This window comes from Colwellia sp. MB3u-41 (assembly GCF_014076845.1).
Classification (GTDB): domain Bacteria; phylum Pseudomonadota; class Gammaproteobacteria; order Enterobacterales; family Alteromonadaceae; genus Colwellia_A.
Genome location: NZ_JACGUT010000082.1, coordinates 346,030 through 403,700, shown reverse-complemented (window position 1 = coordinate 403,700; position 57,671 = coordinate 346,030). Strand labels below are relative to the sequence as shown.

The window sequence follows — 57,671 nt, the reverse complement described above, 5'->3', positions numbered from 1 at the left end:
AGATAAAAAGATTCGTGTAGACCCTTTTTCAACAAGCGGTGCTGATCACTGGTACAGCATAGAAAATAATCGTGTACGAGCGATTAATAATGATCTAGCACAGCAAACTATTTTACCTGGATTTTTAAGATCAGTGGGTCAAGGTTGGATTGTCTGGGGAGTGGAGTCGTTTATTGATGAAATTGCGCATCAAATGAAAGCTGATCCGATTGATTTTCGTTTATCAATGCTCGATGGTCTAGGTAAACAAGCAGGTAAAGCGCCTGAAAGTGTAGGTGGTGCCAAGCGATTAGCGAATGTGTTGAACATACTTAAGCAAAAAACAAAGAATGTTAAACTAGCAAAAAATGAAGGTGTTGGTATTGCAATCAGTGCAGGACAAGAAAGAACTATGCCAGCTTGGATGGCTTGTGCGGCACAGGTACATGTTGAACCAAGCTCAGGGAAAGTAACGGTTAAAAAACTCACTATGGTTGCTGATGCAGGTGTTATTGTTCATCCCGATGGCGCATTAGCGCAAGTACAAGGTTCTATGCTCTGGGGAACGAGCTTAGCATTACATGAGCAAAGCCCAATAGAAAATGGTCAGGTGAGTAATACTAATCTACATACTTACTCACCATTGCGTATGAATGATATGCCTGAGTTGGATATTGAATTTGTAGAAAGTGATGAGTTTCCTGTTGGTTTGGGTGAGCCTGGAGTGATAGCGATAGCGCCTGCCATCGGCAATGCTATTTTTCAAATAACAGGAGTTAGAGTGCGAGATCTTCCTATTAGCGCTGAAGCGTTAAAAGGTGCTTAAGCCATCGTTCATTATTACTTTACAGTAATGGCGATAAGTAAACTAACCTTTATTCGTTGATATATTAAAGCCCTTAGTGTCGCTAATACGCACTAAGGGCTTTTTTTATGAAAGGTCATAAAGGTTAAGCAAGTCACAGCAGACTATTGCACTATAAAGGGTTTATTTCTCAGCGAGATTACAGAGTAGCTACATGCATAATATTAAACTCTCGCGTTTTGATAAAAAGTAATCTATAACTAAAAATAAAATAAAATATTAAATCCTTATTATCATTATGTTATGGAATTTTTTGAGGTCGATTAAATGCAACGAATGGGTTCAATTACAAAGTATTTAGCATTTTTATTTGGTGTACTTATTAGTTTAATGATCATATTTTTCATATATTCCTACATCTTAAAAAGTCAGCTTTTTGAACAGGGAGAGAATATACTTGCCGATTTAGTTCATACCACAGAGCAAGGATATAGTGTTTTAGCGTCATTAAATAACAAAGGTTTTTCTAACTGCTCCACTGAAAACTTATTGGCGATGCGAAAATATCAATTTGAATCGAACGATATTAAAGATATTGGTTTCCTTAGCAATGATTTATTAACCTGTACAACGGGTATCGGCCTCTTAACGAAACCTATAAAAGAAACCTCACCTAATCTGATAATCGACGGCCATAAGTTTTGGTTTAATCATAAATTGATTACCTTTGATAGAACACTCCAAGGTATTGTTATACGTAAGGATAAGTACAATATAGTCGCGTCGTTCAAAGGGCTTTTATATGAACACAGAAAATTTAAAGAGTATGAGTTATTAGCTGTTAAGGGTAATGAAATAACACACCTTTTCGGAATACAGGGTCTTTATCAACAAAAAGCAAAAACGGGTAAGCCTCATTTCAGTACGGGACTGTTATTACACTCTTTAGAATTATGTGCCCCTAAAGGGATAATATGTGTGGTTATTCAGCAGAAAAACTTTTCAGAATTTCAAGTTGGTTCTGTTTTATTAATTTTAATGTTTATATCTTTAGTCTCAGGCGTTGCTACTTTGCATGCTTATCAATCGATTTACAGTTACATCTATAGTACGAAAAGAAGAATAAAATTAGGCTTATCTTTTAAAGGCATTAAACCTCATTATCAGCCTATAATTGAACTAAAAACAGGGAGAGTTATGGGGTGTGAGCTACTTGCGCGATTTGAAGATCATATTGGTCCCATTTACCCTGATCAATTTATTTCTGTCGTGAGTGAATTAGACATGTCTTGGCTTATGACGGAACATCTTATTTTACAAGCAATACATGATTTTAAAGAGATTAAAGTGATTGATAAACCATTTTACCTCTCAATTAATGTTTTTCCAAAAGATATTAATAATGGCAATATTCTTAAAGGTGTTGAGCTGTTAAAAAATATAACGCCTAACTTGCAAATTTGCTTTGAGGTAACAGAAGACGAAGAGTTACATTATAGTAAGGTAGGAGATACATTAGAAAAACTTTCAAAAAGCCATATAAAAATATCTATCGATGACTTTGGTACAGGTTACTCTAATTTGTCTCAGTTAAAGTTGTTAGATATTGATACATTAAAAGTAGATAAGTCATTTATTGATGAAGTGGAAACAGGTTCTATTCGGTCAACATTAATCCCTAATATTGTTTCGATAGCAGAAAAATTAGAAGCAACTATTATTGCTGAAGGCATTGAAAATAGGTTGCAAGTTGATGAGTTATTGAAAATGGATATTGAACTTGGACAAGGTTGGTATTACGCAAAAGCTTTACCCTTTAAAGAGTTTAAATATTATTTACTCAGTAATAGTGATTACAAGTTTACTGAATAGCATAGGAGCATGAGCTTAATTTGACACAAATAGTGAAATTTCACTGTGACCCATTTACCATTCATGTATAAAAGTTTGAAGAAAGACAATTTTTTCCAATGCTCATTGATAAAGCCTCAGTAAATACTGGGGTAATGAATTTCTATTTTTTAAAAGTAGAAACTTTTTTCATTGTTAGCTATTGTTATTTAATACTTTTATTTTCCCTGGTGATTTATTGTAATTTCATCTTCAATGCAAAGATAACAGATTAATAGCAAACTGATCGTGAGAGCAGGACGCAAAGCTAGCATTCTACTGCAGATTAGGTAGTGGGGCTACCAAGGTTATTACGTATATTTATTTTCTACTATACGTTTCCCAGAGGGACTTTCTCTCGCGTTCTAACTTTCTTTTATGCGCTTTTCTTGTTTATTCAAATTTACGTGTAAATCATAAATGGATTTCTATTTTTTTATACTAAAACACTTGGTTTATTTACTTCATTATCAGCGTTTTAACGAAAGCAAACTTATTTATAAATACGTTTGCTTTGGTTAAAAAAATATAAGTTTTGCTGATGTACAAGAAGAATTGGATCAGCTCGACATATTAACAACACGTTTAAAATCTTCGATTTTTTATACTCAAGCTATATCGAGGCGGACCTGAAAAGTCCTTTTCATCAATTAATCCCCATAAAGCAACGTCAACATTAATTATGAAAACTCATCTCAATCAAGTGTTAGGATTAATAACTGATAATAAACTCGCCTTAATTAACTTCCCTGAAGAGTCTATTTTAAAGGGGTTACCTTTAATTTTACCGCCAAAGGAGTCGTGATAGAAATACTTGAGACCGTTTTCCCCTTCTGATGACGTTTATCAAGTATGTAAAGATTTATATCACCAAGGTTACCATTTAGTCTGAGATGACTTTGTTTATAAGCCTGAATGGAATTGTTTTTTCAATTTAATGAAACTGATTAAGTTGATACTCAAGCTACGCTACTTGATAAAATATCTCCATTAATTAAGAAGCTAAAAGCGAGAAAAAATCTTAATATTCTGGCCAAAAAGTCGAGCCTAAAGAATAATTTTTACAAGAAAAAAATTAGGTTTTAATTTTATCAAGGGTATTACTTTTATCGACCTTAAATGTCAGAAAGTAATAAATAGATAGCCACCAACCCATTTTGTTAAGTTTGATTCAAGAATGCCTGAGAATAACATTGAATATTAAACGTATCACCAGTTATTTTGAGCGAGATGTAGGGCTTTCCTTTAAGTTATTTAAATTTATTAATTCTGGTATCTTACCGATAAGCCAAGAGATAAAAAGCGCATTAAGATATTTAGGCGAAGCCCAAACCAAGAAATTAATTCTACTTTTATTTGCTGGGTCGTTAGCTACAAAAGCCAAAATAATTAACTCGACTCGCTATTATTAGAGCAAGATTTTGTGAATTAATCGCAGAGAAAACGATACCTGAACATACAGAGGTGATTTTTCTGGTTGGGTTGTTTTCTTTGTTAGATGCAATGCTAGATGCACTACTTGATAAAATAGTGAATAGCTTATCGTTACCTGCTGAGGTAGTCTCAGCACTAACAAGCGAAAAATCCTCTACGTTAAAATATATTCTTAGCACGATTAGCTATTATGAAAAAGGCCGTTGGTATAACACTAAAAGAAATGCGGAAAGTATTAATGTTAATTATGAAGAATTAGCTGATTACTATCAAAATGGATTGGTGTTGGCATGTAAATATAATGACGAACCTGTGACAGATTTTGAGTAAACCGATTTGAATAAAGTCTATGATACTTTATGCCGCTTCTTAGATAGAAATAACCGTCACTATTGCCGTTAAACGGTTGGTTTTGGTCATCCATAATCCTTCCCTCCTAAGGCACCGCTTAGATACAATAATGGGCCTTAAATAATTATTTTTAATCATTAATTTATTTTATACACTGCTTCAACACCGCAATAAATGTCAGCGCCCGTTTTATCATACACAATACGTTGCTCTTGACAGGTGCTGGTAACATTATTTTTCCAAGTGATCACACCCAATAAAACACCGGCAGTAAACGGCTCTCCCTGAAATACATAATAATGGGCATCACTTGTTACGCCCTCTACTAAAATAGGCACCACCTGAGAGACTCTGTAGTGGTATTCACCAGCCATAAGCGCATCACCCTTGACGGTTGAAGGCCCGTCTCCCAAATCAATATATTTTAGTGCTGCGATCCAGTTGTTGGTAATGTTACCCCCCTAGACCAATAGACCGACTGGTATCACTATTTTTAATATTAGTCATAGCTCAAACCGCGCCCCGTGATTTGGTAAAAAATAACGGTAGACGAAGATGTACGAAGGACTATGCTATTTGAAAAGTTTAGTTTATTTATTATTATCTAAATCCCTTTACAACCTTACACTTTATTATCGTCAGCTCAAATATACATCTATAACGCCTGTAGTTTTGGCTCTTTACTCTGTTAGATATACATTATTTTGACACTTTTGTTAACCATAGATCAAGTTGTTATAATTTCTTCATTACTTCATTACTTCATTACTTCATTACTTCACTTGGTGCTAAGTGGTCAAGTAATACTCCCCCTCAGTTTTTTAGCTTAACTCAAACCTTCTTTCTAATTCATTTAGGCTTATCCCTTCGTTATATATGTAAAATTAGCACCTACATATGATGAGATTCGTAAATTAATATTTTAAGTAAAACTTGTCAAAATTGAGTGAGAGTGATTGTAATAAACGTTATAATTTTTTAACAAAATAAAGTTTAGTACTTACCTATATTTACCTATATTTACGTAAATTCGAGGGTTTGAGAATGAGTCCCAGAATAAAATTTCTTTGTAATTAAAAGCAACCTACTCCATGTGCTTAATTTTTAATGCGCCATAGTGTATTAATAGTAATGAAAGTTAAAATAACTCGTTATATAAACATCATGTTTTTATAAGTAAATATTAAGTTAGCACGGTGTACTCTATCAACATGCTCTTTAACACCTGTCATTTACTTATCTTATCTTGACGTTAATGTGTGTAACGCATTATTTCTTTAGGGATTAATTGTAACGGTATGACTTTATCTGCAGCGCCTAAAGCAATCGCCTCTTTAGGCATACCAAAGACCACACAAGATTGCTCATCTTGGGCAATAGTCACAGCACCCACCTCTTGCATTTCTTTTAATCCACGTGCGCCATCATCTCCCATGCCTGTCATGATAAAACCAACAGCATTTTTCCCTGCAAACTTAGCAACAGAACGAAATAACACATCAACCGATGGTTTATGACGATTAACCTGAGGCCCGTCAATAACTTGCACATGGTATTGTGAACCATTGCGTTTTAGTAACATATGTTTACCACCAGGTGCAATGAGGGCTAATCCAGGTAATACACGGTCATTGTTTTTTGCTTCTCTTACATTAATATCACACAATGAATCAAGCCTTTGTGCAAAGAGTGCCGTAAATTTTTCTGGCATATGTTGTACTATTACCATTCCTGGTGCTGTGCTAGGAAGTGCTGTCAGTACTAACTCTAATGCCTGTGTACCTCCTGTTGAGGTACCTATAGCAACAACATGTTCCGTTGTTTTACTCATGGCTTGGTCTGTTCGCTTCGATATTACATCGGCATTAAACTTTGGCTTTATGGCGGCTGTGCGTAAATTACTTACATTAGCATGTGCGGCCGATTTTACGGCTTGAATAATATTTTTTGCGGACTCTTCCAAAAAAGCTTTAACACCAGACTGGGGTTTAGTGACAACACACACGGCTCCAGCGTCCAGTGCCTGCATGGTGGTTTCAGCGCCTTGTTCAGTTAAAGAGGAGCAAATTACCACGGGCGTTGGATGTTCAGTCATTATTTTTCTCAAAAATGAAATACCATCCATACGTGGCATTTCAACGTCGAGCACAATTACGTCTGGCCACTGCTTTGCCATTCGATTCATCGCAAATAGTGGGTCCGAGGCCGCACCTATAACATTTATATTAGGATCACTTGACAAGACGACCTGTAAAACTTGACGTACGACTGCAGAATCATCGACCAATAATACGTTTATCTTAGACATCTTGCATCCCTCCTTTATCAAGCGATATTTGACCACGTTTGACCCATACGTCACCCGTATCAAGTTCTAGATGAATCTTTCGATAATTAGTGCCCCCAACATCGGTTGTTTTTATTTTAAATCCATGATTAGCGAGTAAGTCTATGCCAGCAGCGATGTTGTTTTGAGCAACATTTATGCCGACATTTGTGGGTTGTAAGCAGGCAAACATATTGCCACCACCAAATAATTTTACTTCATACTCATCAGGAGAGCTTTCAGTTGATTTTAGGTGTTCCATAAAAAGTGCCAAAGCATCATCTGCAAAATGTCCATAACTGAGCTGTTTGTTTTCACCACGAACGGGTAAAAGGTAGTGACACATTCCACCAATAAGCTTTAATGGATGCCACAACGTTATGGCGATACAAGAGCCTAATAACGTATAAATGGTAGTGTTGGCATCACCAAAATAAAATTCTCCCGGTGCTAGCGTGACCTCTACTGTGTTATCACCCGCATCAGGGCTTTCATCCCTTGTTGGGGAAATTAACGGTAATAAACTCGTGTGCTGCATTAAGTCCTTATTTAACATATTTTTTCATATACTGATGGCGCTACTACTCTTAAGTCGTTTGTTATGCCATTAAGGCTCTCTGAATGTCCAACAATTAAAAAACCGCCAGGTTTTAATTGTTTACATAAATTATCAACGACTTGCTTTTTAGTTGGTATGTCAAAATAGATCAAGACATTACGCAAAAATATTACGTCAAAACTGCCCAAACGTGTCAGGTCAGATTTTAGGTTAGCGTGCACAAACCCTACGCGTGAACGTAGTTCGTTGGCAATAATAAAAGTACCATCTTGGTTGCCAATACCCTTAAGGCAATATTTTTTTAAATAAGTACTTGGGATGTTGTCTATTCGCTCAATGGGATATTGTGCCAGTCGAGCCTTGTCAATCACTTCAGTACAAATATCTGTCCCCACTATTGCCCACTCATTGACTAAGCAGTGTGCAGACAGAACCATAGATAACGTATATGCTTCTTCTCCACTCGAACTTGCTGCGCTCCATATACGTCGTGCGCCTGTTTTCCATTTCGGGAGTATCACCTCACGCAAAAAATCAAAATGCTTCGACTCTCTGAAAAAGTAGGTTTCATTAGTGGTTAACAGATCAATCGCAATTTGCCGTTCACCATTATCCTCCTTTTTTAAGAGTTGAAAGTAATCTGCATAGCTTGCTAAGCCATAATGCCTTAGGCGCTTAGCAAGCCGTCCAGTGACGAGAGCTTTTTTTGCCCCCGTCATATTGATCCCTACTATGTCATAGAGCATTTTTTGAAACAGCGTAAATTCGCTATCATCCATGACAATATGATCAATACTTTGTTCAGTCATTATCTTTCCAAAGCCGGTGATTCGGTATTTTGATTTAGCATGCCTAATTCATCGACTGAGAGAACGTTATCTACATTTAATATAATCACAAAGTCACCGTCTACCTTACCCATACCATGGATAAAATCCGTGCGTATTTTAGCGCCCAATGCAGGAGGGGGTTCAATTTCATTAGCCGGAATTTCTAATACAGCTGAGACTGCATCTACCATTACCCCTATAACATGGCAGTCATCATCCGTAGTGACTTCGATGATCACGATACAAGTACGCTTTGTTACCTCGCTCCGATTACTGCTAAAGCGCGCAATTAAATCAATTACGGGTACTACGGCGCCGCGCAGGTTGATAACCCCGCGCACGAACGCTGGCATCATAGGCACGGTGGTCAAGTTGCCGTATTCTAATATCTCTTTGATATTAAGAATACCGATAGCAAACATTTCATTACTAAGTTTGAACGTTAGAAATTGATCATCATCTTCAGTTTTGTTGAGTGTTAACTCATTTTCTTTAAACGTTTCAATTTTTGATAAAGTCATAATGTCTCCTAGAATCGAACAAATTCTGAGTCGCCAACCGCTTTAGGTAAGTAATCATCATTGTCTTTAACCACCGTCATTTTTGGTGTGGTCTTTTTCATTGATGTGACTGATGAATTACCGGCACTAGGCAGTGAAAAGAAATTCATGGTTTCCTGTAACTGCTCAGCCTGACCACTCATTTCTTCAGCAGTAGCTGCAAGCTCTTCAGACGTTGAAGCGCTTTGCTGAGTTATTTTATTGAGTTGTTCCATGGCGTTGTTTATTTGTGAGGCTCCAGAAGATTGCTCTTCTGACGCCGCGCTAATTTCCTGAACCAAGTCAGATGTTTTTGAGATAGACGGTACTATATCATCCAATAATTTTCCTGCTTTTTCTGCAGTACCTACACTGTTTTGGGCTAACTCACCTATTTCTTGTGCGGCTATTTGACTGCGTTCTGCCAACTTACGTACTTCTGCTGCGACTACCGCAAATCCCTTGCCATGTTCGCCGGCTCGAGCTGCTTCAATTGCGGCATTAAGTGCCAATAGGTTAGTTTGATAGGCAATATCATCAATGATACTGATTTTCCCTGCAATACTATTCATAGCGACTACTGTGGCTTTAACCGAAGCGCCACCTTCACCAGCTTCTTTCGCTGCTTTTGTTGACATGGCATTCGTTACTTTAGCATTTTCAGTATTTTGATTAATAGACGCTGACATTTGCTCTACCGAAGCCGACGTTTCTTCAACACTGGCGGCTTGTTCGCTGGTGCTTTGGCTGATACTTTGTGCCGTTGCCGACACTTGCTCTGAAGCAGAGGTTAAATTTTCTGTGGCAGATCTGACATCAGTGATCGTTGTTGTTAGCCTGTTAGCCATAGATTTCATCGCGGACAAAAGTTGACCTGTTTCATCTTTACTATTAATTTCTATGTCGACGGTAAGATCTCCCTCAGCAAGAAGATTTGCAACGGCAACAGCTTGAACAAGTGGTGTGGTAATAGCGCGTGAAATAAAGAACCCTAAAATGATACCAATAATGACACCACCGACAGAAAAACTGATCATTAATACTCGACTATTGTCATACAGATTAGAGGTGAATTGTGAGGCATCTGCGGCATTGGTTTCTTTCACTTCTGACAGTTCAGTCAGTAAGTCGTCTACTGTGTTAGCGATAACGCGTAAATCTGTTTGAATAAAGATGATTGACTGCCTGTCATTATTCACGAGCGTTTCTGAATTAATGATTTTTTTTACCTTTATTAGGGCAACTTTATATTCCCCCCACTCTCGAGAGAAAGCGTTAAGTAATTGTTTACCTTCTTCGGTGGTAAATTGCGACCTAGCTTTATCAAAGCTCGCTTGAACGGCATCGGCATTAGTAGATGTTTGCGTGATATACCTTTGTCTTTCCTCTTCTGTGGTCGCTAACACTGAATTTCGAAGCGAACGTGCCACACCCATCAAGTTGACATTGGCCTCTTTAATACGAGACAAACCCAGTAATTCTTTTTGATACAAGTCGTCAGCAGCGTCATTGAGTTCAGACATGTTGGAGACCCCAATAAAGCCAACCAGTCCAGTAATCATTGAGACGAGCAGAAATGCTCCAATTAATTTTATGCCAATTTTTTGATCTTTAAACATGTTAATACTCCGTTATTTATAATTTAGTTATTGTTTATTGTTATTTAAGATTAAGCCGTTATAGGTAAAATGTGAGGTTGATTGCTTATGGCTCCTTGTATTAAACCAGGAATATCGAGGATCAATGAAACATCGCCATTGCCCAGTACCGTAAAACCGCTGACGGCTCTAACATTATGAAAAATATCTCCTAGTGGCTTGATGACGGTTTGAAATTCGCCCATGAGCTCATCAACAACAATGCCTGCTTTATTACTGCCATATTTCACAACAACTATGTTTTGTCGTTTTCCTAAGCCTCCTTCTATGGCTAACAATGTTCGTAGGTTGATGAGTGGTAATACTTCGCCTCGTAAATTAATATAATCTTTGCTCGTGTCTAGTGAGTTATTCATCTCCTTTAATTCAATACATTCAATGACTAAATCAAGTGGAATGACAAAGGTGTCTGCGCTAACACCAATAAGGAAACCATCAATAATCGCTAAAGTGAGCGGTAAGCGCACTCTAAAGTTAGTACCTAGTCCAGGTTTACTGTCCAGCTCTATAGCACCGCGTAGTTCAGTAATATTACGTTTAACGACATCCATACCCACGCCGCGCCCAGAGATGTTGGTTACTTCATTCGCGGTTGAAAAACCGGGTTCAAAGATTAAGTTATATATATCACTATCTTCTAGTTGTTGGCCTTCCTGCACTAAACCCTTATCTATCGCTTTAGTGAGTATTCGCTGCTTATCCAGCCCAGCTCCATCGTCGTTGACTTCAATAATGATGCAGCCAGAGTCATGGTATGCATTGAGTTTGATTAAGCCCGTCGCTGATTTCCCGTTTGCTTGTCGAGTATCAATATTTTCAATGCCATGATCTATGGAGTTGCGTACCAAATGCATTAATGGGTCACTAATTTTTTCGACCACCGTTTTATCAAGCTCAGTATCAGCGCCAGTAATTATCAGTTCAATATCTTTACCGAGTTCTTTTGACATATCATGTACCACTCGTTTAAAGCGAGTAAAAGTAGCACCAATGGGTATCATTCGCAGACACAAGGCACTGTCTCTTACTTCTTCAACTAGAGTGGTTAATGTCGATACAGACTCAATTAACATTGTGTTTTCAGTCGTTTGCGCATTAAGTGCGGTACCCGCACTGGCAATGACCAATTCTCCCACTAAGTTAATCAGTAGGTCGAGCTTAGCGGAGTCGACTCTTACCGAGGCAGCATCTCTAGATTTATCACTACGGATCTGTGTTTGTTTTACAATGGCAGCATCTATTACTGGTTGATAAGACATTCGTTGCTCAACAAGAATATCGCCCAGTGGTTTCTCTATCGAAGTCATATGTAAACTGTATTGTGTGCTGAGTGCATCGTTTAATTCAGTTTGTGTGATTGCTCCTGCATGCACTAATATTTCACCAATACGCTCATCATCATCACTCGAGTCAATAAGCGCGATATAATCTGACACTTTGCTGTTCGGTGGCAAAATCGCAATATGGCTACCCTCTTTAAAAAATTCAAAGGCATCATCAATTGTTTGTTTATCTGATGTTGTTTTAAAGATAATTTCAAAACGTAGATAAAAACTTTCTGGATCCATCTCGGCATTTTGTGGAATAGCATCACCAAGCGTAGTGATACTGATAACTTCACCAAGTGTTTCCAAATAATGCAACATTGACAGGGGTTCCATACCATTACGTAATGTGTCAATAGAAAGTTGTAACGAGATATGCCAATTGTCATTTTTAGCGTGTTCGCTATCAATGCGTTCAGTGTCAGTATCTGGCAATGGCACCATGTCTTTTTTTACATTGCTATCTTCATCTGGGCCATTCAATATTGATAATTTTGATATCAAAGCACTGCCATTCTTGACGAGTAAATCATCGAGTGGATCTTGTGTTTCGGCTATTTGTACTAATAGCCGAATATGATCGCCACAAGCTAGAAGTAGCTCAACAAGTTCAGCCGTAATATTTGTATTACCCTCACGTAATTTATCTAAGAAATTCTCTACAACATGGGTGAAATTTACGATCTCATCAAGCCCAAACATACCAGCAGAGCCTTTGATGGTATGGGCTATTCTAAAAATAGAATTTAGCTTATCATGGTCAACATTGTTGTGTTCAAGATGTAATAATATTGTTTCTAATTCATCGAGTCCCTCACGTGACTCATCTAAAAATGTTGGTAATACCACACTCAAATCAAGCTCCATGTAAATCTCCTTTTCTATTGGTCAGTAAAACTGGGTCGTTAAAATACGAAACCAAGCCAAGAAATTCGAAGGCGTCAAGCACGGCATTACTATGTTGTACTAATGATAAACGCAGATTATTATTGTTACGTTCTTGTTTAATCAACATTAATAACTGGATGCCTGCGCTATCAATTTCTGATACCCCATCAAGGTTAATTTCCATATCTCGCTTGTCGTCTATTAGCTTATCTAACAAAGTCTTAAGCTCGGCTGCACTGTAGATGTTCATCTCATTTATGATTGATATACTGATAAGATTTTTATTATCTTCATATTTCAACATGATCAGTCCTTTTTATTTTTATGGCAGTATAAGTTTGGCTACGGCCGACAACATCTGTTGGGGTTGAAACGGCTTAACTATCCAAGCTTTAGCACCAGCAGCTTGTGCCTCTCTTTTTTTCCCTTCTTGTGATTCAGTCGTCAACATTATTACGGGCGTAAATTTGTAAGATGGATTTTTCTTTAATTCTTTTACAAAGCTAATGCCATCCATGTTGGGCATATTTATATCACTGATAATAAGATGGATTTTTGACCCTGATAGTTTAGAAAGGGCGTCAATACCATCACAAGCTTCGATTACATCGTAATTTTGACTTTTTAGTGCCATGATGACCAACTGCCTTAAAGAGGTTGAGTCATCCACTATCATTATTTTTTTCGCCACGATCTACTCCTAATTAAAAAATATTGATTTACCCCCGTATTAATTTTTATTAATACGGGGATAAATCGTACTATTACTACGATGCTGTGGTTTGCTGTGGTTTGCTGTGATTTGCTGTGATTTGCTGTGATTTAATTCTGTTTGACTAAGCTTCGTAATGTAGAGAAAAATCGATGCTTATATTGAGCACTGTCGTTATTTGTATTGCCATTCGAGATGGCTATATAGTGAGTAAATCTTTTATCATCCATTTCCCATACTTCCTTTTACTATCAATTGTAAATATTAAGGTGATTTAACCCTTACACGCAAATGTTAGATCAAATAATTATAACTTATACGTATAACACATATTGACGGTTCACTTTTTTATAAAAATTTTGTAAGTAATTTAATATCAATATAAAAGATTACATTTTTGCCTTTATTTACTTAGAAAAATGTAATTTCTTCAGGTTCACTATTGCTTGTATCAACACCTAAATGGTTATCATATTGCTCAGGCATGGTATAACTTTTTTCCATTTTATGAAGCCAATCTTTGACATCAATAAAAGTATGCCACTGCTCTTCATTAAGTGAAGCCACTAAGCTTCCAACATCTTGTTCCACTTGGCTGAGTATTTGGCTAACCCTATCTTGGAATTGTAAGGAAACTAATACTCGACTGATTTCCTTATGCATGTTTTGCTGTTCTATGCTTAATTGAGTTGCTGTTAATTCAACCTGCTCTGCTGAATTAGCGATGTGATTCATACTTCCCTTAATTGCAATTTCTGTTTCTTGCATAGCAATATCGTCTTGCTTAGAGTAATCATCGGTAGCGTCTAACGTATGATTAATTGTCTCGTTAACGAGAGCAACGCGTCGTTGAATGTTATTACCTGCATCTCCGGATTTTTGTGCTAACTCGCGCACTGCTTCTGCAACTACGGCAAAACCTCTGCCGGCTTCACCAGCACGTGCGGCTTCTATAGAGGCATTAAGTGCTAACAAGTTCGTTTGATCTGCTAAACTGGAAACGATTGTTGCCATGCTGTTTAATTCTTTGGTAATGCCCTTTAGCTGAGACATGCCACTGAGCATAGTTTCTTTGCTCTCCATGGTTTTACGTTGTGACTCCAACACTTCTGCCAATTCCGTCTGACTATTTTGGATAACTTGCATCAGAGAAATTTTATTTTGGTTTGTTTCTGAACCAATAGTTTGCGTTGATACATGCATTGCGTTTTCCATTCCGCTAATCAGATTTGAAAACTGGTGACAAAGTTTTCCTATTTCTTGTTCTGAGTGTATTCTGGCTGTGTTGATATGCTTTTGCCAAAGCGGTAAAGCACTTTGACAAAGAGTGTGAATTGCGTTTTCCCTGTTGTTTGATTCTATTGTCTGCTGAACGGCATGCTGCTCGTTACATTCAATAATCGACAGACGAATAGCTTCTTTATGTTTGATTATTATTTGCTTGTCAATGTACCAAGCAAGTAATAATAACATTACACTCGCTATTACCTTGTATAAAATGGAACCATCACTAAATTGTAAAAGGACGATACAAGTGAGTGCTAAAAAAATACTACTGAAAATCCGTTTAATAATTTTTCCCCTATTATCTGTAAAATTTTAATGTTCTAAACATAAATAATCACGAAAGTATTCATTACTTATATCTAAAATAAAATAGCTTATGCAAACATAAGTGCGAACTATCAACACTGAGTATGTGAAAATATCATCGAAGATAACTACCGGGTGATAACGTTGATTGTATTAATTCTCAGCCAACACCTCTGTTATATTTCAACCTATCACTTGCACTATTCGTTTGTCAATGTCATAAAATATTAAATTAACGTTATGTAATATGTATGCTATTTGTTAATAATACGTCACATTTATTGTACATATGTTCTATTAATAGCAATTTTATGAGGTATACGTATCAAAAATAATAGCAGATCACTTTTTAAACACTTTATTTTGATTAATTTTATCAAGGTTTTATTACATCGTTATTACGCTATTAAACAAAGATAAAATAGCCTACAAGAGCTGATTATATTAATGAAAGAAAGGTTTATTAATAAGGTTTAAATATTACTTTAATAACGTAGTGAATTTTTACATTTAAGTGAATTTTACATTTAAGTGAATTTTTACACTTAAGTGAATTTCATGGATGTTAATTAAATAAAATTTATTATAGTGATTAGATGTTTATTTAATAAATAGGCTTATGGAGTTAATTTAGGACCATATGTAAAAACATACTTTTTTTGACGTGAGTAGTTTGGTCTCTTCAGCTCTTTAATTTTCGCTTAAGTAGTTGGGAAAACTATGGAAGTAGGCAAAATTTATCGCTTTGGTAGCTATTTTTTACGGTGTCTTTTTCTTGGGGAGTACTGATTGTTTTGTTTTCCCCAGCCATGGACCAGCGGAGGAGGGACTAAGTGTACTTTGAATTTTTAACTTGAAAGTCATTCGTTGAAAACAAAAAGTGGTGGCCCCTCCCTGAACTTAATTCGCAGTACAAGGTGTTGATTTAAAATGGTAATGTCAACTTTGTTTTTGTCTAGTACTACTTGTAGTACTACTAAATGATATATTCACTAATATTTTTAGTTTTTTTGTATTTATTTATAATAACACCGCTGAGTCGATTTATAACAAGTTAATTTTCTATCTAATAGTGACGTTGTAATATACCGAGCCGAAATGGTGTGACAGTCACGCTATAATTTTATAGCATCTTTATCGGCTTATTAAGTTAGAATTAACCAAATAAGCCACTTATTCCTAACCATAAAACATTCGGATGTTTATGTCCTTTTATTTACTTGTTAGTTTAAATCACTAACCTTGTCTCATTTTCTTTATTTTCCAAGAATGGTATACCAACCTCCATCGTGTAACTGAACTAGGATAGTCACCCTTTCTGTAACATTTGATTATTTCTTTATCAACAATCAATCTTATTTTATCTGCTTCTTTTAGCATCTTTCTAGCTAAAGGAATATCATCTTTAAGTCCTTGAATCCAATCGGTACAACGAGTAATTATAGATAAACCATCCTCTATACCATAAAGTTTATATCTATAGATTGTTTTTGCCTTCATTAAATGTTTTTTATGGTTACCAATAATTGTTTTGTATTTCTTGATTGATGAATTAAGCGAAGGATCATTTTGGTGAACCTCAATGCCATACTTCGTCAATAGAATATCAGCAGCAGAAAGTATACCTTGAATGCTTTCCCCCATTCCAATCATCCCATCTTCGATAAGAACTCTTATTGCTTCCTGACGTTTAATTTTTTCATCTATCTTTTTAGCTGTTATTGCACCAAATAGACTCATAACAGCAGTTAATGCTGTCATTACTAATGCTCCTATAGCTGCAATTGCTAAAATAGAGTCTTTATTTTCAGCTAAAAATTTCATTGTTTCTGCTTCAATCATTTTATACCTAATTAACCTAGCGAAATGTTAAGATATTAATATTTAGCTATAACCATAAGGCTATGGCCGACTGTTATTTTTAAACAGCTTGTTACGTTTTATTTAATTGGACACCAATACTATAAGTCATAATTGATACAAGACTATTTACTTTAGAAGCCTGAATCAAACTATCATCAATTTTACCAGCAATGATTACCCCAGTTACACCTCTTTTAGGAAATACTCTACGTATCAAACTGATGTACATATATATTTGATCAATAACTTTAATGCCAGCTCTCCCTGACTTTAATTCAACGACTAATAATGACCCATCATTAGTATTTTCAAGTAAGATATCTATCTTACGGGAACCAACTTCATATTCAACACCAACTGAAATCCCACCAAAAATAACATACTCTGGGAATAATTCAGGAATTTGTGAGCAAATTTGGGTCTGAAGGTCCACCTCATATTCAAAATTCATTGATGTTGCGCTTGTCTTAAGTGTTTCAGCTCTATTAGTGTCTGTTACTTGTAAATCTTGTAAATCTTGTAAATCATGTAAATCATGTAAATCAGAAATATGTTCGTCATCGTTATCTATATAGTTTTGAATGCTTCCCATCATGGATTTATAATGAGCAATTTCTTTTAAATGCTTGTGGAATTTACAATAAGAGGAAATAGCAGATCGAAATGCACCGGATTCCTGAGATCCAAAGTTTGTAAATTTTCCTTTTCTACCATACAAACTAGCTAACTTTTTTGTGCCTTCTACGTTATAGAGATCTACAGGATAACCAACTTGCTCAGAATAATGCTTAGATATAAGATGAAGAATACTTGGATATATCGAAACTTTATCTTCATTTCCTTTTTCAATTAACCACTGCTTAAATTTATTTTCCACTTAGTGTTTCCTATTGAGAACATAATGCCTCGTTAAGAGGCAAAAAATTATTAGCTAAAATTAGTAAAGAAGGAGTAAAAACCAATTGTTTGCCTGTTCATATTAATTCGTTTAAATGTTTACACTTAAATCGGCTAAGAATAAAACCTCTTTAAGGTTTAATTATTATGAAATGCTCACTATCTGGGATTTCTGTCAATGTGACTCCTGCTGCTTTTATGCATTTTATGCCTGGAGTGCAACACAAGCAGAAGTCGTTAGGAATGATATCCTCAGGCTTTACTTCAGCCTCTTCTGGAAGAATAACACTTTCCTTTTCATGAACAGCAAATAATATTTTTAATATTTTAAACATAGACAACCTTTTTAATCCGCCCGTTTGAAACGTCTTTTTCCTTCAGGCAATCCAAGTAACTTCCTGAGTCGATGAAATATTGCTGGTTTAAACATCATACTCTCTGGTAGAGGCTCACTCCAAAAATCTGCAGGTACTTCAGCATTATTAGGTGTGGTATCTTATTTTTAACTTTTTTCTTTATGCTCATTTTGAACGACAGATGATGCTCCATGTTCGAATCTTTAATCGAATCATTACTCATTACTCATTACTCATTACTCATTATTATCCCTTATAATTTTACTTGTTTGAGTTGCGAGTAACTTTAACCCTTTAAACAATAAGTACCTAGATTTAACTTTTACGCAATACAGCGCACTCAATAGCGCGCACTTTTTGAAATCCATATGGAATAGGTGTATCAAGCGGTTTTTATTTTTGAAAAGTAGCTGTGTGGTGCGCAAGACTCAAGCTTTCCATAATATAACTGTAAGTATGAGTCTAGCTAATGCTTGGCATAAAGGGCAGTACTACACTTAAATTTATACCTAAAATGATTAACTATTAGTTCAAGGATACTGAGAAAGGCTTTAATGCTTTGATTTTATTGATCCTTAAGATAGTTTCCATTTTTTTAAATCTTGCTTATAGCTAGGTGTTAACCCTTTATCTTCTAACCAATAGCTCCAATCATTCAAAGCAGCCCTACAATTAGGCATAGCAAGGGTTTGTATGTAGGCTTGATTTAGCTTATTTAGCGTATGGTTGAGTAAGAATTCGCCCACCATGTAATCAATACCTAATTCCATCCATAATGAACGAGCAAACTTTCTTAAATCATGTGCTGACCATTGCTTCTTCGCCATAGTAGAAATAATACAAGAGCCTTGATTGGGCGACATAGCTTTTCGTTTATTACTCTTTTGTGGAAAGAGATAGATTGACTTACCTACTGTCATTTGATGTTTTTTATAATATTTTAACCATGTAATAGCCAGCTCTGTTAATGGTAATAAATGAGATTTCTTAGTTTTTGTATCCTGTGCAGGAATACGCCATAACTTTTGTTCAAAGTCGAAAGCTTCCCACTTTGCATTTACTGTTTCACCTATGCGTGTGCCGTGTAGAACTAGCAAGACAAACAAAAGCTGATGTTCAATACTTTGCTTATTTAGGCTCTTAATAGCATTAAATAACGAACTTTGAGTTAGTCGTGTAGCTTTTACTTTGGGACGCTGGTTAGTGAACTCCGCTAAAGTACATTTAGGAAGTGGGTTGTATTGAATCAACTGAACCTGAATGGCTCTTTTAATGGCCGCGTTCAATACCGATAAAATATTATCGACGGTTGAAAGTGCTAGCTTGACCTGTAAAGGTTGAAATAGTACTTCATCAATTAACGGCAAGCTTATCGACGATATTTTAATATGCTCTAACAATGGTAATAAATGTTGTTTGATACATGCCTGTTGATTCTTCTTAGTGTGCTCCGCCAATGCTTTGTTATTGGCTAGCCGTTTGCTATACCATGTTAATAGCTCGCCTACTGTCTTAAATTCCACCTCATTAGGTATCGTACTTTTTAAAGCTGATTCTTTAGTTAATTGACTCATTTTTAATAACGAGTCTTTCGCTGATAACGCAGGATAACAGCCAAGTTTAATCCACTTAGTTTTACCTTGTTTGTGAAACACTCCGTAGAAAGTGCCTAGGTTTCTATCCTTTTGCATATATCGATAATAAACAGATTGGCGGTTATCTCTTAACTGCTGAACATCAGTATTACCTTGATGTATTTCAATAGCATTCTTTGAAAGATTTATTTTTAATGTTTTCATAATAAAAACTTTTGAATAACTAAATAAACAAACGGCATGACTAGTATTAGCCGTGTATTTAAACGTTATTCCTCCTGTTAGTGGTTATTCAAACATATAATTTTCTTTGTCTGCTTTTGAAATAAAAGAGGGATAACATAGGTTGTCTTTTTTTCCTGGTCTCATAATCGTTTGTACAATTACTTTATCCTCCATTCCCCTTTCAACTGCGCAATGTATCGTTTTTCCTACTTGATGCTTTGCATAAACCAAACCTTTTTTTAGTTCTTTATCGACGAATTGTATAACCTCCCTTCTTATTATCCGTGGTGTTGCACTTTTTAAAATCCTTTGATTAGCTTTGGGGTATGCACCAACAAAATAGCTGTCAGGATTAAACAAAGCATCTATAGGAATACAGTGACCTTTTCTTCCTTTTAATCTGACTTCATGCCTAAACCAGTTGGAGTATTCTTTCGAATCTTTAGGAAACTTTAACTGTTTACCTTTTTCATAGCCGATAATTTGCTTATAAGAATGGCGCGAACCAATATAAATGCTTTGCCCTGTAGGGCTAGAATGATTTTCTCGCAAAGGTGATGCCCCCGTTTTAGGAGCGTATAAGCCTTTACTAAAGCTTTGTTGAATGAAACGTAAACCATGCTTTTTTTCAAAAGTATCAACGGCAATATCAATTCGCTTAATAAAAGTTTCAGTTGTTTGCTCAAGTTCTTTCATTACAGAAAAATAAGTGTCATTTGTATTAATGTATGAACATCCTTTGCCAGACAATTCAACTCGAATAACATCATAGTCTTGGTTCCATTTAATTGCACCGCAAGCAGAATTGGTTTGGTCATTTGCTTTTAATAAACATCCATGATCAAAGTACTTTAAATTAGGCTCTGTATTAATAGACTTTATGCCTACTTCATTTAACCAATCTATGAGTACTTTACTGACATACTTAAATTCAATTTCATTTTTAGGTTTAAACTGTATATGTAAACAATCAATACGACTTTTCACTTCATTTATCATTAAAAAGGCACAATCTGTAACTGCTAATTGATCTGTGATGTTCGGTGCTGATCTACTGTTATTCATAGTGTTTTCGTTTAACCCTGTATTCTTGAATGGCTCTGTTATTATCTTATGAGTTAATAGATGAGGATTGATTGAAGTATTATTGTCCATTACATCGCTCCTCAATCCAGTTCATAAGATCAGACATTAGCCAGGCAACAGCACGTGCAGATAGTTTGATTCGCTTAGGGAATTTACCTTCTTTTTCTAGTTCCCAGCGACGGGTTCTGGAAAGTCCGGTAATTTGTTTACATTCAGCTTCGCGAACAAAGCGGTCTATTGGGTTAAAAACATTTAAGTTTGTAGTGTTCTGTAACATGTGAAGTATTCCTCAGTGGTTGGTTAGTTACTGAGGACGTACATTACTGATGGGACTTCGTGAAAAACTTCGTGTACGAAGTCTCACGAAGGTTTATTTAATTTTATTTTTAATATCTTTTTTTAATTCGGATATAGCTTTACCTACACTTTCTCTTGTTAGCGAATCGCCTACCGCGCCTGTTTCATCATCCAGCCATTTTACAACTGATGCTTTTGAATTGCCTGAAACAGATGTTATTTCAATTAGGTTATCAATTGTTTCACCTTCTGAAATACGAAGCTCATTCCAAATTATTGGTAATGTGACCTTTGATGGGCCAGTAAGCCTTTTTCTAAGATATTGACGAAATTTATTTTCTTGTTTTATTGATATAACCTGAGGAGAAATCTGTTCTTTACTTGGTTGTTTTGAATTTTTTTTTTCTAAGGACTTCAAATACCCAGAATTTTCAATCCCTTTATTTGTGGGCACAAAACCAATCACGTCAATAAAATCGCGAAGTCTATCAGTTAAAGATAAGATGTCATTTTTCTTCTCTGAAACGCTCATGTCAGGATGGTGTTCTACAAACTCAACCTGTTCTTCGATAGCCATAGCAGTATGGAGTAATCTTTCAAGCCACAAGTCTTCGCATTCATTTTCAAGCTGGCTTAATGGTTTCTCATATACCCAACTAAGCCATTGGGGATATCCTTCAACACCTTGAAGCATTTGAAGAGTGTTTCTATTAGCAAGTAAATTAGACATTTATTTATTCAATACAGCAAAAATGTGTGTATATGATATGGTCAATATTGCTTAAGGAACAGAGAAAAATAAAAATTCTGTAGATCGATACTGTTCACTATTACTCTTTGTAGAACTAAATTATCTATATAAAAGATAACTTTGTGGTAGATTATCTCTGCATAGATGAAGCCTATTATTAATAAGTTCCAGTCAGATAGCTTATAGTCGATTATTTGAACAAATGTAGGCTTTTCTTACTTTTTGAGTGTGTGTTTGAAAAGAAGTTAAAGATAAAAGCATCAAGGAAGATAATGATCCCAAATTACCAACAATTTATGCGTCCCTTTCTTGAGGTAGCTCAGGCCGCTAATGGCAATGAAGTTAAACTTCGTAATGTCATCAATGAACTTGCTGACAAATTTAACCTAACCGAAGTGGATAAAACTGAAACGCTACCTAGTGGTAAGCAAAGCATATTGGATAACCGTGTCGGTTGGGCACGCACCTATCTAACTAAAGCAGGTCTGCTAGAAGTGACTCGACGAGCACATTTTGTTATCACTGAACGTGGAACAAAAGCACTTCAAGATACCAATGCTGTTATAGATAATAAATATTTAAAGAAGTTTGATGAATTCATCGCATTTAAAGAACAGAAAAACGTAAGCAGCGAATCTACCGCCAGTGTAGACAAGGATAATGCTGATGATGTAGTCACGCCTGATGAAGCTCTTCGAGCTGCATATAAAGCAATCAATGATTCGTTAGCACAAGATATTCTAGAACGCACTCGCAAAGTCACACCAGCCTTTTTTGAAGACTTACTAATAGAGCTTCTTGTAGCCATGGGTTATGGAGGTACAGGTGAAGGTGCTGCTCACGCTTTAGGTAAATCAGGTGATAATGGTATTGATGGTGTTATAGATCAAGACCCGCTAGGTGTAGATCAGATATACATTCAAGCTAAACGTTATGCTCAGGGTAACAACATTGGTTCAGGTGATATCAGAGATTTTTTTGGCGCTTTAAATCTTAAAAAAGCACAGAAGGGGATATTTATTACTACGTCTGACTTCACCCCATCAGCAAACCAAACAGCTAAAGATTTAGGTATGCGTATAGTACTTATAAACGGAACTGAATTGGCCAAACTCATGTTGCGATATAACATTGGCAGCCGGGACGAACAGGTATTGCACCTGAAGAAAATCGATGAAGATTTTTTTGAAATATAAGTCGAAATATAAATTGAATAAAATAATCTAGAGAATTAAATAAACATGAACCAACAAGAAATCAAACAATTAGAAACCGAACTTTGGGATAGTGCTAATTCTCTTCGTGCAAACTCAAAACTTACTGCGGCTGAATATAAAGATCCTGTTCTTGGCCTAATTCTCCTACGTTATGCTCAAAACCGATACGACCAAGCAAAAGGCCAGATTGAAGCGAATATTCCTGACGGTCCTCGTGGCAAACGTGCGCCGACTAAGGAAGACTTTTTAGCTGCTGGTGCAATGATGCTGCCTGAGAAGTCACAGTTTGATTACTTAGCAGACCTGCCAGAGTCAGAATCATTAGATGAAGGCATTAACAATGCGATGAAGCTAATTGAAGAAGCTTACCCCGATTTATTGGGGGTATTACCAAAGAACTATCAAGAATTCGATGAAGACCTATTACGCGAACTCATTCGTGTATTTAATAAAGATTCCGTAAAGAAAATTAAAGGGGATGTTTTCGGTCGAATTTATGAGTTCTTCTTAATGAAGTTCTCAATGGATGGTGCCGGTGCGCAAGAAGGTGGAGAGTTTTTCACACCACCTTCACTGGTACAACTTATCGTAAATATGATAAAACCCGATCACGGTATTATTTATGATCCAGCCTGTGGTTCTGGCGGTATGTTTGTACAAACCAGTCATTTTATTGAAGAACAAGAGTTAGACAAAGGGCAAGGCGCATCGGTTAATTCAAAAATTACTTGTTATGGCTCAGAGCTAAAATCGAACAACCACCGCCTAGCAAAAATGAACTTAGCTATTCATGGTATTGAAGGTAAAATTATTGAAAGCAACAGCTTTTATTCTGACCCTCACGCACTTGTGGGCAAGTGTGACTTTGTTATGGCAAACCCGCCATTTAACGTCAAGAAAGTAGATAAGAATAAAGACTACGTGAAGACGGATGTACGTTTATTTAAAGATATTGGCATTCCTAAAGCCGATAATGGAAATTACTTATGGGTTCAATACTTCTATCACTATTTAAATGATCAAGGTCGTGCCGGTTTTGTTATGCCTAGCTCTGCTACTGATGCAGGCAATACTGAAAAAAACATACGTCAAAAACTGGTTGAAACAGGTGCTGTTGATTGTATAGTTTCGGTAGGCAACAATTTTTTTTATACCCGTTCGCTACCGTGCCACGTTTGGCTTTTAGACAAAGGTAAGCGAAAAGAGAACAAAGGCAAAATTTTAATGATCGATGCTCGTAATACCTTCCGAGTTGTCACCAACACCATTAACGATTATTCACCAGGGCAGTTAACTAACTTTAACGCCATTATGGAATCGTACCGTAATGATGAAACAGCTATTGCCTCAGCGCAAACCATCCATAATCAAGAAGCCATTTCACTCGCTAAAGATATAGCAAATGAAATCAACGGATTGCGCAAAGAGTGTAAAACTATTTTAGCAGCACCCAATGCCGATGACTTTAAAGGCGACAAACCAAACCTAAATTTCAGTTCCATTTCAGGTGAGCTAGATGAGCGACTTAGCGTTGCTGATGACAGTGATTTTGATACCTGCCAAACATGGAGTGAACGCTTTAACCAGCCCATAGAAACGTTATTTACACTAATCGAGCAATACCAATCAGAGTCTGACAAAGCCTTGGCTGACTGTAAATTGCAAGCGAAAGTGATAAAAGAAAGTCCCTCCATTACAGCCGAAGATAAAGCGGCTAAAGCTCAATCAAGTAAAAAAAATGCGCAGCTTAAAAAACAATTCGATGCTAATAGCCGTTTACTTAAATCACTGAACGCGGCATTAAACGTTCATAAAGCATTGCTTAAACAAGAGTTTGCCGATTACAAGCAACGCATCAAAGACTGGGAATCACTAAGAGAAAATTTCCCGAATGACCAATACCAAGATATCGAAGGCCTATGCAAAATAGTTAGCCGTGAAGAGGTTGAAGAAAACGATTACAGCTTAACGCCAGGAAGATACGTTGGTTATAGTGTTCAGGTAGATGACGACTTTGATTACGAGAAACGCATGAAATCTATTAAGTCAGAGCTACTTAACTTACAACAATCTTCAAATGAACTAATGAATCTAATTCAAGGTACACAATTATGACTCAGTTAGTTCCAATAGAATTAGGTGATTTTTGCATTGTAGACTCTGGGTTTGCTTTCAAGAGTGAACAATTCTCTGATGATAGTACGGATGTTTTTTTGGTTAAAGGAAGTAACTTAGGTCACAGAGAAATAAAATGGGATGATGGCCCATGGTGGAATGCAGATGATTTTGAAAAGTTTTCAAGATACCAGCTAGGAACTGACGATGTGTTACTAGCCATGGATCGTCCAATAGTGGGCGGTCAATTAAAGTACTTTTGGATAAACAAAAATGACCCTAAATCTCTATTGGTACAGCGAGTTGCTAGATTAAGAGCAAAAGATCCTGACGACCAAATATTTCTAAGGTATGTAATTGCAAGCCCTGCTTTCCTGCAGTACATAGATACCATTACAACAGGCGTTAACGTTCCGCATATCAGCGGACCGGATATTAGAAAATATAAGTTCCACCGGCCCAATAAAAAGAGCAGACTGAAAATAGCGGCTGTTCTGGAGACTTACGACGACCTCATTGAAAACAACCTGAAACGCATTAAATTTTTAGAAGAAATGGCGCAAATTACTTACGACGAATGGTTTGTTCGCATGAAATTCCCCGGCCATGAAGGTGCTGTTTTTGATGAAGTAACAGGACTACCAGAAGGTTGGCTTACAAACAATCTTGGCCACTACATAGATCATGAAATTGGAGGCGGATGGGGTGATGAAGAAATTTCAAAGGAATTTTCTGAGTCTGCATACGTAATTAGAGGTACTGACTTTAACGGATTACCGACAGGAGATACCAAAAATGTCCCTTTGAGGTGGCACAAAAAATCAAACTTAGCATCAAGGAAGCTAATAGCTGGAGATATTATCTTTGAAGTTTCAGGCGGAAGCCATCACGAAGGAGTTGCTAAAACATCTTTAATGACTGAAGAGCTCCTGTCTTTATTTGATGAAGATGTAATGTGTGCCAGTTTTTGTAAATTAGCCCGACCAACATCAATTAAAGTTAGTCACTTTTTATTCTATTTCTTGAGGTTTCTCAGAAAAAGTAAGGCATCTGAAGTTTTTGAGATTAGAAGTGCAAGCAATATAGTAAATTATAATTGGACAGCGTTCTTGAAATTTCAAAATGTAAATATCCCTAACGAACAGCTCTTAGAAGAATTTTACATACTCAGTAACAATACAACTCAGCAAATATCGGTTTTAGCGAAGCAAGTTAAGTTATCGAAAGAAGCTAGAGATATCCTTCTTCCAAGATTAATGACGGGCATGATTGATATCGAACAAGCTGAGCTACCAGAGGCTATGTTACAACGAGTCGAACAGCAAGAAGATGCCTAATAAATAAAAACTAAAGAATAAAAAGCACTAAAACAATAGAAAAGCATATTGAATGGAGTATCAATAAATGAGCTATGAGTATTCTGAAGATGGTTTAGTAGAAGCAGCCAGTGAAGAGGTATTGCTCGACTTGCAATGGCAAGTTGAAACCGCTTGGCATAAAGAAATATTATCGGAACAGGCTGACCGCAGCGACGGTTTGCTTGGCCGTGCCAATAAATCAGAAGTAATACTCGTTCGTTACCTCAAAAAAGCGCTTGTTAAGTTAAACCCCGAACTACCTGATATGGCTTATCAAAACGCCATTGACCAAATAACCCAAGTTGAAGCAGATAAAAGCTTAGGCGCAATTAATAAAGCCAAGCACGAGCTATTAACTAAGGGTGTGCAAGTTAGCTATCAGGACGATAAAGGCAAACTGCAAAAGAAACGCCTTAAAGTATTCAACTTTAATAAACCAACAGAAAACCATTTTCTCGCGGTTAGGCAATTTGAAGTAGTCGGTAAGCTTTATAACCGCCGCCCAGATATTGTTGGATTTGTTAATGGTATTCCGCTGGTGTTTTTTGAGCTTAAAGGCCACCACACCGACTTGCGAAATGCATATGAAGATAACCTTACCGATTATAAAGATACCATTCCTGAAGTGCTACATAGCAATGCCTTTATCATTTTAAGTAATGGTACAGCTTCTAGCGTAGGAACAATAACCAGCCCTTATAAGTTCTTTATTGAATGGAAGCGTATTGAAGAAGATGACAAAGGTGAAGTAAGCCTAGACACCATTTTGCGTGGCACATGTGAAAAACATCGATTACTCGATTTATTTGAAAACTTTTTACTGTTCGATGGTGAAGGCGATGATGTTGTTAAAATCATGGCGAAAAACCACCAATTTATTGGTGTAAATAAAGTGGTAGAGCAAGCTAAAAACATCAATGACCTAAAAGGTAAATTGGGCGTTTTTTGGCACACTCAAGGCTCCGGTAAATCTTACTCTATGGTATTCATTTGCCAAAAAATATTACGTAAGTTTGGCAAAAGCTACACCTTCTTAATTGTGGTTGACCGTACCGAGTTAGAAAATCAGCTTTATGATACCTTTACTGGCTGTGGCGCATTGACCGAAGAAAATATGCGAGCTAAGAGCCGGACTCATTTACGTGAATTACTCAGTGAAAATCATCGGTATGTGTTTACGCTGATCCATAAGTTCGCTATTGATAAGAAAAAAGAAACCGAATATCCGCTGATCACTGAAAGAGACAATATTATTGTTATTTCAGACGAGGCTCATAGGACTCAAGGCGGTACATACGCTCAAAATATGCGTTTTAAAGCCATTCCTAATGCGTCTTTCCTTGGCTGTACCGGCACACCACTTATTGATGATGAAGTAGAGCTTACTAAAAAGATTTTCGGTGGTTATGTATCTGTCTATGACTTTAAAAAAGCGATGGATGATGGTGCAACACTACCATTACGCTATTTAAATCGTGGTGAAAAACTGGATATTAAAAACCCAGATTTAGACGCACGCATGGCAGAAATCATCAATGATGAAGATTTAGATACCGACCAAATAGCTAAGCTTAGACGGGAATTTGCTAGAGATTACCCTATTCTTACCTCAGATGATCGCCTTGATAAAATAGCCAAAGACTTAGTTTGGCACTTTAACGAACGAGGTTATCAAGGTAAAGCTATGTTTGTGGCACTTGATAAGCCTACTGCGGTTCGCATGTATGAGTTAGTGATGGGTTATTGGCCCGAATACATTAAAGAGTTAAAGCAACGTATTGAAGATGCTAGCGATCAACAAGAAGAGCTTACTATTAAAAAACACTTAGCTCGTGTTGAAGAAACCGAAGTTTGTGTTGTGGTAAGTAGCGAGCAAAATGAAGTTAAAAAGTTTAAAGGGCTAGATTTAGATATACAAATACACCGTAAAAAAATGGTTGAACGAGATCTTGAAACTGAATTTAAAGACGAAGATAACCCATTCCGTTTAGCCATAGTTTGCGCCATGTGGATCACCGGCTTTGATGCGCCTTGTGTGTCTACAGTTTACTTAGATAAGCCTATTCAGGGGCATACTTTGATGCAAACTATTGCTCGTGCCAACCGAGTATATGACGATGAAAAAGAAAACGGTTTAATTGTTGATTACGGCAATGTGTATACCCAATTAGAAAAAGCCTATTCTGTATATGGTGAAGGAGATAAACCGACTTCACCAGGTGGTAAAGGTAATGGTGGCGAAGAAAAACCAACTAACCCTATTGAAAAGTTAGAAGGAATGGCCGATGAACTAGACGCTGCAATTCTCGCTGTTACTAATTTTTTATCTGAAGTTGACTTTAACCTTGATGATCTTGTTAACGCCAAAACAGCTATGGAGCGTTTAACTTCATTAGGCAAAGCGGCAAATGCAGTGAGTTTAAATGAAACAACACGAACTCAATTTGAAGTGGCCGCTCGTGAAGTCATGCGCAAATACAAAGCGCTTTATCCAGAGGAAATTGTTAAGCAATTTATTCCTCGCTATAACGCTATAGAAGCTATTTATACTCAGCTTAATCAAAAAACTAAATCTGCGGATATATCATCAGTAATGCGTAAACTTCAGCAAGAAGTAAGCATGAGCGTTAGCACACTAAAAAATGAAGTTAGAGAAGATGATTATGTTGATTTAGGTAATTTAGACTTTGACCGCCTTAGAAAAGCCTTCGCTAAATCTGAACAGAAAAATGCCGTTGTTTTTGATCTTCAAGAAGCGATAGAAAAGCAGCTTGAAAGAATGGTTCGTGAAAACCCTATTCGCCTTGAGTTTTACGAGAAATACAAAAATATTATTGCCGAATATAACGCAGGCAAAGACATTCAAGCAGTTCAAAAGGCATTTGATGACTTGAGTGACTTTATGAAAAACGATTTGAGCCCTGAGCAAGAAAGGGCAATGCGTGAAGGTTTAGATGAAGAGACTTTGGCCATTTACGACCTCCTTAAAAAGCCAACGTTAGAATCGGCTGACGAAAAAATAGTAAAAAAAGTAGCAAAAGAAACGTTAGAAAAACTTAAAGCTGAAAAACTGAAAGTAGACCGATGGCGTGAAAGCACACAGGTTAGTTCACAAGTTAAAACCATGATTAAAGATAGTCTAGAGTGGTTACCACAAGCACCTTACCCTGACGAAGAGTTAGCTGATTTAAACCTTGTTATTTATCAACATGTTTATGCAAACTATCAAGGTGCTGGTAATAGTACATACGGAGCATTCTAGGTACAAAAAATGGAATTAACTTTTAAAATAATAAAGCACAAAGCTTACCCGCCGCAAACTGGAAATCTGATAGCCTACTTGTGTGAAGATAACTGGGATGACTACTATTTCAAAACAGCATTTTCACTTATTGTTTTTGATGAACATGGCAATAAACATAATTTTGGGAATGTAAAAGTCGGTATCGTCGGCTTTGAAAGCGGCTGGATTTCGGAGAAGCTAGGTGATAACACTTTTTCTTACTTTAATGAAAGTGCATTTAGTTTAGGCCAAGACGAAGAGTACTATAAAAATATTAGAAGCCTACTTAGTGAAGAACTTGGTAATCAAATATTCGAAAAACTCAATGATATAGCATATTCAAGTAAAAGTTTTGATATAGCATTTGATGAGCCTGTTTTTAAAACATCGCTATTACGCTCAGTAAGCACTTCAGTTATTCACGGACAGTTCTCTAGAATAATTAAAGGTGAAGCGCCGTTATCTGAATTCGATTTTTCATATAAAAAAGCTCAAACTGAGAAAAACGCTCAAATAGATATAAGTTTCAAAGTAACCCCTGGCTCCTTACCTTCTAGCAATATACATGTTCTGATTGGTCGGAACGGCGTTGGCAAAACAACTTTACTAAACAACATAGTGAAAACAGTTATTGATGATTCAGCCGCTAAAGAAGAAGTTGGCGTGATGATCAGCAAACAAAATAACTGGGAAGAAATAAGGCTTCCTAAAGATTATTTCAGTAGTATATCTTCTGTTTCTTTCAGCGCATTTGACCCATTTATTCCACCTAAAAACAGAGCAGATAGGTCATTGGGTACTTGCTACTTTTATATTGGGTTAAAGAAAAATAGTGATCCCAACTCAAATGAGCTGAAAGGTGATGAAGCTATAAGAGCTGACTTTGTTAACAGCTTAGCTGTTTGTTTTGCTTTAAATGCTAAGAAAAAACGATGGCTACGAGCCATTAAAACTCTAGAATCTGATATTAACTTTGCAGAAATGGATCTCACCCGTTTAGGTGGTTTGGAAAAAATCAGTGAAGTTAAGAAATCAGCGTTAAATTTAGTAAGCCGAATGAGTTCAGGGCATACTATCATTTTGCTTACATTAACAAAACTTATTGAAACAATTGAAGAAAAAACTCTGGTATTGATTGATGAACCCGAGAGCCATCTGCATCCTCCATTACTTTCAGCATTTACAAGAGCTCTATCTGACTTACTGGTAGACAGAAATGCTGTTGCAATTATTGCTACTCACTCTCCTGTAATATTACAAGAAGTACCTAAAAGCTGTGTCTGGAAGTTAGAAAGAACGCGAAATGAAGGTGTTTCTTTTCGACCTGAAAATGAAACTTTTGGAGAAAATGTCGGTGTTTTAACTCGTGAAGTATTCGGTTTAGAAGTAACCAAATCGGGCTTTCATGCGTTGTTAATGGAGTCAGTTGAAACAGCCAAAAGTTTTGACGAAATCGTAGACCTATACAAAGGACAAATAGGGTTTGAAGGTCAGGCAATTCTCAGAGCGTTAATTGCCAATAGAGAGACCGATTAATATGCGAGCTATTCCGCCTCCTCTACTTACTTTTACTGATGTATTAAATACCTGTGTTGGTAGTATTAGCTGTCAAACGCTAACGCAGAATATAAATGCTATCAACCCCCAACTAAATAATGCAGTTCAAGACTTTGCTACAAAAGCAGCGACTGCTGACTTATTCAAAATACAGCCTTTTACTGGAGGGGATGATGACATTGTTGCAGGCCATGTGCCTAAAAAGCAATTAAAAGGGTTATATACATATCATATGGTCCCAGCTAGAAAGCCTGCGAGGCAGTATTATGATCAAATAATGATGCAAGCACCATTACTAATCTGCCCATTTTGCGGTTTTGGGCAAGTTACAACTCTGGATCATTATTTGCCTAAAGCTAAGTTCCCATTGTTATCAATCTTTCCGAAAAATTTAGTTCCAAGTTGTGCCGATTGTAATAAAGGTAAAAGTGCAGGAATCGCAGCGTCAAAGAATGAACAATGCTTACATCCTTATTTTGATCAAGGGCACTTTGTAAATGAGCAATGGATATTTGCTCAAGTCATTCAAACGACTCCTGCGACAATCAGGTATTTCGTACAAGCACCAAGCCATTGGTCGGCTTCTGATCAAGCTAGAGTAAATAGTCATTTTGATGACTTTAAACTAGCTAAACGCTTCAGTATTCAAGCGGGAGATGAAATATCTAACTTAAGAGGTGAGTTAGATATAGATTTTCAAATAAATCAACAAACAGGTGTAGAACAAGCTCTATTGAAAAAATGTGCAGGAGCATCACTACAGCATAAAAACAGCTGGAAAACAGCAATGTATCAAGCACTAGCAAGTAGTAACTGGTATTGTTCTGGCGGTTTTAAATAACACATACTTAATCAGGGAACAAAAAGAGACAAACTTAGCTTTGTCTCTTTTTTAAATGTGTATCTACAATTGAAAGTTATACTAACCTAATCAAAAGTACTCTATCTGTGGTGAAAGTACTTGAGCGGCGCCATAAATCAATAATCTGGTAGTGGGGGTGCTTAAGTCTTTGATAAGTTGTTGTTTATATGTTGGTGTCTGCATTCAGAACCAGAACATTGAGCAGTTAAAATTAGTTTTACATTTTAACTGCTCTATTTATCAAGAAAATTATTCATTAACTAGCTTCAATCCTTGAATCGAAACATTGGATGCAATGCTCATATCGCCTTTAGAACTCTGTTCAATATGGCTTGACCACCAGCACATTAAAACTCTTCTACGTTCAAGGTATTCAGCACGATTATACGCGCGTCGTACTTCATTTTTATCAACATGAGCAAGGGCTGATTCAATAACATCAGGATCAAAGCTTTGTTCGTTTAATGTAGTGCTGGCTAAAGCTCTTAAACCATGAGAAACCAGCTGACCATTAAACCCCATACGTTTCAGTGCCATGTTGGCAGTTTGGCTATTAGCATGGCTTTTAGGATCTCTATGGCTTGGAAATAGGTACTCTCTGTGGCCACTATTAGATTTAATAAACTCTAATAGTGATAATGTTTGTGGGGTGAGCGGTATGGTGTGAGGTTTGTTCATTTTCATGCGCTCAGCAGGTATGACCCAAATCTTCTCTTCAAAGTTAATATCTTTCCATCTTGCTGTTACCGCTTCAATGGGACGGGTCATGGTATGTAATTGCCACTCAACTAAACTCCGGGTAGTACGCATAATGCTAGCAACCGAGAGAGCCTTCATTAATTCAGGGAGGCGTTCAGGCTTAATCGTTGGCATATTGGTCTTTTTCGGGGCTGCAAACATTTTGGTAATTTCAGCAAGGTAATTAACTTCAATTAAGCCTGAAGCGACAGCAAGCCGCATGACTTCATTGATATTGCGACATAGGCGCTTTACTGTTTCTAAGCTTCCTTTATGGGCGATAGGATTCAATATATCAATTACCATCTTAGGTTTAACTAAGTGGATAGGTACATTCTCTAATTCAGGAAGAACGTGTCTTTCTAAATTACGCCATGCATGAGAGGCCGTTTCTGCTTTTACTTGCTGTTTTTTTAGTACTAACCATTTTACAGCAATAGTACCAAAGGTATTTTGTAGTTCTTCTTTGGCTAATTCAGTCGCCTCATCTCTATGAGTTTTAGGATCGATCTCTTTAGCAAGTAATTCTCTTGCTTCGCGTTTCTTTTGGCGAGCTTCTGCGAGGGTAACACTAGGATATGAACCTAGGCTTATGCTGGTACGTTTTTTTGTATATGGCTTAAAGTAATCGAGCAACCAAGTTTTTGTGCCATTAGGCTTTATTCTGAGTTGTAAGCCTTCACCGTCAGACAATTTATAGACTTTATCTTTGAGCTTAGCTTGTTTTACTTCTGTATTCGTTAGCGGAGTGACTATTTTTGCCATTTTAGTAGTACCAGAAATCGACGTTTAGTGTAGTACTACTAACTGTACTACTAAAAAATGCGAATGTCACCGTATGACAAAGTACAAAGGAGTACACTAAGTATTGATGTTTTAACGTTTCTATTGGGCTGCAGGATGATATGGAACGAGGTGGAACAAGAAAATGGTGGCCCCTCCCTGACTTGAACAGGGGACCTGTCGATTATGAGTCGAATGCTCTAACCAACTGAGCTAAGGGGCCATCTTTTTATCCGCTTTAAATTGAGACTTCAACTTAAAGCGGCGTGAAGTATAAGCATTTTTTATTTTGTTGTCACTAGCGTATTTTTAAAAAATGCTAAATTTTACATCGTTCGCTTAATTGTTAGGCGATATGGGTGATTTTATATCACCATTGCCTAGCTACTATTTATTGATAATGACTTTTCTCTTGGTTAATAAAGATAATGAAAGGATTGTTAACCATAATATTGTGCCGCCACTACTTTTTGTATTGGGGGTTGGTGTTATTACAACGGGGGCGACTACTGAAACAATAACACTTCCTGTACTTGATGCACCTCTGAAATCAGTGGCGGTGAGTTTAAATGTTAACGCAGTAGAAGTATTTGGGGCCGTAAAGCTTGCTGATAACATATCAGCGTTAGTTATCGATACGGCTGAGCCTGCTGTTTGCTCCCATAAGTAGGTCATACTGTCGCTTTCTGCATCTACGGCTTGAGCCGTTAACGTTACACCTTGATTAGTATTTACTTCAAAATTTTCTCTTAGAGTAACTACAGGTGCTGTATTTTTATCATCATCAGCAATCGTGAATATGATTTCTGCATTGCCACCTAATCGACTATTATCTATGCTTGATAAGGTTAAGGTGAACGTTTCATCATCTTCTTCTTCCATATCATCAATAATGGTTAATATAATTTTTTTAGTATCACTTTCACCTTCGCCCCAAGATACTTGCCCCGATACATCAATGATATCGCTACCAATAATCGCTTGTCCTGAAGTCAGTTGATATTGGAATGAGATACTGCCCGATGTGCTACCCATTCGGTTAATGTTTACGGCGTATTCACCAACATTCTCTGCGATTGTTTGTTCGTCGAATTCAAAGCTTCCCGTTCCTTTATCTATTAACCCATTAATATTGATGGTGTTGTAACTGTTTGAGCCAAGTGTTGCACCATTAGTTGGATTATATAAACGTATAAAGAAAGACTCTGACAATTCGGTATTTGTTAGGTCATCTGCAATATCAATACTTATTGTCTTATTCGCATTGTCGTTTGCAGCCCAAGTGAGTGTGTTGTTTTCTACATCAAAGTCGGTACCTTTTTTAGCGCTACCTTGAATAACTTGGTAACTTACCGCAGTACTTTCTGTAATGTTTGAACCATTACGTTGCACAATGAGGTTCAGTGTTGTTCCTTGAGCAATTTTCGTGCTTTTACTGGTAAAGCTGAACATTCCTTTCGTTGAAGCTTTAGCGTTATCTTTTAGTACATACAGACCACTGTTAATATCGCTAACAAGAATATTTCCTGACGGTAAAAATGGATACACGCCCCATGCACCATTAAAGCTCGCTGAGTTACTCGGTGTGAAAGTATCAAAGAACCCAACTTCAGTAGGCGTTGTTGGATCTGTAATGTCTAAAATGGTTAAGCCACGTTCGTAGTTAGACATATAGTATCTATTACCTCGAACAAAACCATTGTGATCAATCGCTTGTGTGGGGCCGGTCCATTGGCCAACCTGTGTTGGGTTCGTTAGATCCCCAATTGAAAATATTCTAACGGTGGTGTTTAATCCACCACGAAATTCATCAAACTCGTCATGTAATAAAATGAACTGCTTATCTTCAGTGCCCCAGCCAGAATGTACATATTTATTGTTCAAAGCTACATCGTTATATTCAGCTGTACCTAACTGGGCTGAGTTGTTTGGATCGGTTATATTCCATAACTTCATAACATCTTCATTAAAATCAATGAAAATAGTACAACTACCAGATGTTAAACCACAATCATTAAGTGCACGTTGGTCATCTATAACGAGAGAGGCCCCATCATGGGTGTAGCCAATACCAAAATTGTTAGCAGCAACGTTGACTAATGTTTTTGGGTTTTCTAATGAATAGCTTTGGAAAGCCCCACCTCTACTGTTTGTGCCAATAAGCTGTAGTGAAGCGGTTTGATCTGGAAGCGTTATATTAAGGGTATGATCAACATTAGTGATATAAACATTATGGGCTCTACTGACCACTTTATTCTTTTCAACTAAGGTTATTGAATGAGGAAGAGTGTTAAGGTCAATAATAGTCACATAGTCTGTTGGACCATTACGAACACCTTCGGTTGTAACATAAGCATAGGCTTGCCATAAATTGATAGTTTCATCAAAGTATTGGTAAACTTTTACATCTCTCCATTGAGATGTTACACCTGCAATAGTTCCTACTTCTACAGGAGTCATGGGGGCGGTTACATCAACTACAACGACACCATTGGTTACGCCCATAATAGCAAATTCATTACCCGTATTTAAATCGACATGTCCCCAAATGTCGTTGCCTTCAACAGGATCACTCGACATTGCAGTTAATGGGAGATGAGCGAGCAAATCAATGTTATTACAGTCAAAAATATCAGCTTTGCCATTAACACAAGGTTCATTTGCTTGGCTTTCACTGAGTTGATAATAACTTGCAAGTTTTTGTTTTAAATCTTTATCATTAGCAAAGGCTTTACCATCAGCAATAACGCGAAAACCGTTACTACGAAGCTCATCAACCATTTCAATTGGAATATTATGTAAAGTGGTCACATTTGACTGAGGGCTTTGTGATTGGTAATGATCAAATTGATTATAGCCTCCAACGACTGACACAAGAGCACTTTTTAAATAAAATAGTTCTTCGCTTGAAGTGATTGTAAAGTCGCCTGAAGCAACAAGTACGTTGTCACCCTTGTTTGCCTGGCTAACAGCATAAGCAATTGTTTTGCAGGGTCTAAGAACATTATCACAGCGGTCTTTATCTACGCCATTAATAGCAACAAATCTCGACTTATCATGCTCTGAATGAGCTAATGTATTTGAAGAGAGTAAAAAATAGGATATTGAAATAATTGCAATGCTAAGAGGTAATGATATTTTAGCCATAATGTGCTCGTTTTTTATTTAGCTGTTCAATATTTGATGGCTTTACCATAGCAAGTTAACGTACAATTTAAAACTGACTCGTTAACATTACCTTAACTTCATGTAAATATTACTTTGCATTCAACGATTAAGCCTTATTCAAATGAACCGTTATATATTAAAATTTTTTTTATCTATCACACCTATTTTTGGGTTAAGTATAACCTTACTTTCAGGATGTTTTCAAAAGGCGAACCCCACAAAAATTACCTTTCAAGCTTTTTATAAAAATACTGCCATCAACTGTGCGAGTAGTTTTTCTGATGTTCATGAATTAAAAAGTAGCGAACCACAACAGTGGCAATATCAGCAGTTACAGTTTTTTATCCATGGCGTTGAGGTGAATACCAGCAGTAATGGTTGGCAGCCTTGGCTGATGACAACAAATGCAAATCAAGCAGACAATGTCGCTTTATTGGGAGAGGTATGTGATAGAAAAAATAGCAAAGGTTATTGGCAACTCGAATTAATACCCTTAAATGAATCGGTTGTTGTTACTGATATTCGTTTTACTTTAGGTGTACCATTTACACTTAATCACCTGAATCCATTAACCCAACCTAGTCCATTAAATGAGGCTTCAATGTTTTGGGGATGGCAAGGGGGGCATAAATTTATGCGGGCCGAGTTAGTCTCTCAAAACGATGACTGGCTATTTCACCTAGGCTCTACCGGTTGTAAAGCATTAAGCCCAGTACGTGCACCAAAAAATGAATGTTTGTATCCTAATCGCGTGTCTGTTTCTTTACCTTTTACCTTGGAAAATTCTACCATTGAATTTGATTTAGCGTTGTTAGTGCGAGATGTTGGATTAGCACGCAAAAATAGTTGTCAATCGGCAGCCGACGAAGAAAGCTGTAAAATGTTATTTAAAAATTTAGGTTTGGGAGCGAATAGTAGTAATGAATCGTTGTTATTTAAGACAAAAAATAATGAGTAATGGGCTTCTACATCGGGTTAAATTAACACTTCAGTGCTTATTCACTTTTGGCATTTTTTTGGTTTTGCAATCATGTAGTGAGAATAAGAAGCTAGAAAGTGATTATCAGTGGCCAATTATCGCGGGATTCCCTAAACCACAAGTGCCGCAAGATAACCCGATGACCCAAGCAAAAGTTAATTTAGGTAAACAACTCTTTTTTGATAAAAGTTTATCTGCCAATCAACAACAAGCTTGCGCCAGTTGTCATCATCAAGAATTTTCTTTTGGTGAAAATATCCCACACTCATTTGGTAGCACCGCACAACCACATCGACGTAATGCCTCTGCTTTAGTTAACATAGCGTACAACAAAACATTAACGTGGGCCCATGACGGTTTAACCTCTATTGAACAGCAAATACTATTACCTATGTTTGGTGAATCACCGGTTGAATTAGGTATAACTGGCCATGAAGATCAGGTTTTAGCGCGATTTAATACCAAGAGTTATCAGCGTTTATTCACTGAAGCCTTCCCAGAAAAAACCATAAGTTTCGATTTAATTGTTAAAGCATTAGCGAGTTACGTACGCAGTTTAATTTCTTTAGATTCGCCTTTTGATAGCTACGCATATTTGGCTAACGACAATGCTATATCCGCAGAAGCTTTACGAGGGATGAATCTGTTTTTCTCAGAAAGGCTCGAGTGTCATCATTGTCATGGTGGATTTAATTTTACGCAGTCTACCAGCCATGAAAAACAGCTAATTGATCGCAGACCTTTTCATAATACGGGTTTGTATAATGTAAGTAATAGTCACAAATCAGGTTACCCAAAAAATGATACAGGTTTAGCAGAAATTTCAACCTTAGCAAGGGACGATGGTCGGTTTAGAGCGCCCACTTTACGTAATATTGAAGTCAGTGCTCCCTATATGCATGATGGCAGTATGGCGAATTTATCCGACGTTATTGATTTTTATGCGGCAGGTGGAAGAAATATTACAACAGGAAAACATCAAGGAGATGGTCGAAAAAATCCATTAAAAAGTCAGTTTATCAAAGGATTTACTTTGACCACCGCAGAAAAAAACGATTTGCTGGCTTTCTTGAAAACACTCACGGACCAAACATTTTTATCTGATCCCAAGCATATTATTGTTGAGAAGTAAGTCTTAAAACGTGAAGGTTAAACCTGCTGATAATTCACTTTGCACCCACATGTCGCTTGATATTGCGACTTCACAGGTATTGTTATCACAGAATATTGCATCTTTAGCGTCAATAAGTGTTGCATAGACTCTTGCACCTAAGCGAATAGCTACCTGTTCACTTAATTGTAATTTGCTATGAAACCCTAAATTAACCGACAGTTTGGTTTCATCATCAAGTTCTTTTGCATCAGGTGAAAAATGCGTAATACCAAAGCCACCAGAAAACCAGAAGGGTATTAAGGTGTTTGAAATGGGCACATTACCGCCGATGTGTAGGTAGCTTACTGACAGATCACTCGTATATGGTGTTAATAAACTTGCAGGTATTAGTTCACTCTCATAGTGGCTGAACAGTAATTCTCCTTGGCGTTTATCATCATAAGGCCAAGCGACAATTACGCCAAAACTTGAACTTTCATCTATCTCAACTTCTAACGATTGGGGTTCACTCATATCATAAAAGTCACCTGCAACAGTAAAGTCCCCCCCTAAACGGTAACCTGCAAAGGGAGTTACTTCGATAGGCTCAGATTTAGACGCTAACGTCGGTAGTGTTAAAAATAAAGAAAGTAATAGAATGATAAAGCGCATTGAAAGTCCTTTTATAGAATATGGGTTAAGTCGAGTTAATTTTAGGTAAAAAAAATCCAGTAAGTCATTACTGGATTTTAAGTCATCTATTTAAAAATGAAAGGTTTATTCGCCGTCTAAGAAACTTTTCAGTTGTTCAGAGCGAGAAGGGTGACGTAGTTTACGTAACGCTTTTGCTTCAATTTGACGAATACGTTCACGCGTAACATCAAATTGTTTACCTACTTCTTCTAAAGTATGGTCGGTATTCATATCGATACCAAAACGCATTCTTAGCACTTTAGCTTCACGAGCGGTTAAGCCAGCTAATACTTCGTGTGTAGCAAATTTCAAGTTTTCTGCAGTAGCAGAATCAACAGGTAGCTCACCGTTACCATCTTCAATGAAATCGCCTAAGTGTGAATCTTCGTCATCACCAATAGGGGTTTCCATTGAAATAGGCTCTTTAGCAATTTTTAATACCTTACGGATTTTATCTTCAGGCATTATCATACGTTCTGCTAATTCTTCAGGTGTTGGCTCGCGTCCCATTTCTTGTAACATTTGACGTGAAATACGATTCAATTTATTGATCGTTTCAATCATATGTACTGGGATACGAATCGTTCTGGCTTGGTCAGCAATTGAACGAGTGATCGCTTGACGGATCCACCACGTTGCATACGTTGAAAATTTGTAACCACGACGGTATTCAAATTTATCAACCGCTTTCATCAAACCAATGTTACCTTCTTGAATTAAATCTAAGAATTGTAAACCACGGTTGGTGTATTTTTTCGCAATTGAAATAACAAGACGTAAGTTAGCTTCAACCATTTCTTTTTTCGCACGACGAGCCTTAGCTTCACCGATAGACATACGACGATTAATATCTTTAATACCGTGTACATTTAAGAACGTTTCTTTTTCTAATTGGTTTAATTTATAAATACAGCGTTCAACGTCTAGTTCAATATCAGACATTTTTGCTGAGTAAGCATGACCTGCAGCTTTATGTTCGTTAAACCAATCTTTAGAGGTTTCATTACCAGGGAATATCTTAATAAACGTTGTTTTAGGCATGCCCGCACCAACAACACAGTGCTTCATGATTAAACGTTCTTGAATACGTAATCTATCCATTACGCTACGCATGTTTTTAACAAGCTTATCAAAGAGTTTAGGTATTAAACGGAATTCTTTAAATACTTCAGCTAGATCATCAATTGCTGATTGTGCGTCTTTATGACCACGACCTTTAGCATCAATAACTTTATTTGCTTTCTCATAGGCATTGCGAAGCAATGTGAACTTTTCTTTAGCAAGCTCAGGACAAGGACCTGTATCTTCTTCTTCCTCGTCTTCATCATCAGCTTTGTCTTCATCACTTAGATCTTCTTTCGAAAGTTCTGAGCCAATATGAGTCGCTGCCGCTGGAATTTCTTCTTCTTCGGCATCAGGGTCTAAAAAGCCAACAATAATGTCAGTTAAACGTACTTCTTCAGCTTCAAAGTTGTCCCACATATCGAGTAAAAAATTGATTGCCGGCGGATATTCAGCAACACTACGCTGAACTTCCTTAATGCCTTCTTCAATACGCTTGGCGATTACAATTTCGCCTTTACGTGTTAATAGTTCAACCGTACCCATTTCACGCATGTACATGCGGACAGGATCTGTTGTTCTACCAATTTCGCTTTCAACCGTAGCAAGTGCCTGGGCTGCTGCCTCAGCAGCATCTTCATCAGTATTACCTTCTGTCATCATCAAAGTATCTTGATCTGGAGCAGTTTCGAATACTTGAATACCCATGTCGTTGATCATTCTAACGATGTCTTCAACTTGGTCTGAATCGATTATGTCTTGTGGAAGGTGATCGTTAACTTGTGCAAAAGTTAAGTAACCTTGCTCTTTACCTTTGGTAATGAGCTCTTTAAGTCTAGATTGTGGGGCTTGATTCATTGACGAGTGTCCACCTAAATTATGGCTATCAAAATGAAAACAGTAAGCCGGAAATTATAGCTAATTGCTTAGTATATTGCCAGCGTTAAACTAAGTTCAACTTATTTTTACTTGCTACGCACTTAACAAACTGTGCAATTCTTGTTTCTCACTTTTGCTTAAACCACTTTCATATTCTTTAGCAAGCAATTGCTCTGTGCGTTGTTCAATAAATTTGTTTAAAAAACTTTCTATTACATCAATAAACATTGATTCAGCATTTTCAGGTTCGACATAGTGCTGTAAGCACATCAACTTTGTTAATTGACTACCTTCAGTCGTCCCTCGAAAATGTTCAATCAATTGACCACTGTTAATATCTGAATTTTGTTTACATAGTACTAACAGACTATTTAGCAAGGGGATACCTGGCATATCGAGCTGTTGTAAAATGGTAATATCGGGTAACGCTCTAATGATATGGGGGTGCTCAAGTAATAATGCAATAGCAAGACGCAATGGTGTGATCTTACTTTGTTTTTTTACTGCACTCGCCTTATTTTTTTGGACATTTTTTTTACGTAATTCTTCTAAACGTTTTTCGTTACCACGTGCAAATTTATTGGCTAATTCAGTTAAAATTGAATCTTTCAACGTGCTGTCAGGAAGTTTATTTAAATAAGGCTGAAATAATTCAATCATTTTTGATTTACCTTCCAGCGTATTCATATTCACTTGCAAAGAAAGGTGATCAAATAGAAATACTGATAAAGGCGTGGCGTTATCTAAAATTTCTTCGAAAGCCTGTTGACCTTTTTCTCTAATTAATGAATCTGGGTCTTCGCCATCCGGTAAAAATACAAATTTTAAGCTAGTGCCGTCGTTAATTAAAGGAAGAGCATTTTCCATGGCTCGCCAAGCAGCATCTCGTCCTGCGCGGTCGCCATCATAACAACAAATAACCTCTTTAACGGTTCTAAATAATGTTTGGCATTGTTCTGGCGTTGTTGATGTACCAAGCGATGCAACAGCATAGTCAACCCCATGTTGTGCAAGGGCGACAACGTCCATATAGCCTTCAACAACGACTAAACGTGTTAATTGCTTATTGGCTTGTTTCGCTTCATATAAACCATATAATTCTTGGCCTTTATGATAAATACGTGTTTCTGGAGAGTTTAAATATTTTGGCGTACCATCACCCAAAACCCGTCCGCCGAAACCGATAATCCGTCCACGCTTGTCTCGAATAGGAAATTGAATTCGGCCTCTAAATCGATCATATGGACGGTTTTTATCTCCTTTAATCGCCATGCCTAAATCAACAAGCTGTTGCGTTGCTGAAGGATTTGTAGCAAAAATGTTCATCATGCCATCCCAAGCATCGCTGATATAACCAATACCAAAGCGCTTAACGACTTCACCGCTTAGTCCACGACCTTTTAGGTACTCGATGGCGGTATCTTTGTCTTGGGCAACTTTTAATTGTTGTTGATAAAAACGACTGATTTTTTCCATTAGCTCATAATCGTCTTGTTTTTGTTGATGTGCTTGTTGCTGTTGTTTAAGTTGTGCAGGACTATGGTTGTTTTTTTCGCGAGGCACTTCCATATTATAATGAGAAGCAAGTTCTTCAATCGCGTCAGGAAACTCTAAACGATCAAATTCCATTAAAAAAGAAATGGCATTGCCATGTTCGCCACAACCAAAGCAATGATAAAACTGTTTATCTTGGCTAACGCTAAATGAAGGAGACTTTTCAGTATGAAAGGGGCAGCAAGCTTGATAATTTTTACCTGCTTTTTTTAAGGGAACCCGAGAATCGATCAATTCGACAATATCAGCGCGAGCCAATAAGTCATCTATAAATTGTCGAGGGATCATACCAGTCATTACTACTTTATCTTTGGTTGTTTGTGCGATGTTTATTTTAAACTGAATTTACCTGATGGGGTAGGTGTTTTTTAGTTTCTCGTTAAGATGAAACGTTAAGTGAGCTTTATATAAACAAAAAAGCCGTGAAATAAATTCACGGCTTTAAAATATTTTTCTATAAGATTAAGTGAGTAAGCTTTTGTTACAACCCTTTATGCGTTTAATGTATTGCGAACTTGGCCACTTACGGCCCCTAAGTCTGCTTTACCTTGCATTAAAGGTTTTAATACCGCCATTACTTTACCCATGTCAGCCATTGACGCTGCACCGGTATCGGCAATAGTTTTCGTAATTAACTGACTAACTTCTTCGCTTGAAAGAGGTTGCGGAAGAAAAAATCCTAACGCGGTTACTTCTTCAGCTTCTTTAGCCGCTAATTCATCTCGACCACCCTCAGTAAACATCTTGATTGACTCTTTACGCTGTTTAACCATTTTGGTTAAAAGCGCAATGACGTTCTCATCAGTTGCTTCGAGGTTATGATCGATTTCGGCTTGTTTGACAGCTGATATAGCCATGCGAATAACACCAAGACGACATTTGTCTTTAGCACGCATAGCAACTTTCATTTCATCTCTGAGTTGATTTATTAAACTCATATTTTACTCGATAGTCTTAAATACTACTAAGGTATCTTAGTACATGCGAACGCGGCGAGCGTTTTCACGAGAAACTTTTTTAGCGGCACGTTTAACTGCAGCAGCTTTCTTACGTTTACGTTCCCAAGTAGGCTTTTCGTAAGATTCGCGACGGCGAACTTCTGAAAGGATCCCTGCTTTTTCACATGAACGTTTAAAACGACGTAATGCAACGTCAAATGGTTCGTTTTCTCTAACTTTAATTACTGGCATGTATAACCTTAGTATGTATCTATATGATTGGTGTATTGCTTAAACATTATTGCTTCGCAAACACCCACTCTATCAAAATTGGGTGACGTATTTTAAAGCTAACCACTAGTTAAAGTAAAGTGTAATATTTTCTAAAACTAAAATTAGTTAATTTAATACTGGTTTTATTATATATCTGCTCATTTTAAATAGCTAAAATGAATAAAAACTTCGTTTACCTTTATCTGTTTTTTCATAAAAAAGTAGATCAAAACCTTAATCAAATGGGTATAATACTTACATAGGGGGCGTTAAAATCGCTCGATAAAATGAAAGTAAACGTTATTTAGATTTTTAGGTTAAGGGTATTATGCGAATTTTAGGTATAGAAACATCTTGCGATGAAACAGGCATTGCTATTTATGACGACGGCGAAGGTGATTTACCCGAAGGTATCGTTGCGCATCGTTTATATAGCCAAATTGCTGTTCATGCTGACTATGGCGGCGTCGTTCCTGAATTAGCGTCACGAGATCATGTCCGTAAAACTATCCCACTAATTAAAGAAGTCTTAAAAGAGGCAAATTTAACTCCTGCTGATTTAGACGGTGTTGCTTATACTGCAGGGCCTGGGTTAGTTGGGGCTTTATTAGTTGGCTGTTCAATTGGCAGAAGTTTAGCCTATGGTTGGGGTCTACCTGCCGTGCCTGTTCATCATATGGAAGGGCATTTATTGGCACCCATGTTAGAAGAAAATGTACCCGAATTTCCTTTTGTTGCTTTGCTCGTTTCTGGTGGACATACCATGCTCGTGCGTGTTGACGGTATTGGTCAATATGAAATGTTAGGTGAATCGGTTGATGATGCCGCCGGTGAAGCATTCGATAAAACCGCAAAACTACTCGGGCTTGACTACCCAGGTGGACCAGCGTTGTCTAAAATGGCTGAAAAAGGCACCCAAGGACGTTTCAAGTTACCACGCCCTATGACCGACCGTCCTGGTTTAGATTTTAGTTTTAGTGGTTTAAAAACAGCTGCCGGTACGGTTATTCGCAAAGAAATAGCGTTACAAAAAGCACAAGGCAATGATGGTATGGATGAGCAAACCCATGCTGATGTTGCTTATGCATTCCAAGAAGCGGTTGTTGATACGTTAGTAATAAAATGTCGCCGAGCTTTGCAGCAATGTGAGTTAAAGCGCTTAGTGATTGCTGGTGGCGTTAGTGCCAACACGTCTCTTCGAGAAAAATTAGGGCAAATCACTAAGCAGCTTGGCGGCGAAGTTTTTTATCCACGTCCTGAGTTTTGTACAGATAACGGTGCGATGATCGCTTATGCAGGTTTACAACGTTTAAAAGCCGGAACTGACGCAGATTTATCGTTTAAAGCCACGCCTCGTTGGCCATTAGATACTTTACCTGCTGTTTAAGTAACATTAACTAAATATAGTCACTCTTGGTTTTGTTGCCTGAGTGACCCTGCCTTTTGCATTCAGTAGTTGTACACGCCACTAATTTTGATTTTACAAGGTGTCTAAGCCGCGGTAGGACATTAGGGGAATGTAGGAGCAGTTACCGAAAGTAACCATGCGGTTCAACGAATGATTTACTGGGTTTTAGTAAAAGAAACCTTACTTTCATGTCCTTTAATTAAACGCCAAATATTATCTTTGTGGCGAAATATAATTAACACCGATAACATCATGACCGGATACATATATAAAGGTTTTAGTAGCCAAATATAAAAAGGAGCCAGAGATACCGTAACAATCGCGGCTAAACTTGAATACCGCGTAAAATATATCACACTTACCCAAGTCAAAATTAGCAGGCCGCCTAAATCTAAACCAATAGGGAGTAAAACGCCAAGTGCCGTTGCAACCGCTTTCCCGCCTTTAAAGTTAAAAAATATCGGGTACATATGCCCCAAACAAGCAGCAAGTGCGATAAGTCCTAAATTAAGGGGGGCTAAGCCAAGGAAATATGCGCTCCACACCGGAATAGTCCCTTTGAGAACATCAAAGGTAAGTACCAATGCAGCGATATATTTATTACTTATGCGCAAAACATTGGTTGCGCCGGGGTTGTTTGAGCCTGCAGTTCGAGGGTCTGGTAGATTAAATAATTTACACAATAAAATAGCACTAGAAATCGAGCCGACTAAATAGGCAGCAATCATAATCATCAGTGTTATTAATAAAGCGCTAATAAAAAACCTCCTAGTACATTATTAAAATATATACGGTTTATCACAAATATTTTAATAACTTTTGATATTCTAGCGTGTCGTAATCGCAATGCAAATAAGTTTTTTTACATGTATAGCAATAAAAAATATTAATTGATCAGTGAACCCTAGTTTTTATAGTTTTGCACAGGTAAAATCGGCCTCTATTTTTAGTTGTTTCATTAAAGAATGAGTATACGTCAATGGATAAAGTTTATATTGAAGGCTTGAGCATTCAAACCACCATAGGTTTTTTCGAATGGGAAAAAGGGATCAAACAAACTTTAGTGATTGATCTAGTGATGGGCTGGGATACCGCTAGAGCCGCTGAAAATGATGAGTTAGCTAAAACACTCGACTACGCTGAAATATCAATAAAAATTGCTGATTTTGCTAATAAAAACCCTGTAGATTTGCTTGAAACATTAGCCGAGCGTTTAGCTAAGTTTCTAATGGAAACTTATCATATCCCTTGGCTTAAGTTGAAAGTTGGAAAGCCTAATGCTGTGCATAATGCCATCACAGTTGGTGTTGAAATTGAACGTGGTAGCCAATCAAATAACAGTAATCATGGGTAATGGCGCGTTTATATATTTCGCTTGGCAGTAATGTCGACCGTCAGCACTATTTACAGAGAGGATTGACTGCCCTTGAAGCGCTACTGGGTGAGTTAACGCTATCATCTTTATTTGCTAGTCAAGCCGTAGGATTCGACGGTGCGGAATTTTATAATATGGTGATCGGTGCGACGACCAAACTTAATATAGTACAAGTTGCTAAAGCACTCCGCGAAATTGAGCTTAACAACGGTCGAGAAATTGATGCTAAAAAATATAGCCCACGCACCTTAGATTTAGATTTATTACTGTTTGACGATTTAGTGTTAAACACTCCAGCACAAATTCCACGTGCCGAAATCACCGAGAATGCCTTTGTTTTATGGCCATTGGCTGAAGTAGCCCCAGATCTTAAACACCCCATTTTAAAAAAATCGTACCAACAACTTTGGCAAGCTTACGATAAAACACAACAACAAATAACCACAGTAGACTTTTCGTGGTCAAGCCAATTATAAAAGTTAAATATTAAAAAATTGAATTATACATAAGGAATATAATAAGCAATGACCATTACAGAAATATTTATTTTAGCTATTTTACAAGGATTAACGGAGTTTTTACCCGTATCAAGTTCAGCACATTTAATCTTGCCATCAGCTGTTTTAGGCTGGAAAGACCAAGGTTTAGCTCTCGATGTTGCTTTACATGTGGGGACGTTACTTGCTGTTGTTTTATATTTTCGTAAAGACGTTGCCAATATGGCGGTTGCTTGGGTTGGCAGTATTAAGGGAGATAATACCCGCTTTGATGGCAAGCTTGCTTGGTGGATATTATTTGCCACTATCCCATTAGGTATCTTTGGTTTACTTGGCAAAGACTTTATTGAAGCGCATTTGCGAACTGCCGCGGTGATTGCTGCTACCACCTTGATTTTTGGCTTTTTACTTGGCTATGCTGATATTAGAGCGGGTAAAAGAAAAACGACTGAGCATATTGATTTTGAAAAGTTAGGGTTTAAAGGTGCCATGCTCATTGGTTTGGCACAAGCTGTCGCATTAATTCCTGGTACATCGCGTTCAGGTATCACGATGACCATTGGTTTGATGTTAGGTTTAAGCCGAGAAAATGCCGCACGATTTTCTTTTTTACTCTCCATTCCTGCTATTGCTATGGCGGGGAGTTATTTAACGCTAAAATTAATTACTGAAACGGGTCCTGTTGACTGGAACGCTATCGGGTTAGGCAGTGTGTTAGCTTTTTTTAGTGCTTATGCCTGTATTCATTACTTTCTCATATTACTTGAAAAAGTAGGTATGATGCCATTTGTCATCTACCGGTTAGTACTTGGCGTCGCATTACTGTGGTTTATAATGGTTAATTGATCTAAATCGATTTTGATATCGTTTAGTTAAGACACAAAAGAAATAATAATAAAGATATTACATGAGAAATAATTTTCAAATGTTCATCCTATACAAATACAAAAGTGAGTAAGTAATGAATTTATCATTAACCGAAGAACAGATGATGATTCAAGATATGGCAAAAAAATTCGCTGAAAGTGAATTAGCTCCTGTAGCGGCCGAACTTGATGAAACCCAAGATCAAACACTTTTTCTCAATAAGCTTGCGCAACTAACTGAACTGGGCTTTATGGGGTTAAATATTAAAGCAGAATATGGCGGCGTAGAAGCCGGTACGGTTGCTTTTAGTTTAGCAATAACCGAAATAGCAAGAGCCTGTGCCTCAACTGCGGTTACTACTTCAGTAACCAATATGGTTGCCGAGGTTATTCAAGCGGTGGGTAATGAGGATCAAAAGCAAAATTATTTACCTAAAATTTGTAGTGGTGAATATAAAGCAGGTGCTTTTTGTTTAACCGAAAATAGTGCAGGCTCTGATCCAGCAGGTATGAAAACCTCAGCGGTACTTGATGGTAACGAATACGTGTTAAATGGCAGTAAACTTTATATTACCAGTGCTAGCTTTGCCGATATCTTTGTCGTTTGGGCGGTAACTGACCCTACAGCGCGAAAAGGGAAGGGCATTTCATGTTTCTTAGTGGAAGCAAACACGCCAGGTATCACAGTAAGCAAACCTGAAGACAAAATGGGACAAAAAGCATCACCGACCAATGAAGTGAATTTTAACGATTGTCGTATACCTGCATCAGCTATGATGGGGAAAGAAAATAAAGGCTTTGGCGTTGCTGTTGGCGAACTTGCTGGTGGTCGTATTGGTATTGGCTCATTAGCGTTAGGTATAGGTTTAGCCGCTATGGATTACGCCCGTGCATTTATTACTGAACGTCAGCAATTTGGCCAAGCATTATCAAATTTCCAAGGTTTACAATGGAAGCTCGCTGAGCGTTACACTGATTTAGAAGCTGCCCGCCTGTTACTTATGCAAGCGGCTTACACAAAAGAACAAGGCTTACCGTTTGGTAAGTCAGCTTCTATGGCGAAGTTATTTGCTGCTGAAAAAGCCAATATTGCTTGTTACGACGCATTACAATTGATGGGTGGCGCAGGGTACATTAAAGAATATCCATTAGAGCGTATGGCACGAGATGTCCGCATTACCACTATTTATGAAGGTACGAGCGAAATTCAAAAAATAATTATTGCTCGTGAGTTATTGAGCGAAGTCTAATTATTATCACGCTTAACGCAAAAAGCTGAATTCCTGCTGGAATTCAGCTTTTTGCGTTAAGGCACTTGAGCTTTCTATAATCGCCCCAAAATATAGATTATAGACGCTCATCAATAAACTAAACGGAACTGAATGTGACTACAAATGCCATTGAAATTACCCTAGAAAATTTTCAACAAGTTATTTTAGACGAATCAAAAACGAAGTTAGTCTTAGTCGACTTTTGGGCGGCGCAGGTACCGGAAAGTTTAGAGCTAAAAGATAAGTTAGCCCATGGCTTACAAGGTTTTGAAGAGTATATATTATATGCCACAGTTGACTGTCAAACTCAGCAACAAATTGCCCAACAGTTTGGTATTCAAGGGCTACCTACCGCTATCTTAGTGAAAGATGGTCAGCCACTTGACGGATTAACTGGGCCACAAAACGATGAGCATATCAAAGAGTTTTTAGCGAATCATTTACCTAAAGAAGAAGATTTACTGCTTACTCAGGCCCAAAAATTATTAGCAGATAATCATGTTAATGATGCTTTTACCGTGATCAATAATGCTTATCAACTTAACAGTGAACGTGCTGATATTAAATTAATGTTGACGGATGTTTATTTGCAAACAGGTAAAATAGTGGAAGCTGAGTCATTATTAGCCACGATTATGATGGTTGATCAAGACAGCTACTACCATGCACTTATCGCTAAGCTTGAACTCGCGAGCCAAGCGGCCGATTCACCTGAAATTAAAGCGCTAGAAGCTCAACTCGCAAATGATACGGATAATATAGAACTACAACATCAACTTGTTGCCCAGTACAGCCAAGTTAATCGTCATGAAGAAGCGTTGGTATTATTATTTAGACTCATGCAAAAAGATAGTGCAGACACGGCGAGCAAAGATTTATATCTTGATGTGCTAAAGGCATTGCCTGATGGCGATCCATTAGCGAATAAATATCGAAGAAAATTATACACCTTGATGTATTAATTGCATAAAACAGTTAATGCAAAGTTTTATTTATTACTTAATTTGAAAAATAGCATAGGAATGAACTACTTTCTTACTTAATGCGCAAATTTGATTCAACATGGTTTAAAAGCTCAAAGGCAGGTCGATAATTTAATTGTGATTAGAAGTAAACTGAAAACCAAAAACTTCAGGACTACTTATTATTATGTGTGTTTGCCCTTATATTACCCTTCAATTTTTTGTTAAATATCTAATGGCCTAATTATTTAAAGTAGTTGATAATAATTAGGCCATTAAAAAATAAAATGATTAGTGAACTTATAGATTATTTAATTTGGTTAACAAGTCCTTTTGCTCAGATGATAAGTGAGTCTCTTGCTTTAATAACAAGTTTAATAGAGGCTTGATGCCAGAGCTATAATTTAATAATGTCCAGTCTAGTGCTGTTAAACCTAAATTATTATTAAAGGGTTCACTTTCAAACGTTGGCTCAAGCAATAATTTAATTAGTTGGATGTTCTTTTGTCTAACGGCTTGGAAGAGTACTGATTTATGACTTTTATTGATTAACTTTCCTTTTTTTAAAAGATCAATTGTAAACTCACTGTATTCTGGTATTGCTAGTAATTCATCTAGGGATGAATTATGTATTGGTACGCCTAGGCTAAACCAATCAAATAATATGTCTTGTGGTACCCTTTCTTGTATCCCTATCTCGATAAGAAACCTATTGTTTCGATATAAGTAGTCTAGAGGTATACTTCTACTGTTTAACGAATCTCCGATTTTTGACCAGTTCCCTAAAACAATATTAGTATTCATTAAGGTTGATGTATTTCTGAATTTTTTGCTTGTTCTATCGGCTTTAACTTTTGGTTCTAGAGGCATATTAGGAAAAATATAACTTTTGATATACCAGTCAACATATATATCACCCATTAGTTTCATTCGCTCAATCATAGGTTTTGTATCTGTAGCTTTCTTTATAGCTATTAAATCGAGCAAGATTTTTTTTTCTAACAAGTTATCAAATCGATAATGAGAATTTTTAGGAATTTTCTTACATGATGGGTCATAAGAGAATATGAATTCTGGCCATGCTTTTTGTGCTATTTGAAGTCGCTCCGCGTAAGTAATTACAGCGTTGCGTAAGTCATCGTCTATTTTATCAAATGCTTCTAGAGTTGTATTTGTAACTTTCTGTTTTAATGCTATTTTTTGTTCTTCTTTTAAAGAACCTCTACTGCTCAGGTATGATGACAATATATCTGCGTCAACAGGAATATCATGTTCAAGTAACATATCCAATTTAGTATTAAAGATATTACTATCCTCGGCCAATTGTAATATATTTACCGGTTTCGGTCTTTGGTCATATTGCATTTTATCTTTTAGTAGGACATTTATAGCATCTGAACGATCACCCAAAGACTTTTCTAGTATAATCTTTAAAGATTCTTGTTTTGAGTATTTTGCTGCAAAGCTGGTATAAGAATAATTAACCCCACCATTAAAAAATTCATTCCAATGATGGTTACGTTCACTATCTGGTAAGTGCTTAATCATAAGCAATAAAACATTTGTTTCAACGTTCGGAGAAAGTGCATTTAATATGGTGTTGGGTCTAATAGGTACACCAGAGTCGACTAAGCTCTGAAAGATTGAAATATCGGGTAAAGTTCCTTTTTTCTCAAGTAAAAACTCGATTATAGATTTAGGGTGACCATAAAAAGCAGACAAGTTCATATGTACATCCAACTCGCCCGCCTTTACTGCATCAGCTATGGATTGGTAATCTCCTTTGAATTTATCTATTTGTTTAAAATTGTACAGTAACTGTTCTTTGTTTACTTTTTCAGATATATAAATTGGTGGTTCGAATAAAATGGATGCAGTTTCTACTTCAGTGCGATCATAGAGTTTTGAATCGATTAAAATATTCCGTATTTCTTGGTTGTTAAAGCCGCTTTTTTTATAAAAATTTAATAAGTTAATTAGTGATTGATTGTTATATTGGGTGCGGTTACTCATTACATCAGATACATAAAGTGCAGAATGACATGTTCCTAATTTTGATAGGCTTAAAGTGTTCGTTGTGTTTTTGGTCTGAATAGCATGGCGATTTAATTTAGAAGTGCTTAAATCATTGGTTACTTTTGTTTCATTACTTACAAGGAGATTTTCCGAATTTCTGTTTGTTGAGCTACCACTATCAAACATCAGGTAAACTAGAGTGCTGCAAAGTACTGCCAAAATGAATAAGACTTTATTTGTCATTAAACTTTCCTGTAGTTTTAAATAAAGGCCACCAAGAAGCACACCTCGCTTCTGTTTGGCAAGTTAAAGCCTTGCCAGACAGCGTCCATTAGCGAACAAATATTGAATAAAATTATACACCTTGATGTATTAAGTCATTAATCATCGGTATGTAAACCATTAAAAGTCTCACTTATTATTTATAGGAGGGACTTAAAACGTGGCCTATACCCAGATAAAAAATATTGATGAAGCCTTAATATAAAGTTTAAGCTACATCAGCTATCTATTTAGTCTAAGTCTCTGTAGGTTTTAGTTTACCTACAAAGGTTTTTCTAAATTTTGCTAATTTTGGCGAAACAACCGTTTGGCAATAAGGGTTACCAGGATTGTTATTAAAATAATCTTGATGTAAGTCTTCACCAGAGAAGAACTCTGATGCTTTGGTCACTTCGGTCACGACAGCTGAACTGTACATATTACTAGCGTCGACTTCTTTAATAATATCTTCAGCAGTTTGCTGTTGATCTTTATTGTGATAAAAAATTCCTGAACGATACTGAGTACCTATATCGTTGCCTTGACGATTTAACTGACTGGCATCGTGCAGTGTGAAGAAAACTTCTAAGATTTCACGACTCGTAATTGCGCTGTTATCAAAAGTTAGTTGCACAACTTCGGCATGACCCGTTTGACCTAAGCAAACATCTTCATAGGTTGCTAGTGCGGCACTCCCCCCCATATAACCTGAGATTGCAGATTTAATTCCTATTAATTGGTTGTATGCCCCTTCAATACACCAAAAGCAACCGCCAGCTAGTGTGATTTTTTCTTCATGTGATGACATTAAAATTAACCGTAATATATGTAATTAAAATAACTGTACAGCAATAGACGTTTAGATGTCTATATGTTTTTATTTGAAATTTAAAAAAACTACTTTTGATCCGTTTTAAAGGTCAAAATTAGCGTAATATCAACACATACTATTAACTAGAACAAACGTTATGTCTTTATTTTTTCGAAAATTCAATCAAGTTCGCACGGTTCTATTACTGCGCAGTGTGGTCATTATCATTCAGCTTATATTGATATTTTTTGTTAACGTAGTTTTGGCATATCAGCTTCCTTGGTTACCGTTAATAATTGTTATTTTAAGCGAAATTTTATTTACCTTAGCGAGCTATTTATATTATCGTTCGGGTAAAGAAGCAGATAAGTTTGCTTTACTTGGGCAAGTTTGTGCTGATATTTTATTTCTAGCACTCATTCTTTATTACAGTGGTGGAGCAACTAATGCCTTCGTCTCTTTACTGCTTATCCCTATTGCTATTGCAGCTGTAACATTACCCCCGCTAATGTTAGGAGGTGTTGCGTTACTAGCTATTGCTTCTTACAGTGTTTTACTTTGGTTATTACCCATGTCAGTTATGCATGGCAATATGGAAAGTCACTTTATTGGTATGTGGATTAACTTTCTATTTTCTAGCATTGTCGTTGCTACAGTTGTTGGGCGAATGGCTCGAAGAATTTCCCAAAAAGAATTAGCGATAGCAGCTTTTCGGGAAGAGCAATTAAAGCAAGAAAAAGTCATGTCATTAGGTGTTGCTTCAGCACAAATAACGCATCAGCTCGCCACGCCTATTGCTACAGTACAGCTACTGGTCGATGAGCTCAGTGATGAGTTACCAGAACACCCGGTGGTGGCAGACCTTCAATTACAATTATTACGCTGTAGTAAAAGTTTAGCTGAATTTCGTGAAATGGTTTTTGAGATAAAAGAGCAAAAATCAAAGGTAGTTTATTGTACTGACATTATTAAACAGGTAGCTGAACATATTAGTCTTAATTACCCAGAGATTAGTGCTAATTTTTTACCTAATAATAATCAGTCTCCATTAGGTAAAAACGCAGAAATATTAGCAGATTCCTCTTTATTACCGGCGATTTTAAATTTAGTCAATAATGCCGTCCAAGCAACTAAAATGAATAATAGTGATAGAATTGAACTATCCAGTGCCTGTGATCAAATAAACTGGCAGCTAAGTATTCGTGATTTTGGTCGGGGTTTTACTCCCTCAACGTTAAGTGAGTTAGGCGTTAAACCTGTCAATAGCAAGCATGGTTTAGGTATGGCTGTATTTTTGAGTCATGCAAGTTTAGAGCGATTAGGTGGAAGATTAACCTTAACCAATCATCTTGATGGTGGCGCTTTAGTAACGTTAAAATTACCCTTAATTACTGATGGTATGTAAGGAGTGAAGTGAATGAAACTATTAATTGTTGAAGACGATAGCGCCTTTGCAAGTATGCTTAAACGGCGTATGGAAAAATATGGATATAGCTGTTGGTTAGCCAATAATATTAATGATGCGTTATTGACTTGTCATCGTCAGTTACCTGAATTTATATTACTGGATATGAAGCTTCATCATGAGAGTGGCTTGAATTTGATTACTCCCATGAGAAAATTGCTACCACATAGTCGCATTATTCTTTTAACTGGGTTTGCGAGTATTGCTACCGCTGTTGACGCAATAAAACTTGGCGCTGATGATTACCTCACTAAACCGGTAGATACACAAACGTTGTTATCGGCATTAGCTAAAAATAATAATTCTTCTATAAAACACTCAATGCCTACTTTCAATAGAGGGGAAGATATTAACAATGAGCCAACGCTTTCAACTGAGCAAGTTGAATGGGAGCACATTCAACAGGTATTAAAATTTAATAATGGTAATGTTTCAGCAACCGCACGTCAGCTTTCAATGCACCGCAGAACGTTACAAAGGAAGCTGCAAAAAAAACCAACGGTTAATACCGGCGCTCGTTAAGCATTATTCTTGAAAGTCATAAGCAATATGTTGATGAAACCTTACGGTTAGTTCATCTTTATTGATTGGAATTTCAAGCTCTGTTGCTAATAAACGCATGGCTTGCTCTATTTGATTCATAAATCTCCCGTATCCGCTATGTTGTGAATCCTCTGTGGTAGCAACAAAAATCAACTGTACATTATCAACCAGTTCATCCGCCTTCCATTTGCTAACCAAGCCACAAGGGCTTTGTTTAGGGTTATAACCTAACATTTGTAGTTCACCTATTTTTGAAATTATTTCATGCAAACTATGACGAACAATTGGCACTAAACCATTAGCAATTAAGGCGCCGTTGTTTAAATTAAATCGCTTTGCCACCAGTGAAAAAGTATCAGTTAAGTAGGTATAAAGTGGATTATAGGGGTCTTTAGAATTAGCATCAATATCAACTAAACCCAATAAACGATTATCAATGGTTAAGTTAATAACCGCATAACTGATTGCCGAGCAGTCAGGTGATATCACGACATTATGAGCATTATAACGGTCATAAATGGGGCGTAACTTATGCGCTTGTGTCCCTAAACAGCCCTTATTCTTAGCAAATAAATCATAGGTGAGATGCTGATGGTCACGCAGGCGAATAGCCTTATTCGGTAAATTTATTTGCTCAGAAAAGCTATGAAGTAATGTTGTTACTTTCTGATGGAATATGGCAGCGTTGAAACGAATATCGTCGCCTGAAGCTAAGAATAACAACGTAATTTTTTTTGCACGAATACAGGCATCAAAAAAAGAGTTCTGTAGTTCATGGTTTTGTGGATCGTAATAAAATAAAATTTGCTGATTAGTTTGCCATTGATGCATTTCTTGGCTGTAGCGAACACGTACTAATTTGTCGTTAGCAATAAACAAGGTACTTTTTATTTCATAATCATTGCTGAGCGTAAATAATAACTGTGACAAGTTTTGATAAAAATTATAGTAAGGTTGATCGCTATTAGTTGAAATATTTGGAGAAACTAACTGTATCAATTCATCAGTAACTGCAAATTCAGCTAAAATATATTGGTTGTCTCGCGCATTTGAAGGAATATAAGCTTTGTGTGCAGCACTACGTTTTCTTACTATGGACATATCCGTTCCTTGTGTGAAGTTGTCGATAATTTCGTATTGATTATAAATAGAGCGTGTGACACTTTTATGATGTCAAAAGCTTTATGGGTTATCATCTTCGCTGGAAAATTTAATGGTTAGAAAAATATGTTTTCAGATCAACAAGCTTTACTCGACGCTGTGAATCAAATAATGCCCTTTGGAAAATATACAGGCAGGCCTTTATTAAAATTGCCAGAGCCTTATTTAGTTTGGTTTAAATCAAAAGGCTTTCCAGAGGGGAAGTTAGGGCAGCAATTGGAATTAATTTATGAAGTCAAACTCAATGGTCTTGAAGGTATGTTAGAACCTCTTTTACGTTCAAGCGGTTTAGGTATTCCAGAACATTAAAATAATTTTTTATAAAAATAAATTTTTAATATTTATAGGTAATAACGTTTTCGGTAACAAATTGTTTTATTTATTTAATCTAAAAGTTAATTTTTTTCATCCCTCAATAATTTATTATTAAGCACTTTTTTAACCTTTTCCTAACTTGATTTAGTCTCTTGATTCATCTTAACTGAATTGTCGGGTGCTGTTTAATTCGACAGTAATAAAATATA

General features: G+C 36.8%; 49 protein-coding genes, 1 tRNA gene and 1 riboswitch (1 of these 51 running past the window's edge). Of the genes, 21 read left to right on the top strand and 29 right to left on the bottom strand.

Annotated features, from left to right (window positions below; all coding sequences use genetic code 11):
* The 4 genes from H4J73_RS15585 to H4J73_RS15570 all read left to right on the top strand — a co-directional run.
* Nucleotides 1–805, top strand: the end of a protein-coding gene (locus tag H4J73_RS15585) for a xanthine dehydrogenase family protein molybdopterin-binding subunit (RefSeq protein WP_182177235.1). It extends 1,481 nt beyond the left edge of the window; the window shows 805 of its 2,286 coding nt (coding positions 1,482–2,286); its start codon lies beyond the left edge, outside the window; its stop codon occupies nt 803–805.
* Nucleotides 806–1,111: 306 nt separating this feature from the next.
* Nucleotides 1,112–2,656 (top strand): EAL domain-containing protein, encoded by a 1,545-nt coding sequence (locus H4J73_RS15580; RefSeq protein ID WP_182177234.1) that lies wholly within the window; start codon nt 1,112–1,114, stop codon nt 2,654–2,656.
* A 245-nt stretch (nt 2,657–2,901) separates the two neighbouring features.
* Nucleotides 2,902–2,981: riboswitch (cyclic di-GMP riboswitch) on the top strand.
* An 850-nt stretch (nt 2,982–3,831) separates the two neighbouring features.
* Complete coding sequence (locus H4J73_RS15575) at nt 3,832–4,086, top strand: HDOD domain-containing protein (RefSeq protein ID WP_310649638.1); 255 nt, start codon at nt 3,832–3,834, stop codon at nt 4,084–4,086.
* A 79-nt stretch (nt 4,087–4,165) separates the two neighbouring features.
* Nucleotides 4,166–4,438 (top strand): hypothetical protein, encoded by a 273-nt coding sequence (locus H4J73_RS15570; RefSeq protein ID WP_182177232.1) that lies wholly within the window; start codon nt 4,166–4,168, stop codon nt 4,436–4,438.
* Between the two features lie 158 nt (nt 4,439–4,596).
* Here the strand turns inward: H4J73_RS15570 and H4J73_RS15565 are convergent, their stop codons facing one another.
* The 17 genes from H4J73_RS15565 to H4J73_RS15485 all read right to left on the bottom strand — a co-directional run bounded on the left by H4J73_RS15565 (nt 4,597) and on the right by H4J73_RS15485 (nt 21,938).
* Nucleotides 4,597–4,833, bottom strand: coding sequence for a hypothetical protein (locus H4J73_RS15565; protein WP_182177231.1), 237 nt, complete (start codon nt 4,831–4,833; stop codon nt 4,597–4,599).
* 878 nt (nt 4,834–5,711) lie between these two features.
* Nucleotides 5,712–6,767: a chemotaxis response regulator protein-glutamate methylesterase gene (locus tag H4J73_RS15560; protein ID WP_182177230.1), complete on the bottom strand. Its 1,056-nt coding sequence runs from the start codon at nt 6,765–6,767 to the stop codon at nt 5,712–5,714.
* Nucleotides 6,760–7,341, bottom strand: a complete 582-nt coding sequence (locus H4J73_RS15555; protein WP_220459972.1) for a hypothetical protein — start codon at nt 7,339–7,341, stop codon at nt 6,760–6,762. The genes H4J73_RS15560 and H4J73_RS15555 overlap by 8 nt, the downstream gene beginning before the upstream one ends.
* Nucleotides 7,335–8,153, bottom strand: a complete 819-nt coding sequence (locus H4J73_RS15550; protein WP_182177229.1) for a protein-glutamate O-methyltransferase CheR — start codon at nt 8,151–8,153, stop codon at nt 7,335–7,337. Before H4J73_RS15550 ends, H4J73_RS15555 begins: the two co-directional genes overlap by 7 nt.
* Nucleotides 8,153–8,695, bottom strand: a complete 543-nt coding sequence (locus H4J73_RS15545) for a chemotaxis protein CheW (protein WP_182177228.1) — start codon at nt 8,693–8,695, stop codon at nt 8,153–8,155. The genes H4J73_RS15550 and H4J73_RS15545 overlap by 1 nt, the downstream gene beginning before the upstream one ends.
* 8 nt (nt 8,696–8,703) lie before the next feature.
* Nucleotides 8,704–10,332, bottom strand: coding sequence for a methyl-accepting chemotaxis protein (locus H4J73_RS15540; protein WP_182177227.1), 1,629 nt, complete (start codon nt 10,330–10,332; stop codon nt 8,704–8,706).
* Nucleotides 10,333–10,382: 50 nt separating this feature from the next.
* Entirely contained in the window at nt 10,383–12,563 is a 2,181-nt protein-coding gene (locus tag H4J73_RS15535) for a chemotaxis protein CheA (RefSeq protein WP_182177226.1), read from the bottom strand.
* On the bottom strand, nt 12,553–12,888 hold the full coding sequence (locus H4J73_RS15530; RefSeq protein WP_182177225.1) for a lipid asymmetry maintenance protein MlaB: 336 nt from the start codon (nt 12,886–12,888) through the stop codon (nt 12,553–12,555). Before H4J73_RS15530 ends, H4J73_RS15535 begins: the two co-directional genes overlap by 11 nt.
* Nucleotides 12,889–12,906: 18 nt before the next feature.
* Nucleotides 12,907–13,275 carry a response regulator gene (locus H4J73_RS15525; RefSeq protein ID WP_182177224.1) on the bottom strand — a complete coding sequence of 123 codons (369 nt, stop codon included), beginning with the start codon at nt 13,273–13,275 and terminating at the stop codon, nt 12,907–12,909.
* Nucleotides 13,276–13,707: 432 nt separating this feature from the next.
* Complete coding sequence (locus tag H4J73_RS15520) at nt 13,708–14,769, bottom strand: methyl-accepting chemotaxis protein (RefSeq protein WP_182223593.1); 1,062 nt, start codon at nt 14,767–14,769, stop codon at nt 13,708–13,710.
* A gap of 1,356 nt (nt 14,770–16,125) precedes the next feature.
* The gene (locus H4J73_RS15515; protein ID WP_182223594.1) at nt 16,126–16,731 is read right to left on the bottom strand and encodes a hypothetical protein; all 606 of its coding nucleotides are present in this window, start codon (nt 16,729–16,731) and stop codon (nt 16,126–16,128) included.
* A gap of 91 nt (nt 16,732–16,822) precedes the next feature.
* Complete coding sequence (locus tag H4J73_RS20830; protein WP_182250273.1) at nt 16,823–17,629, bottom strand: endonuclease NucS domain-containing protein; 807 nt, start codon at nt 17,627–17,629, stop codon at nt 16,823–16,825.
* Nucleotides 17,630–17,780: 151 nt separating this feature from the next.
* Nucleotides 17,781–17,984, bottom strand: a complete 204-nt coding sequence (locus tag H4J73_RS15505; RefSeq protein ID WP_182223596.1) for a hypothetical protein — start codon at nt 17,982–17,984, stop codon at nt 17,781–17,783.
* Nucleotides 17,985–18,580: 596 nt separating this feature from the next.
* Nucleotides 18,581–19,804: a site-specific integrase gene (locus H4J73_RS15500; protein ID WP_182223597.1), complete on the bottom strand. Its 1,224-nt coding sequence runs from the start codon at nt 19,802–19,804 to the stop codon at nt 18,581–18,583.
* A gap of 84 nt (nt 19,805–19,888) precedes the next feature.
* A complete protein-coding gene (locus tag H4J73_RS15495) occupies nt 19,889–20,980 on the bottom strand; it encodes a replication initiation factor domain-containing protein (protein ID WP_182223598.1) in 1,092 nt (363 codons plus the stop codon).
* A complete protein-coding gene (locus H4J73_RS15490) occupies nt 20,970–21,188 on the bottom strand; it encodes an AlpA family transcriptional regulator (RefSeq protein WP_182223599.1) in 219 nt (72 codons plus the stop codon). Before H4J73_RS15490 ends, H4J73_RS15495 begins: the two co-directional genes overlap by 11 nt.
* A gap of 93 nt (nt 21,189–21,281) precedes the next feature.
* Complete coding sequence (locus H4J73_RS15485; RefSeq protein WP_182223600.1) at nt 21,282–21,938, bottom strand: hypothetical protein; 657 nt, start codon at nt 21,936–21,938, stop codon at nt 21,282–21,284.
* A 293-nt stretch (nt 21,939–22,231) separates the two neighbouring features.
* On the opposite strand from H4J73_RS15485, the gene H4J73_RS15480 reads away from it, so the two are divergent.
* The 6 genes from H4J73_RS15480 to H4J73_RS15455 all read left to right on the top strand — a co-directional run bounded on the left by H4J73_RS15480 (nt 22,232) and on the right by H4J73_RS15455 (nt 32,330).
* Nucleotides 22,232–23,155 (top strand): restriction endonuclease, encoded by a 924-nt coding sequence (locus H4J73_RS15480; protein WP_182223601.1) that lies wholly within the window; start codon nt 22,232–22,234, stop codon nt 23,153–23,155.
* 45 nt (nt 23,156–23,200) lie between these two features.
* A complete protein-coding gene (locus H4J73_RS15475) occupies nt 23,201–25,291 on the top strand; it encodes a class I SAM-dependent DNA methyltransferase (RefSeq protein WP_182223602.1) in 2,091 nt (696 codons plus the stop codon).
* Entirely contained in the window at nt 25,288–26,628 is a 1,341-nt protein-coding gene (locus tag H4J73_RS15470) for a restriction endonuclease subunit S (RefSeq protein ID WP_182223603.1), read from the top strand. The genes H4J73_RS15475 and H4J73_RS15470 overlap by 4 nt, the downstream gene beginning before the upstream one ends.
* A gap of 67 nt (nt 26,629–26,695) precedes the next feature.
* Complete coding sequence (locus H4J73_RS15465; RefSeq protein WP_182223604.1) at nt 26,696–29,911, top strand: type I restriction endonuclease subunit R; 3,216 nt, start codon at nt 26,696–26,698, stop codon at nt 29,909–29,911.
* Nucleotides 29,912–29,920: 9 nt separating this feature from the next.
* A complete protein-coding gene (locus H4J73_RS15460; protein ID WP_182223605.1) occupies nt 29,921–31,468 on the top strand; it encodes an AAA family ATPase in 1,548 nt (515 codons plus the stop codon).
* Between the two features lies 1 nt (nt 31,469).
* Entirely contained in the window at nt 31,470–32,330 is an 861-nt protein-coding gene (locus tag H4J73_RS15455; RefSeq protein WP_182223606.1) for an HNH endonuclease, read from the top strand.
* A 270-nt stretch (nt 32,331–32,600) separates the two neighbouring features.
* Here the strand turns inward: H4J73_RS15455 and H4J73_RS15450 are convergent, their stop codons facing one another.
* The 3 genes from H4J73_RS15450 to H4J73_RS15440 all read right to left on the bottom strand — a co-directional run bounded on the left by H4J73_RS15450 (nt 32,601) and on the right by H4J73_RS15440 (nt 37,019).
* Nucleotides 32,601–33,854, bottom strand: a complete 1,254-nt coding sequence (locus tag H4J73_RS15450) for an integrase domain-containing protein (RefSeq protein WP_182223607.1) — start codon at nt 33,852–33,854, stop codon at nt 32,601–32,603.
* Nucleotides 33,855–34,018: 164 nt separating this feature from the next.
* Nucleotides 34,019–34,095: transfer RNA gene (locus H4J73_RS15445), tRNA-Ile, on the bottom strand.
* Between the two features lie 164 nt (nt 34,096–34,259).
* On the bottom strand, nt 34,260–37,019 hold the full coding sequence (locus H4J73_RS15440) for a choice-of-anchor B family protein (RefSeq protein WP_182223608.1): 2,760 nt from the start codon (nt 37,017–37,019) through the stop codon (nt 34,260–34,262).
* A gap of 142 nt (nt 37,020–37,161) precedes the next feature.
* On the opposite strand from H4J73_RS15440, the gene H4J73_RS15435 reads away from it, so the two are divergent.
* Both H4J73_RS15435 and H4J73_RS15430 read left to right on the top strand, forming a co-directional pair.
* The gene (locus H4J73_RS15435; protein WP_182223609.1) at nt 37,162–37,998 is read left to right on the top strand and encodes an MbnP family copper-binding protein; all 837 of its coding nucleotides are present in this window, start codon (nt 37,162–37,164) and stop codon (nt 37,996–37,998) included.
* A complete protein-coding gene (locus H4J73_RS15430; RefSeq protein WP_182177214.1) occupies nt 37,991–39,151 on the top strand; it encodes an MbnH family di-heme enzyme in 1,161 nt (386 codons plus the stop codon). The genes H4J73_RS15435 and H4J73_RS15430 overlap by 8 nt, the downstream gene beginning before the upstream one ends.
* Before the next feature lie 3 nt (nt 39,152–39,154).
* Here H4J73_RS15430 and H4J73_RS15425 read toward each other — a convergent pair whose 3' ends face one another.
* From H4J73_RS15425 to rpsU, 5 genes are all read right to left on the bottom strand, one after another.
* Nucleotides 39,155–39,784: a hypothetical protein gene (locus H4J73_RS15425; protein ID WP_182177213.1), complete on the bottom strand. Its 630-nt coding sequence runs from the start codon at nt 39,782–39,784 to the stop codon at nt 39,155–39,157.
* Between the two features lie 105 nt (nt 39,785–39,889).
* Entirely contained in the window at nt 39,890–41,725 is a 1,836-nt protein-coding gene (gene rpoD / locus H4J73_RS15420) for an RNA polymerase sigma factor RpoD (RefSeq protein ID WP_182177212.1), read from the bottom strand.
* 114 nt (nt 41,726–41,839) lie between these two features.
* Nucleotides 41,840–43,597: a DNA primase gene (gene dnaG / locus H4J73_RS15415; RefSeq protein ID WP_182177211.1), complete on the bottom strand. Its 1,758-nt coding sequence runs from the start codon at nt 43,595–43,597 to the stop codon at nt 41,840–41,842.
* A gap of 194 nt (nt 43,598–43,791) precedes the next feature.
* A complete protein-coding gene (locus tag H4J73_RS15410; RefSeq protein ID WP_182177210.1) occupies nt 43,792–44,238 on the bottom strand; it encodes a GatB/YqeY domain-containing protein in 447 nt (148 codons plus the stop codon).
* A gap of 36 nt (nt 44,239–44,274) precedes the next feature.
* The gene (gene rpsU / locus H4J73_RS15405; RefSeq protein ID WP_011045067.1) at nt 44,275–44,490 is read right to left on the bottom strand and encodes a 30S ribosomal protein S21; all 216 of its coding nucleotides are present in this window, start codon (nt 44,488–44,490) and stop codon (nt 44,275–44,277) included.
* A gap of 349 nt (nt 44,491–44,839) precedes the next feature.
* Between rpsU and tsaD the strand changes: the two genes are divergently transcribed.
* Nucleotides 44,840–45,898: a tRNA (adenosine(37)-N6)-threonylcarbamoyltransferase complex transferase subunit TsaD gene (gene tsaD / locus H4J73_RS15400; RefSeq protein ID WP_182177209.1), complete on the top strand. Its 1,059-nt coding sequence runs from the start codon at nt 44,840–44,842 to the stop codon at nt 45,896–45,898.
* Between the two features lie 176 nt (nt 45,899–46,074).
* Here tsaD and plsY read toward each other — a convergent pair whose 3' ends face one another.
* Nucleotides 46,075–46,653, bottom strand: a complete 579-nt coding sequence (plsY, locus tag H4J73_RS15395; RefSeq protein WP_182177208.1) for a glycerol-3-phosphate 1-O-acyltransferase PlsY — start codon at nt 46,651–46,653, stop codon at nt 46,075–46,077.
* Between the two features lie 245 nt (nt 46,654–46,898).
* Here plsY and folB point away from each other — a divergent pair, with 245 nt between their 5' ends.
* The 5 genes from folB to H4J73_RS15370 all read left to right on the top strand — a co-directional run bounded on the left by folB (nt 46,899) and on the right by H4J73_RS15370 (nt 50,890).
* A complete protein-coding gene (folB, locus tag H4J73_RS15390) occupies nt 46,899–47,273 on the top strand; it encodes a dihydroneopterin aldolase (protein ID WP_182177207.1) in 375 nt (124 codons plus the stop codon).
* Complete coding sequence (gene folK, locus H4J73_RS15385; protein ID WP_182177206.1) at nt 47,273–47,770, top strand: 2-amino-4-hydroxy-6-hydroxymethyldihydropteridine diphosphokinase; 498 nt, start codon at nt 47,273–47,275, stop codon at nt 47,768–47,770. The genes folB and folK overlap by 1 nt, the downstream gene beginning before the upstream one ends.
* Nucleotides 47,771–47,818: 48 nt before the next feature.
* Complete coding sequence (locus tag H4J73_RS15380; RefSeq protein WP_182177205.1) at nt 47,819–48,637, top strand: undecaprenyl-diphosphate phosphatase; 819 nt, start codon at nt 47,819–47,821, stop codon at nt 48,635–48,637.
* Nucleotides 48,638–48,752: 115 nt separating this feature from the next.
* On the top strand, nt 48,753–49,907 hold the full coding sequence (locus H4J73_RS15375; RefSeq protein WP_182177204.1) for an acyl-CoA dehydrogenase family protein: 1,155 nt from the start codon (nt 48,753–48,755) through the stop codon (nt 49,905–49,907).
* Between the two features lie 134 nt (nt 49,908–50,041).
* Nucleotides 50,042–50,890 (top strand): tetratricopeptide repeat protein, encoded by an 849-nt coding sequence (locus tag H4J73_RS15370; RefSeq protein WP_182223610.1) that lies wholly within the window; start codon nt 50,042–50,044, stop codon nt 50,888–50,890.
* Between the two features lie 300 nt (nt 50,891–51,190).
* Here H4J73_RS15370 and H4J73_RS15365 read toward each other — a convergent pair whose 3' ends face one another.
* Nucleotides 51,191–53,149 carry a hypothetical protein gene (locus H4J73_RS15365; RefSeq protein ID WP_182177202.1) on the bottom strand — a complete coding sequence of 653 codons (1,959 nt, stop codon included), beginning with the start codon at nt 53,147–53,149 and terminating at the stop codon, nt 51,191–51,193.
* Nucleotides 53,150–53,423: 274 nt separating this feature from the next.
* Nucleotides 53,424–53,975 (bottom strand): peptide-methionine (S)-S-oxide reductase MsrA, encoded by a 552-nt coding sequence (gene msrA / locus H4J73_RS15360; RefSeq protein WP_182177201.1) that lies wholly within the window; start codon nt 53,973–53,975, stop codon nt 53,424–53,426.
* Nucleotides 53,976–54,135: 160 nt separating this feature from the next.
* Between msrA and H4J73_RS15355 the strand changes: the two genes are divergently transcribed.
* Nucleotides 54,136–55,383, top strand: coding sequence for a HAMP domain-containing sensor histidine kinase (locus H4J73_RS15355; RefSeq protein WP_182177200.1), 1,248 nt, complete (start codon nt 54,136–54,138; stop codon nt 55,381–55,383).
* Nucleotides 55,384–55,395: 12 nt separating this feature from the next.
* Nucleotides 55,396–55,965, top strand: a complete 570-nt coding sequence (locus H4J73_RS15350; RefSeq protein WP_182177199.1) for a response regulator transcription factor — start codon at nt 55,396–55,398, stop codon at nt 55,963–55,965.
* Between the two features lie 3 nt (nt 55,966–55,968).
* Here H4J73_RS15350 and H4J73_RS15345 read toward each other — a convergent pair whose 3' ends face one another.
* On the bottom strand, nt 55,969–57,087 hold the full coding sequence (locus tag H4J73_RS15345) for a DUF3083 family protein (RefSeq protein ID WP_182177198.1): 1,119 nt from the start codon (nt 57,085–57,087) through the stop codon (nt 55,969–55,971).
* A gap of 126 nt (nt 57,088–57,213) precedes the next feature.
* On the opposite strand from H4J73_RS15345, the gene H4J73_RS15340 reads away from it, so the two are divergent.
* Complete coding sequence (locus tag H4J73_RS15340; protein ID WP_182177197.1) at nt 57,214–57,456, top strand: DUF3820 family protein; 243 nt, start codon at nt 57,214–57,216, stop codon at nt 57,454–57,456.
* Nucleotides 57,457–57,671 lie beyond the last annotated feature (215 nt).

Bases quoted from the DNA above. Each gene is read 5' to 3' on its own strand.
- H4J73_RS15580 (WP_182177234.1), top strand. From the start codon at position 1,112: ATGCAACGAATGGGTTCAATTACAAAGTATTTAGCATTTTTATTTGGT.
- H4J73_RS15565 (WP_182177231.1), bottom strand. From the start codon at position 4,833: ATGGCTGGTGAATACCACTACAGAGTCTCTCAGGTGGTGCCTATTTTA.
- H4J73_RS15560 (WP_182177230.1), bottom strand. From the start codon at position 6,767: ATGTCTAAGATAAACGTATTATTGGTCGATGATTCTGCAGTCGTACGT.
- H4J73_RS15555 (WP_220459972.1), bottom strand. From the start codon at position 7,341: ATGTTAAATAAGGACTTAATGCAGCACACGAGTTTATTACCGTTAATT.
- H4J73_RS15550 (WP_182177229.1), bottom strand. From the start codon at position 8,153: ATGACTGAACAAAGTATTGATCATATTGTCATGGATGATAGCGAATTT.
- H4J73_RS15545 (WP_182177228.1), bottom strand. From the start codon at position 8,695: ATGACTTTATCAAAAATTGAAACGTTTAAAGAAAATGAGTTAACACTC.
- H4J73_RS15540 (WP_182177227.1), bottom strand. From the start codon at position 10,332: ATGTTTAAAGATCAAAAAATTGGCATAAAATTAATTGGAGCATTTCTG.
- H4J73_RS15535 (WP_182177226.1), bottom strand. From the start codon at position 12,563: ATGGAGCTTGATTTGAGTGTGGTATTACCAACATTTTTAGATGAGTCA.
- H4J73_RS15530 (WP_182177225.1), bottom strand. From the start codon at position 12,888: ATGTTGAAATATGAAGATAATAAAAATCTTATCAGTATATCAATCATA.
- H4J73_RS15520 (WP_182223593.1), bottom strand. From the start codon at position 14,769: ATGTTATTATTACTTGCTTGGTACATTGACAAGCAAATAATAATCAAA.
- H4J73_RS15515 (WP_182223594.1), bottom strand. From the start codon at position 16,731: ATGATTGAAGCAGAAACAATGAAATTTTTAGCTGAAAATAAAGACTCT.
- H4J73_RS15505 (WP_182223596.1), bottom strand. From the start codon at position 17,984: ATGTTTAAAATATTAAAAATATTATTTGCTGTTCATGAAAAGGAAAGT.
- H4J73_RS15500 (WP_182223597.1), bottom strand. From the start codon at position 19,804: ATGAAAACATTAAAAATAAATCTTTCAAAGAATGCTATTGAAATACAT.
- H4J73_RS15495 (WP_182223598.1), bottom strand. From the start codon at position 20,980: ATGGACAATAATACTTCAATCAATCCTCATCTATTAACTCATAAGATA.
- H4J73_RS15490 (WP_182223599.1), bottom strand. From the start codon at position 21,188: ATGTTACAGAACACTACAAACTTAAATGTTTTTAACCCAATAGACCGC.
- H4J73_RS15485 (WP_182223600.1), bottom strand. From the start codon at position 21,938: ATGTCTAATTTACTTGCTAATAGAAACACTCTTCAAATGCTTCAAGGT.
- H4J73_RS15480 (WP_182223601.1), top strand. From the start codon at position 22,232: ATGATCCCAAATTACCAACAATTTATGCGTCCCTTTCTTGAGGTAGCT.
- H4J73_RS15475 (WP_182223602.1), top strand. From the start codon at position 23,201: ATGAACCAACAAGAAATCAAACAATTAGAAACCGAACTTTGGGATAGT.
- H4J73_RS15470 (WP_182223603.1), top strand. From the start codon at position 25,288: ATGACTCAGTTAGTTCCAATAGAATTAGGTGATTTTTGCATTGTAGAC.
- H4J73_RS15465 (WP_182223604.1), top strand. From the start codon at position 26,696: ATGAGCTATGAGTATTCTGAAGATGGTTTAGTAGAAGCAGCCAGTGAA.
- H4J73_RS15460 (WP_182223605.1), top strand. From the start codon at position 29,921: ATGGAATTAACTTTTAAAATAATAAAGCACAAAGCTTACCCGCCGCAA.
- H4J73_RS15455 (WP_182223606.1), top strand. From the start codon at position 31,470: ATGCGAGCTATTCCGCCTCCTCTACTTACTTTTACTGATGTATTAAAT.
- H4J73_RS15450 (WP_182223607.1), bottom strand. From the start codon at position 33,854: ATGGCAAAAATAGTCACTCCGCTAACGAATACAGAAGTAAAACAAGCT.
- H4J73_RS15440 (WP_182223608.1), bottom strand. From the start codon at position 37,019: ATGGCTAAAATATCATTACCTCTTAGCATTGCAATTATTTCAATATCC.
- H4J73_RS15435 (WP_182223609.1), top strand. From the start codon at position 37,162: ATGAACCGTTATATATTAAAATTTTTTTTATCTATCACACCTATTTTT.
- H4J73_RS15430 (WP_182177214.1), top strand. From the start codon at position 37,991: ATGAGTAATGGGCTTCTACATCGGGTTAAATTAACACTTCAGTGCTTA.
- H4J73_RS15425 (WP_182177213.1), bottom strand. From the start codon at position 39,784: ATGCGCTTTATCATTCTATTACTTTCTTTATTTTTAACACTACCGACG.
- rpoD (WP_182177212.1), bottom strand. From the start codon at position 41,725: ATGAATCAAGCCCCACAATCTAGACTTAAAGAGCTCATTACCAAAGGT.
- dnaG (WP_182177211.1), bottom strand. From the start codon at position 43,597: ATGACTGGTATGATCCCTCGACAATTTATAGATGACTTATTGGCTCGC.
- H4J73_RS15410 (WP_182177210.1), bottom strand. From the start codon at position 44,238: ATGAGTTTAATAAATCAACTCAGAGATGAAATGAAAGTTGCTATGCGT.
- rpsU (WP_011045067.1), bottom strand. From the start codon at position 44,490: ATGCCAGTAATTAAAGTTAGAGAAAACGAACCATTTGACGTTGCATTA.
- tsaD (WP_182177209.1), top strand. From the start codon at position 44,840: ATGCGAATTTTAGGTATAGAAACATCTTGCGATGAAACAGGCATTGCT.
- plsY (WP_182177208.1), bottom strand. From the start codon at position 46,653: ATGATTATGATTGCTGCCTATTTAGTCGGCTCGATTTCTAGTGCTATT.
- folB (WP_182177207.1), top strand. From the start codon at position 46,899: ATGGATAAAGTTTATATTGAAGGCTTGAGCATTCAAACCACCATAGGT.
- folK (WP_182177206.1), top strand. From the start codon at position 47,273: ATGGCGCGTTTATATATTTCGCTTGGCAGTAATGTCGACCGTCAGCAC.
- H4J73_RS15380 (WP_182177205.1), top strand. From the start codon at position 47,819: ATGACCATTACAGAAATATTTATTTTAGCTATTTTACAAGGATTAACG.
- H4J73_RS15375 (WP_182177204.1), top strand. From the start codon at position 48,753: ATGAATTTATCATTAACCGAAGAACAGATGATGATTCAAGATATGGCA.
- H4J73_RS15365 (WP_182177202.1), bottom strand. From the start codon at position 53,149: ATGACAAATAAAGTCTTATTCATTTTGGCAGTACTTTGCAGCACTCTA.
- msrA (WP_182177201.1), bottom strand. From the start codon at position 53,975: ATGTCATCACATGAAGAAAAAATCACACTAGCTGGCGGTTGCTTTTGG.
- H4J73_RS15355 (WP_182177200.1), top strand. From the start codon at position 54,136: ATGTCTTTATTTTTTCGAAAATTCAATCAAGTTCGCACGGTTCTATTA.
- H4J73_RS15350 (WP_182177199.1), top strand. From the start codon at position 55,396: ATGAAACTATTAATTGTTGAAGACGATAGCGCCTTTGCAAGTATGCTT.
- H4J73_RS15345 (WP_182177198.1), bottom strand. From the start codon at position 57,087: ATGTCCATAGTAAGAAAACGTAGTGCTGCACACAAAGCTTATATTCCT.
- H4J73_RS15340 (WP_182177197.1), top strand. From the start codon at position 57,214: ATGTTTTCAGATCAACAAGCTTTACTCGACGCTGTGAATCAAATAATG.